A 57,194-nucleotide genomic window follows, 5' to 3' on the forward strand; every position below is an offset into this window, starting at 1 on the left:
TCGATGACCTCGATCGAGAGCCCCTCAGCCGCGCCCTGATCGGCCGTCGCGAGGGCGGTCTTCACGGTCGGACCGTAGGCGATGAGCGTGACATCGCTGCCCTCCCGGAGCACGACGGCCCGGTTCAGCGGCTCGGTTTGCACCGGCAGGGAAAGCTCCGCTTTGCTCCAGTAGCGACTCTTCGGCTCCATGAAAATCACCGGGTCGTCGCTCGCGATGGCGCCCCGCAGCATGGAATAGGCGTCGGCCGGGTTCGACGGGCTCACCACGGTCAGCCCGGGCGTCGCCGTCCAATACGCCTCGGAGGAGTCGGAGTGATGCTCGACGCCGCCGATATCGCCGGCGTAGGGAATGCGAATGACGATCGGCAGCGAAATCTTGCCGCGCGTACGGTTGCGCATCTTCGCCACGTGCGACACTATCTGCTGGAACGCTGGGTAGCTGAACGCGTCGAACTGCATCTCGACCACCGGGCGCAGGCCGTACATCGCCATGCCGATGGCCGTTCCGACGATGCCGGCCTCGGCCAGCGGCGAGTCGCTCACCCGGGTCTCGCCGAATTCGGCGTATAAGCCGTCGGTGACCCGGAACACGCCGCCGAGCGGCCCGACGTCTTCGCCGAACAGCACGACCGTCGGATCGTCGACCATGGCGTCGTGAATGGCCGCGTTGAGGGCGGCGGCCATGGTCAGGTTTTCCGGAGCGCGCACAGCTGTTCCGTTCTCGAGGGTCTGCTGGGGGCTCATCGGGTGCTCTCTTCGTATTCACCAGCGGATGCGTCGGCGTCGCCGTCGAGTTCGGCCGCCAGAAAGGCGCGTTGCTCGGCCAGGGCGGAGCGGGGGGTGGCGTAGACGTGCTCGAACAGCTCGAGCGGATCGACCACCGCCTGCTCCGTCATACACTTGCGGGTCGTCGCTGCGAGCGCCTCCGCGGCCGCAGCGACGGAAGCGCGCTCTTCCTCGGACAACGCCCCCTGGGCAATGAGGTACTTCTCCAGGCGTTCGATCGGGTCGCGGCTGCGCCACAGATCCACGTCGGCGGTTTTGCGGTAGCGGGTGGGGTCATCCGAGTTAGTGTGCGCCTCGATGCGGTAGGTGAGGCCCTCGATCAGGGTCGGGCCGCCGCCGCTGCGGGCTCGGTCGACCGCCGCTGAGATGACCGCGAACATGGCCGCGACGTCGTTGCCGTCAACGTAGAAGCCGGGCATGCCGTAGCCGATCGCCTTGTCGGCGATGGTGCGGCAGGCCATCTGCTTGTCGAGGGGCACGCTGATCGCGAACTGATTGTTCTGCACCACGAAGACGACGGGGGCCTGCCAGACTGCGGCAAAGTTGAACGCCTCGTGAGCGTCGCCCTCGCTCGTGGCCCCGTCGCCGAGCAGGGTGAGCGCCACGGTGTCGTCACGCTTGAGCTTGGCCGCGGTGGCGAGGCCCACGGCGTGCAGTGCCTGGGTGGCGAGCGGGGTGGCCTGCGGGGCGATGCGATGCTGTTGATAGTCGTAACCGCTGTGCCAGTCGCCGCGGAACGAGGCGAGAATATCCTTCGGCTCGACGCCGCGCGTGAGCAGCGCGATGCTGTCCCGGTAGGTCGGAAACAGCCAGTCCTGCGGCGAGAGCGCAGCGACGGCGGCGATCTCGCAGGCTTCCTGGCCGAGCGCGGATGGGTAGGTGGCGAGGCGACCCTGTCGGGTGAGGGCGGTGACCTGCACGTCGAACCGGCGGGCCACGACCATCTGCCGGTAGAGGCCGACCAGCGTCTCCACCGGGGGAAGGACGAATCCGCCGCTCTCGGTGCCCGGAACGGCGTTCCCCGAATCATCGATCAACCGCAGGGGTGGGGGTGCCAGCACGGCCGTCAGTGGCGTGCTCTCGACATTGAGGCTCATGAGCCAATGGTGCGCCCTTTTCGCAGGCCTGGCCGCGCTTTTTCCCAGTTGTGAACGATTGGCCGATCATCCGCCAGACGGCGACCAATCGGCATGGTTGAGTCCTGAATCAGTGCCAGGCGTCCGGAGTCGCTCCGGGTGCGTGCCCGATGATCTCGTCGAGAATGAGGTGGGACCGGGTCGAGATCACCCCCGGCATGGTGTGGATATCGCGCAGAATGGCCTGGCTGAGCTGCTCATGGTCGGGAGCGCTCACCGTGAGAATGATGTCGATGTCGCCGCTCACGGCCTGCGCCTTCTCCACGAACGGCAGTTCGGCGAGCTGCGCGGCAATTGCGCCCCAGGCGACGTCGCCGATTTTCACGACTACGAGCGCGGACACGTTGAGCCCGAGTGCCTTACGGTCGGTTTGGGCACCGAAGCCGGTGATCACGCCGTGGCTGATCAGCTTCTGCACCCGGGTGTGGGCGGCGGTGCGGGAGATGTGCACCTGCAGGGCCAGCTGGCGCATCGAGAGTCGACCGTCCCGGCTGAGCTCGGCGATAATCTGGCGATCGGTGCTGTCGAGTCCGGGGTGGGGAGTCTGGGGCTGCGTCATTGGACTCTCACACTACCGGCGCGGGCGCGGCCGCCGTGGATTCGCGCAGACCGGATTTGCGCAGCACTCGCAGATAGTGATTCTTGGGCCAGTGGCGGAGTGCCAGCGGCAGGCGGGGATAAATCAAGCGGATACCGCCCAGCACGCGATCAAAGCTCCGCTCGTGCCGCTTTGACCAGGGAAGTTCGAACAACACGCGAACGTGGGGCGGCAGCAGTCCGGCGGTCATCAGCCGGGCCAGCGGCAGAGCGGCCCGATACCAGAACGGAGCCGACCGCGAGTGCAACAGCTCGTGCGCGACCGCGCGGGTGGCGGCATCCGTTGTCAGCAGCTGCAGCTGCTCGTTCCAATACCGGCGAAAGGCGGCGCGATCTGTCGGCCACAGCTCCGGCGGCACCTGCAGTGACGTGCCGAGCCGGGCGTATTCGCTATAGACGGTATCGGCGATGTCGTCGTCGAGCGGGCCGTAGATCAAAGCGTGCAGGTGGGTGGCCGATTCATAGAGCGTTGCGGCAACCCAGAGCTGCAATTCGGGGGTGAACGCGTTGTACTCGGGGGTCGTGCCGACCGAATGCACGGGAATGTGCGCGTGATTGACCCGCGCGGCCATAGCAGCGGCCAGGTCGGCCTCGCCGAAGACGGTGGCGTAGACGTAGCTGAGCGTGCCGTTCAGCCGGGCGAGCGGCTTGGCGGCGAAATGGCTGTGGTCGGCCACGCCGTGCCCGATGGCCGGATTCGCCAGCTGCAACAGGATGGCCCGGCCTCCGGCGGCGATCAGCAGGCTCTCACCCGCTACCCCCCGCATGCTTGGTGCGCGTGCGCTCACAGCAACCTCCCAATAAACACGCAGAACCTCGTGACAGGGTGAGCCTATTCGGTCGGCCTGAGTTTAGGTCCCGTCTGAACGCCCGAACAGGGGAAGATGAATACTTGTCTTCTGGGGAATATGTGCGTCTTCTATGCGCTTGCATGTATCCGAGGGCGACAATTCCTGGGCCCACACACTTGAGGAGAACTTCTATGAGCGAGACCACGATCACCAATATCCCGGGCTACAAGGCCGGAACCTGGACCATCGACAAGACCCACAGCTCCGTCAGCTTCAGCATTCGCCACATCGTCATCAGCAAGGTCAAGGGCACCTTCGATGACTTCGACGCCACCTTCGTGACCGGCGAGGACCCGCTCCAGACGAGCGTCACCGCCTCGGCCAAGGTCGTCTCGATCAACACCAACGAGCCGGGCCGCGACGGTCACCTGCGCACCGGAGACTTCTTCGACGCCGAGACGTACCCGACCATCGACTTCGCGTCGACCGGTGTGCGCGTCGTCAAGGGCGAATATCTCGTCGACGGCAACATCACCATCAAGGGCGTCACCAAGCCGGCCACGTTCGAGCTCGAGTTCGGCGGTTTCGGCGGAGACCCCTACGGCAACTACAAGTTCGGTGCCACGGCCAAGACCGAGGTCAACCGTGAAGACTTCGGCCTCACCTACAACGCTGCCCTCGAAACCGGCGGAATGCTGCTCGGCGACAAGGTCACCATCACCCTGGAACTGCAGGCCGCGCTCAACGCGTAACCCGTAGTTTTTCGCGTTTCCACGAAGCGCCGTGCAGGGCCCTACTTCGGTGGGGCCCTGCCTCGTTAATCGTTTGGCCTTCCCGACAAGTGATGTATCTTTCATCGTGCTAAGAATGCAGATTTCCCTAACGGAAGACGAGCGTCATGCCGTCGATGCGGAAGCCGTTTGCACGGGTAGGTCTGTGTCTGCACTCACTCGAGATGCTGTCGAGGCGCTCTACCTGTCGGAGCGTTCAAGCGAGGCAGATTTGCGGGTCATGCGCGCCTCCTTCGGGACGTGGAACGGTCGCGACGTCGACGGCGCGACCTGGGTTGACCGGGTACGCTCCGGCGGCCGTCTGCGGCAGACCGCGTCGTGACCGTCCTCGTGGACACGTCGGTTTTTGATCGATTACCTCCGAGGCCCCCAGGGTGCGGCCGATGTCCTCGAAACCGAGCGTGTTCTGGCACCCCTGCACGCGAGTGAGATGACTCGCCTCGAAGTTATGGCCGGAATGCGACCGAAGGTGGAGGCAGGTACTCGGGCACTGCTCGCGACGTTGATTTGGCATCCGGTCGATGCCGAGGTCGCTGAAGCAGCGGGTGCATTGGGCCGACAGCGGCTACCCAGCCATCACACGATTGGTGGTGCGGACCTAGCGATTGCTGCCACAGCGATTCGCTTTCAGGCCCGATTGCTCACACTCAACCCGCGACACTTTCCGATGTTTCCGAACCTGCAGCTTCTGTATTAGCCAGCGTCGAGTCGGAGCATCCATTCGGTCAGGCGTCGGCGCAGCCCGGCGCCGTCCAGGTCGTCTCGGCCGAGATCCGTGTAGTTGGGCGCCCAGGTTTCCACTCGGGGGTAGGCCTTCATCGCTGCGAAGTGGTCCCAGAGGGCCACATCGGGGGTGGGGGAGCCGAACGCCTGGTCGTAGGCGCGGGTGAAGCCGTCGGCGACCGTCACGTCGTAGAGAAACACCAGGTCCTGGCGACACCAGGCCAGGTCGTACCCGCGCGGCGCTCGCCCGGCGCCCGACCAGTCCACGATCCCGGTCAGGCGTTCGTTCAGCCAAACGGTATTGCCGGACCAGAAGTCGTTGTGGGTGAGCACGCGGGGTTCGCCGGTGAGCTGGTGCCACACGGAATGCATCGGTGACTCAGTCGCCGGTTCGGTGAACAGGTCGGTGAGCCCTGGATTAACAGCAAGAGAGTGGATGCGCGCAAGCGCCGCCCCGAGTTGTCGCGCGAAGTCGTGCGGGTTTGTGGGGGTGATCGAGGCCCGACCTGGCAGCAGCGTCGTGACGATGACCGGGCATCCGTTCACTGTGCCGTCAGCGTCGGCGGCCAGCAGCTGCGGTGCCAGCTCGCCGAGGTCGCCCAGGGTGCTGAGCACGCGGATCTCGAGCCGCACGGCGTCATCACCGGGCGGAAACTGCCGCAACACGAACTCGGCGCCGTCGGGGGTGCCGACAACGCTCGTTCTGGCGTGGGTGCCGCCGGGCAGCGAACGCACCCAGCGCAGCTCGGCGACGGCGAGTTGCCGCGCGGCCCACTCGAGCACGAGGGGTGAGGGAGCGGCTGCGGTCATTCGCTCACCCCGACACGTTTGACCGTGCGGTCGAGGCGACGGATCGCGAGCAGAGCGGCGATGACCAGAAGAATTCTGCCCCCGAAGATCACGCCCTGCGTGGTGTGCTGTGGCACGACGAGCAGGGGGCCGCCCGACAGTATGGCGAGCAGAGCAACTGCAATGTAGAAATACCCCATGATCACGCACCCCCCTCGTCGTTCCACCCTAGCGATACCGACCGTGGAGCCATCTCATTCGGTTGACCGCAACTCACGGTACGGCCGTCGTTGCCGTTTCGCGTCGCCGGACACCTCCCGGTGCGAGTTGCCAGCTTCGGCCCCATCGCTGGCGGGAGAGGACACGTTCCGCCCCTGGGCCGGCTCTCAGGGGGCCGAACGCGCCCTCTCACCGGAGGTGACCAGGTTTCAGGGGTCGGAGGTTGTCGTCTCGCGGGGCTGGGCCCGCGGCGCATGAGGTCTCGCCCAGCCGGTCGTCGGGAGGTGGCCGGCCGGGGCTAAGGTGCAAGGGTGCCCGAGAACGCGTCGGGCACACGAAAACAGTCGAGAGAATGCAACTCCAGTCGATAGAGGTGCACTCTAAGTAGTCGAGGAGATCCCGTGTTCACCCTAAATGACCTAGCGATTCCGATCATCGCGGCGCCGATGGCCGGCGGCGCCTCGACGCCGAACCTCGTCGTCGCCGTGAGCGACGCGGGTGGCCTCGGCTTTCTGGCTGGCGGCTACAAAACTCCCGAGGCGCTGGCCGAGCAGATTCGCACCGTGCAGCAGCGAACCGAGCACGCCTTCGGTGTCAACCTGTTTGTTCCGCAGTTGCCCCTGACCGACCGCGCCGCCGTCGAGGCCTACCGCGACGCGCTGGCCCGCGAGAACCCCAGCGCTGTGTTCGCCGAAATTGACGAGACCGACGACGACTGGTTTGCCGAGAAGGTGGCGGTCGTGATCGCGCGACAGGTTCCCGTGGTCTCGTTCACCTTCGGCCTGCCTCCGGTAGACGCCGTCGAGCGGATGCACACGGCCGGGTCGTTCCTAATCGCCACGGTCACCTCGGTGCCCGAAGCCCGTCAGGCGGTTGACCGCGGCGTCGATGCACTCTGCGTGCAGGGGCCGGAGGCCGGCGGGCACCGGGGGACCTTCACCACGCGGGACGAACCGGGCACCCTGGCTCTGGGGGAGCTGTTGATCGCGATGCGCGAGGTGGTGACGCTGCCGCTGATCGTGGCGGGCGGCATCCACTCTGGCGGGCAGATCGCCTCGTTGCTGGCTGCCGGAGCCGAAGCTGTACAGCTCGGAACCGCCCTGCTGCGCACCGACGAGTCCGGTGCGAACCCGGCCCACCAGGACGCCCTCGTCGACCCACGGTTCACCGAGACCGTCATAACCTGGGCCTTCTCCGGCCGCCCGGCCCGCGGCTTGCACAACGCCTTCATCACCGCCCACGACGCGACCGTGCCGCACGAGTATCCGCAGGTGCATCACCTCACCAAGACCGTGCGAGCGGATGCCGCCCGCCGCGGCGACCCGCACGGCCTCGCCCTCTGGGCCGGTACCGGATTTCGGGAAGCGGGCACCGGCTCGGCCGCGACCGTGCTCGCTGCGTTGTGGGCTGACACGCACGCTGCCGTCGTCTCGTAGCAGGTCGTCTCGTAGCTTTTACGTGTCCTGACGGTGCCGAGGAGCTGGAGCCGGTCGGCTCCGGAACGGTCGAGAACCGTGCGGCGGCCCCCAAGGTAGGCTTTATCGACAGGGTGAGCGGCAGCCGCTCCCCGATGGATCAGCGTCGATCGGCGCCTCTGACCCTGGGGCCGCTAGGCCAATGTAGATCGCACAACAAGAAATGGTTCTCCTTTGCGCAAAATAACTATGTTCCGGGCGGGCAAGCTCACGGTCGCCGTCACGGCGCTGCTGGCCCTCGCGGGCGGATTCCTCGGCGTCAGCGCCGCGGCCGCGAGTCAGCCACAGGCGGCTACCGCCGGCGAAAACTACGTCATCGGCACCGACACCACCTTCGCGCCGTTCGAGTACCGCGAAGACGGTGAACTCACCGGCATCGACATGGACCTGATTCGCGACATCGCGAAGAACCAGGGGTTCACGGTCGAGATTAAGTCGCTCGGCTTCGACGCTGCGCTGCAGGCGCTGCAGTCCAATCAGGTGGACGGCGTCATCGCCGGCATGTCAATCACCGACGAGCGCGAGCTCATCTTCGACTTCTCCGACCCGTACTTCGACTCCGGCGTGCAGATGGCCGTCGCCGAGGACAACACCGAGATCACCGGATACGCCGACCTGGCCGGTGAAACGGTCGTCGCCAAGCGCGGCAGCGAGGGCGAAACCTTCGCCAACTCGATCAAGGACGAGTACGACTTTACGGTCAAGGCACTCGCCGACTCGGCCACCATGTATGACGACGTCAAGGCCGGCAACTCCGTCGCGGTGTTCGACGACTATCCCGTGCTGGCCTACGGCATCAACCAGAACAACGGGCTCAAGTCCGTCACCGAGAAGGAGCAGGGCAGCTCCTACGGTTTCGCCGTCAATAAGGGGCAGAACCCCGAGCTGCTCGCCGCGTTCAACACCGGCCTCGCCGAGTTGCAGGACAACGGCGACTACCAGGCCATTCTTGACACCTACCTGGAGCAGCCGGCACCCGCCGCGGCATCCGGTTTCTTCGGTCTGCTCAGCGACAGCATGCCGGCGCTGCTGAAGGGCCTCGGGCTGACCCTGCTCGCAACCGGCCTGTCCATTCTGATCGCCCTCGTGCTCGGCGTGGTATTCGGCTTCTTCAAGGTCTCCGAGAGTCGCATTCTGCGCGGCATTGCGAGCGTCTACGTCAGCATCTTCCGCGGTACCCCGCTGCTCGTGCAGGCCTTCTTCTTCTACTTCGGCCTGCCGCAGCTCACCGGGCAGTCGATCGACGTGCTCACCGCCGGTGTGCTCACCCTGAGCCTGAACGCCGGTGCCTACATGACCGAGATCGTGCGCGGCGGCATCCAGTCGGTCGACCCGGGTCAGACCGAAGCCGGTCGCAGCCTCGGCCTCGGCTACGTCACGACCATGCGCCGTGTCGTGCTGCCGCAGGCCGTGAAGATCATGACGCCGTCGTTCATCAACCAGTTCGTGATGACCCTGAAAGACACCTCGCTGCTCGCCGTGATCGGCTTCGCCGAGCTCACCTATCAGGGCCAGCAGATCTACGCGGCGAACTTTCGCACCGGTGAGACCCTGCTGATCGTGGCGGCGCTGTACTTCATCGTCATCAACCTGCTCACCATGCTCTCCAACAAGCTCGACCAGAGGTTCAACAAATGAGCAAGATCAGTGTCACGGGCCTCCGCAAGTCGTTCGGCTCCAACGAGGTGCTCAAGGGCCTCGACGTCGAGATCACCGAGGGCGAGGTCGTCTGCGTCATCGGCCCTTCGGGTTCGGGCAAGTCCACCTTCCTGCGTTGCCTGAACAAGCTCGACGAGCTCAGCGCCGGCACGGTTATCGTCGACGGATTCAACCTCAGCGACAAAACCGTCGACCTGAACGAGGTGCGAGCGCACATCGGTATGGTCTTCCAGCACTTCAACCTGTTTCCGCACATGACGGTGCTGCAGAACATCATGCTCGCGCCGACCGAGTTGAAGAAGGAATCCAAAGCGGATGCCCGCGCCACCGCCCTGAAACTGCTCGAGCGGGTGGGCCTGTCCGACAAAGCGGATGCCCGCCCCGCGCAGCTCTCCGGCGGCCAGAAGCAGCGCGTCGCGATCGCCCGGTCCCTCGCGGTGAACCCCGACATTATGTTGTTCGACGAGGCCACGAGCGCCCTCGACCCCGAAATGGTGGGGGAGGTGCTGCAGGTCATCCGCGACCTCGCCGCCGAGGGCATGACCATGGTCGTCGTCACTCACGAAATGGGTTTCGCCCGCGAGGTCGCGGACCGGGTCATTTTCATGGCCGATGGCCTCATCGTCGAAGAAGGGACTCCGGCCGAACTGTTCGGCAACCCGCAGCAGGAGCGCACCCAGGACTTCCTCTCCAAGGTGCTCTAAACCGCGTGACCCGAAAACGGATGCTCCGCGCGAGACACGCGCGCGGCATCCGTTTTTCTGTGCCGGTCAGGGATGACCTTGCCCGGTTTGGGTAGCCGCTACGGTAATCGGCGTAGCGCGCACCCAACGGGGCCGCGGTCACCACCGTCGACTTCGGCTGTCGATCGTGAGTGCGCCCGGTTTGGGTAGCCGCTACGGTAATCGGCGTAGCGGCTACCGAAATGGGGCGCGGCTATCGAACGGATGCTCCGGGCGGCTCAGGCCCGGTCGCCGACGATCTCCTCGCGCACCCGGCGCAGGTCCTCCATGAGCGAGCCGATCAGAATCCAGTGGTCCGGGTGCGGCGTCACGATGCGCAGCGGCGCGGTCAGGGCCAGCACCTCGGGGGCCGGCGGCTCGGGCGCCACCGTGAGGTCGCCCTCCGCGCGAGCGAGCAGCCGCAGATCGTGCGCAGCCCGGGCCAGCTCCTCGGAAAAGGCCTGAACGCTCGGCTCCAACTGCAGGGAGGCATCGTAGTGATCGTGCAGGGCCCGGGTCATGCCGATAGCGCGGGTCACGAGGGTCGGCAGCCGCCCGATCATCTCATGGTCGGCGTCGAGCGCCAGGCGCAGTTTGGCCTTGCGCGGGTTGAGCATGAGGCTCTCCTCCGCCTGCACGATGGCCTTCTCCGCCTTGACCAGCATGGGGCGCAGCAGCCGGGCCTTGATCATCAGCTCCATCAGGTCGACCGGGCTCTGCGGGGTGCGCAGCGCCTGGGCGATGCGCTCGAAGGTATCAGCCACCTCGCGAGCGAGCAGGGCCACAGCATCGCGTGCCGGCGCAATCAGCACCGGCGGAACGATCAGGGCGTTGATGATCAGCGCGATCCCCGCACCGATGAACGTTTCAAAGATGCGATCGAGGGCATACCCCGGCGTCGTCGCGCCGAGCGCGAGCACGAGCATGGCGCTGATCGGAATCTGGCTCGCCGACACCGGCGACAGCCGCAGCGCCCAGGCGACGAGGATGCTGACCACGATCGTGCCGAGTACAACCCAGCTGGACTGGCCGAGGAAGAAGCCGATCGTGGAGGCGATAATGACTCCGCCGATGACGCCAGCGGTACGTTCGATCGCGCGGCCGAGGGTCTGATTGACACTCGGCTGCACCACGAGCAGAGCCGCAATCGCGGCAAAGATCGGCAGGTCGTTGGGCAGCAGCAGCTGGGAGACGATCCAGGCCAGGGCGACGGCGACGGCCATCTTCACGACCTGCAGCACCGGGAGTCGGGTGGGGATGCGCAGGGCCGATGTTAGTTTCACTGCTCAAGGCTAACCCGACCTCTCCTCAAGCGGATGCCGACAAACCCGTCTTACACGCTGCACGCCGGCCGGAACCTGGTGCAGCGTGCCGCGCATCGGCCACGAACGCACGATGTCACCCGAATTGACGCTGGCCTGTACCTCGTCCAGCGTTGTGCCGGGGGAGCGCACCCCGATGGCCTACTGGGCCGCCGGGTAGTCCTGGGCCTGCACCGCGCGCATCCGCTCGACGACCGCAACGGCCCCAGCAGCGGTGGCCCGGCCAGGCCCTGGGCGTGCAGGCGCAGAACGTCGGCGCGGGAGGCGGCAGCGCCCGTAATGATCAGCCCGCGCCTAGCCCAGGTCGTCGTCGGTGCGAGCTCCGAACACGATTTCGTCCCAGCTCGGCATCGATGCTCGACCGCGCTTGGGTGTGGTGCGCCCATGGTTGGTGCGCTCTTGGGCGCGGGCGGCCTGGTTGGCCCAGGCGTTGCCGGTCGGTTCCGGCGTGGTCGCCGGCGCCGCACTGGACTCGTCGGTAACCGGACTGTCCATGGCCGTGGACCGACGGGGCCGCATCATTGCCGCAGGCTGCACCGAAGCGGATGCCGTCGGCTGGGCCGCCGCAGCATCCCGGCTGCCAGCCGCCTCGCGTTCGCCGCGGCGTCGACGCAACGATTCCAGAAGATCGGCGGTTTCGCTCATGTTCGATGCCGGCTCGGCAGCGCGTTTGATCGCGGCTTTGGACACAGCATCATCCCGGCTGAGCGAACGGGAAAACGGCACAGCCTCGAGGTTCGGGCTGGTGTCGTTCAAAATTTCGTCGGGCAGGGATTCCTTGAAGTTGAAGGCGTTGCTGTCGAAGCGGGAGACATCGGCGGCGCTCGTCTCCGAGCCGACCGCGCGCAGCCGGGGAATGAGCGAGCCCTTGAGCTCGCCCTGCTGCGAGAGCGCGATGGCCTCGCTGCCGACCGGCGATAGTGAGTTCTTCTTGGGTTCGAAGCCCCAGCGGGCGTCGTGGTCGATCTCATCTGCGGTGAACGACAGCTTGACGATCCAGCCGCCGCCGGGCTCTTTCCAGCTGGCCCAACGTTCGCCGGTGGCGCCGAGCGAGGCGAGACGCTCCCGAATGACGCTGCCGAAGTTGACGTTTTCGTCGACCGGATCCGGATCGATCGCGGTGTGTACCGGCACGCTGAGCGCCGACGAGACGATGTACTCCCGTTCGGCTACGACCGGGCCCTCGAAGCGGCGCACGTAGTCGAGGGACGCGCCGGTGACGGCCGCGACATCCTCGGCGGACATGCCGGAGCGAATGTGCGCCTGAACCTCCCGGGGGGAGAGTTTGGGCGCGAGGCTCCGCTCTGTCTGGGTTTGGCGAAGCCGGGACTGAAGAACCTCGTCGATGGCGATGCGATATCGGTCACCATCTTCGGACGCTGCGAGCAGCGCACCGTTCTCAACCCCAATAACCTTCAATTCCTGCATGAAGACAAGCCCTCTCGCGATTACCGTTGGCTGCAAGACTGCCACGACTTGGGGCAATTTCGCGGGAATACGCTGGGCGTGCCGCAAGTTGTTTTCCGTGTCCGAATAAAAAGGTTGGCGGACGGTTTGCTATTCCGTCCGGATTATTGGAAACTGTGCCCGCCGATTTCAATTATCGGCGTAACTGAAATGGATGGGCATGGCAACCGATTACGACGCACCCCGAAAGACTGAAGACGACTCCGAGTCGATCGAGGCCCTCAAGGAACGTGTGCCAGATAAAATGTCCGGCAGCGTTGATGTTGACGACTCCGACAACCCGGGTGGGTTCGATCTACCCGGCGCCGACCTGTCCGACCTGGACCTCGATGTCGTCGTTCTGCCCGCGCAGGCCGACGAATTCACCTGCGTGAATTGCTTCCTCGTGAAGCACCGTTCGCAGATGGGCCACGAGACCAAGCTCGGAATGGTCTGCCTGGAGTGCGACTCCTAAACCTGCTAACCGACGTTGGTCGTTCGTGATCCATTGATCGCGGCGGCCAACTCCGTCGGGTGCCGGCTGGAGATGATCCAATACGGCGCCGGATCGGTCGGATCGACGATCGGAACGCGCACGACCGGGTCGATCCAGCCGCGAATGAGCAGCCAGGCCCGGGCATCCAGCCGGGGTCCGCGCTCCTGGGTGGCTTCGGCCTTGATAAAGGAGACGGCTTCCCCCACAAGGTGGGTAGAAATCGTGGCCGGGCCGGCTTTCAGCTCGCCGTTCTGCACCCGCACCACCGGTGAGGCCAGCACGAGCAGCACTACGCAGCCGCCGTAGAGAACGGCGGCCGTGATGATGCCGGCCGGCAGGGAAATCGGGACGAGCACCAGGATGCTCGCCGGTATCACCAGTGCGGTGACGATGAAGGCCCACGGAGTAGGCCAGAGTTTTTCGCGGTAATGAGGCATGGCTCTATTCGATCAGATATCTGCACTACCCTCGACACGTGGCAGAAAGCGTCGAAGTACTGATCCAAGCATCCATCCTCCCGAACTACGCACATCCCGGTGATGCCGGGGCTGACCTGCATTCGGCCGAGGCCCTCATGCTCGCTCCCGGTTGTCGTGCACTTGTCGGCACCGGCGTGTCGATCGCCTTGCCCGACGGGTTTGCCGCCTTTGTGGTTCCGCGCAGCGGCCTGGCGTCCAAGCGCGGCATCACCATCGTGAATTCCCCGGGGACAGTGGATGCCGGCTACCGCGGCGAAATCAAGGTGGCTCTGCTCAATACCGACCAGAACGAGTCGTTCACGATCAATATCGGCGACCGCATCGCCCAACTCATTGTGATGCCCGTTGCCCGGGCCACCTTCATCGCCGTGGACCGGCTGCCCGGCAGCCACCGCGGCGAGGGCGGCTTCGGTTCAACGGGCGTAGAAGCTGCTCCACTAGAAAGTGCACCATTGTCGGGCGATACTGCCCAGCGCGAAGGAGAAAATCGGTGACTGACACCACGACCCCCGGGGACTTCCTCGAGCCCCATGCTAAATCGGCACCAGAGAACCGCGAGAGCGATGGCCCGTTCGACGAGTCCGAAGCCAACCCGGTGCGGCCATACGTCGACCTCGGCGGTATCAAGATTCTGCCGCGGGAAGGCCTGCACCTGCGCCTCGAAATTGAAGAGGGCAGCAAGCGCGTCGTCGCCATCGGCCTCGACTTCGCCGGGTCGACCCTGCAGGTGCAGCCGTTCGCCGCTCCGCGGTCGAGCGGCCTGTGGCATGAGATTCGCGACCAGATCGCCGACCAGATCGGCAAGCAGGGCGGTACCACGACACCGCGCGAGGGCCCGTTCGGGCCGGAACTGGTCGCCGAGATTCCGGTTGCGGCCGGTCAGGAAGCCGGCGGCGTCACCCGCCTGGCCCGTTTCATCGGCGTCGACGGGCCGCGCTGGTTTCTGCGCGGTGTGATCGCGGGCGAGGGCGCGATCGATCCGAATGCCGCAGCGCAGATCGAAGACCTGTTCCGCAGTATCGTCGTCGTGCGAGGGGGAACCCCGATGCCGCCGCGTGATCTGATTCCGCTGCGCATGCCCGCCTCGCCCACCGGCGCGACCGAGACCGCCGCGGTCTAACGAGCCATGAGCGACACCCCCGGTCAGAACGGACAGCAGGGCCAGCGCGATGAAGCGCACGAGCCGGTGCCGACGCCAGCCGCGGCGCCGGAACCCGCTCCAACGCCGGAGCAGGCGCAGACCGCGTCAGCCCTGTTCGCCGAGTCGATGGCCGGGGCGGCCCGCCGGGCCGGATTCGGAGCGGCGACCGAGGGGGAGCCGATCAGTGGACAGGCCCTATTGAAGGCGATGGGCGGCATCCGCGGTCTGATTGAAGCTGTACTGCCCGGCCTTGTTTTTCTAGTCACCTACACACTGACTATCGACCCGTCGACCGATGTGACGAGTGACCCGATCGGCACCCTGCTTCCCTCACTCGTCGCTCCGCTGGTCATCGGCGTGATCTTCGTCGCACTGCGCGCGATCACCAGGCAGACGACGACGCCGGCCCTCGGCGGCCTGGTCGGCACCGCTATCAGCGTCGCGCTGGCTCTCTTCTCCGGCAAGCCCTCCGATTTCTTCCTGGTCGGCCTGTGGACCAACGCCGGCTACGGTGCCGCCCTGCTCATCTCCGTGCTCGTGCGCTGGCCGCTGATCGGCGTCGCCGTCGGGTTCCTCATGGGCGACGGCATCGCCTGGCGCCTCGATGCCAGCAAGCGGCGCGTGCTGACCATTCTCACCCTGTGCTGGACCGGCCTGTTCCTCGGACGCCTCGCCGTGCAGCTGCCGCTCTACCTCGCCAATAACGTCGAACTGCTCGCCTCCATGAAGCTCCTTATGGGCATCCCGCTCTACGCGCCGTTGCTCGTCGTGTCCTGGCTCATGGTGCGCTCGGTCTATCGCAAAGCGGATGCCGCCGACGCGCTCTGAGAATCGACCTCTGCGCGCTCGGGCGCACTGCTAGAGTTATCTTGACGTCAAGATAGTTGACCGGCGATCACTCGTCGGCGCAACTCGATGGAAAAAGGCAGCTCCCGGCATCCGCCGGTAAGGCTTGCCTTGCTGGCACGCGGTTGTGCCTGCCACAAGAATTGAGGATTGCCGCCGGTTTCCCGTCGGCTCCTACAACGGAGAGGGCACTGTGTCGGATTCAAAAAGTACCGCGGTAAATAGCTTCGGAGCCAAAGACACCCTGCGCGTTGGTTCGACAGACTATGAAGTCTTTCGTCTCGACGCGGTCGACGGTTACGACAAACTGCCATACAGCCTGAAGGTGCTGCTGGAGAACCTGCTCCGCACCGAAGATGGAGCCAACATCACCGCCGAGCACATTCGTGCCCTCGGCTCCTGGGTTCCCACCGCGGAACCCGACACCGAGATCCAGTACACGCCGGCGCGCGTCGTCATGCAGGACTTCACCGGCGTTCCCTGCATCGTCGACCTCGCCACCATGCGCGAAGCCCTCGTCGACCTCGGCGGCGACGCCAAGAAAATCAACCCGCTCGCCCCGACCGAAATGGTCATCGACCACTCCGTTGTCGCCGACCTGTTCGGCACGACCGACTCGTTCGAGCGCAACGTCGAGATCGAGTACGAGCGCAACGGTGAGCGCTACCAGTTCCTCCGCTGGGGTCAGACCGCGTTCGACGACTTCAAGGTCGTTCCCCCGGGAACCGGCATCGTGCACCAGGTCAACATCGAGTATCTCGCCCGCGTCACCATGACCCGTGAGGTCAACGGCGTTCTCCAGGCTTACCCAGACACCTGCGTCGGCACCGACTCGCACACGACCATGGTCAACGGCCTGGGCGTGCTCGGCTGGGGCGTCGGCGGAATCGAAGCCGAAGCGGCGATGCTCGGCCAGTCGGTTTCCATGCTCATCCCCAAGGTTGTCGGCTTCAAGCTCTCCGGCGTCATCCCGGCCGGCGTCACCGCAACGGATGTCGTGCTCACCATCACGCAGATGCTCCGCAAGCACGGCGTGGTGGGCAAGTTCGTCGAATTCTACGGATCGGGTGTCGCCTCAGTGCCGCTCGCCAACCGTGCCACCATCGGTAACATGAGCCCCGAGTTCGGCTCGACGGCCGCGATGTTCCCGATCGACGATGTGACCCTCGGCTACCTGCGTCTCACCGGGCGCAGCGAAGAGCAGGTCGCGCTGGTCGAGGCCTACTCGAAGCTGCAGGGCCTCTGGCACAACCCCGATGTGGAGCCGGTGTTCAGCGAATACCTCGAGCTCGACCTCTCCACGGTCGTTCCCTCGATCGCCGGACCGAAGCGCCCGCAGGACCGCATCATCCTCTCCGAGTCGAAGTCGCAGTTCGAGCGCGACCTGGACAACTACGCCAACGGCCCCGTCTCCCTGGTGGATGCGGCAGTAGAGGGTACTTTCCCCGCCTCTGACCCGCTCGGCCTCACCTCGCAAGACGAAGTGACCGCGCACGAGCACGCCTACCAGGCTGGCCTGGTGCGTCACACCAGCCACCCGACGAAGTCGCACCCTCAGCCCACCGACGTGAAGCTCGCCGACGGTCGCGAGTTCACGATCGACAACGGCGCCGTAGCGATCGCGGCCATCACCTCGTGCACCAACACGTCGAACCCGAGCGTTATGCTCGCGGCCGGCCTGCTGGCCCGCAATGCGAGCCTGAAGGGACTCAAGAGCAAGCCGTGGGTCAAGACCACCCTCGCGCCCGGCTCCAAGGTCGTCACCGAGTACTACGCGAAGGCCGGCCTCAACGGCTACCTCGAAGACCTTGGCTTCTACCTCGTCGGCTACGGCTGCACCACCTGCATCGGCAACTCCGGTCCGCTCGAGGACGAAATCTCCTCGGCCGTGCAAGACAACGACCTCGCCGTCACCGCCGTGCTCTCCGGTAACCGCAACTTCGAGGGACGCATCAACCCCGACGTGAAGATGAACTACCTTGCGAGCCCGCCGCTGGTTATCGCCTACGCCCTCGCCGGCACGATGAACTTCGACTTCGACACCGATTCGCTCGGTCAGGACACCGAGGGTAACGACGTGTTCCTCAAGGACATCTGGCCCGACGCCGACGAGGTGCAGAAGACCATCGACGAGTCGATCGACTCCAACATGTTCGAGACCCAGTACGCCGGTGTCTTCGAGGGTGACGACCGCTGGAAGTCCCTGCACACCCCCATCGGCGACACCTTCGCCTGGGACGCCGAGAGCACCTACGTGCGGAAGCCCCCGTACTTCGACGGCATGACGCTCGAGACCAGCCCGGTCGTGGACATCAGCGGTGCCCGCGTGCTCGCCAAGCTCGGCGACTCGGTCACCACCGACCACATCAGCCCCGCCGGTTCGATTAAAGCGGATGGCCCCGCCGGCCGTTACCTGGCCGAGCACGGCATCGCCCGTGGGGACTACAACTCCTACGGCTCGCGTCGTGGCAACCACGAGGTCATGATTCGCGGAACCTTCGCGAACATCCGTCTGCGCAACCAGCTCCTCGACAACGTCGAGGGTGGCTTCACCCGCGACTTCACCGTCGCGAGCGGCCCGCAGGCCGACATCTACGATGCCAGCCAGAACTACCAGGCCGCCGGTACCCCGCTCGTCATCTTCGGTGGCAAGGAGTACGGTTCGGGTTCCAGCCGGGACTGGGCAGCCAAGGGCACGAGTCTTCTCGGTGTCAAGGCCGTCATCGTTGAGAGCTTCGAGCGCATCCACCGCTCGAACCTCATCGGCATGGGCGTTGTGCCCCTGCAGTTCCCGGTCGGCGAAACCGCCGACTCGCTCGGTCTCGATGGCACCGAGATCGTCTCGGTCTCCGGCATCACCGAACTGAACAACGGCACGACGCCGAAGGCCGTGCGGGTGACCTGCGTTCCGAGTGAATTCTCGGCCGCCGGCAAGGCACCGGTCGAGTTCGACGCCATCGTGCGCATCGACACCCCGGGTGAAGCCGAGTACTACCGCAACGGCGGCATCCTGCAGTACGTGCTGCGTTCGCTCGTCTGAGTGAACCGGGGCGCTGGCAGCGCCTCGCTCTACCAGCACGACACCGGCGCGTAGACTCGATTCACTCGGGTCTGCGCGCCGGTTTGGCTTGATCTGGATAGCACTGTTTTGTAGAGCAGCAATGAAAGGTATGACGGATGATCCTTCTGGAGACGATTCATGGTCCGCGGGACCTCGATGGTCTTTCGAAAGAGCAGCTGCCACAGCTGGCCGCCGATATTCGGCGGTTTCTGGTGCGCGAGATTTCGAAGACCGGCGGACACCTCGGGCCAAACCTCGGTGTCGTCGAACTGACCATCGCCATCCACCGGGTTTTTCATTCACCGACCGACGCCATCGTCTTCGATACCGGCCACCAGTCTTACGTACACAAGCTCCTCACCGGTCGTCAGGACTTCAGCAAGCTGCGCTCGTTCGACGGTCTCGCGGGCTATCCGCAACGTTCGGAGTCCGAGCACGACATCGTCGAAAGCTCGCACGCCTCCAGTTCGTTGTCCTGGGCCGACGGTATCTCCCGAGCCTTCGAGATGACCGGCCAGACCGACCGGCACGTGGTCGCCGTCGTCGGCGACGGCGCGCTGACCGGCGGCATGACCTGGGAAGCCCTCAATAACATCAGCGACGACAACACGCGTCGACTCATCATCGTGGTCAACGACAACGGCCGATCCTACGCGCCGACGATTGGCGGTATGGCGCGCTTTTTGAATACTGTGCGTACCCGCGCGGCCTACCGCGACGCCTACCTGACCAGTCAGAAAGTGTTTGACAAACTCGGCGCGCCCGGCCGGGCCATGTACCGCGGGGTGCGCGGCGGTCTGCACGGGTTCCTCAGCCGGGTCACCAACAACGAAGCGCTCTATTCCAACCTCGACATCAAGTACATCGGTCCCATTGACGGGCACGACGTGCACGCCATGGAGGAGGCCCTCGCCCAGGCCAAGGGCTACGGCGCGCCGGTCATCGTGCACGCCATCACCCAGAAGGGCAAGGGCTACGACCCGGCCGTGCAAGACACGGCCGACCAGTTCCACGCGGTCGGGCAGATCGACCCGGAGACCGGCGAATCCGTCGAAGAGGCGGGCGCGGCATCCTGGACGTCGGTTTTTGCCGACGAACTGTTGCGACTGGCCACCGAGAACGATCGTATCGTCGGCATTACCGCCGCCATGCTGCGCCCGACCGGGCTGCACAAGATGGCCGAACGTTTTCCGGCCCGCGTGCACGACGTGGGCATCGCCGAACAGCACGCCGTGACGAGCGCCGCCGGGCTGGCCTTCGGCGGCCTGCACCCGGTTGTCGCCCTCTACGCCACGTTCATCAACCGCGCTTTCGACCAGGTGCTGATGGATGTGGCCCTGCACAAAGCCGGCGTCACCTTTGTACTCGACCGGGCCGGAGTCACCGGCCCCGATGGTCCCAGTCACCACGGCATGTGGGACCTCGCCATTCTGCAGGTCGTCCCCAACATTCGGCTGGCCGCGCCGCGGGACTCCGTGCGCCTGCGCGAAGAACTGGCCGAGGCCGTCGCCGTCGAAGACGGACCCACGGTCTTGCGCTACCCCAAGGGCACCGTCGGCCTGGAGTTCGAGGCCATCCGCCGCCTCGACGATGGTGTCGACGTGCTGCAGGAGGCGACCCAACAGGATGTGCTGATCGTCACGGTCGGTCCGATGGCCGCGCTGGGGCTCGACGTGGCCGACCGGCTCGCCGCCCAGGGCATCGGAGCGACGGTCGTCGACCCGCGCTGGGTCGTGCCGGTGCCGCGCAGTATTATCACCCTCGCCGCCGCGCACCGCATCGTGGTCACCATCGAAGACGGCATCCGGGTCGGCGGAATCGGTACGCGCATCCGGCAGGACCTGCGGGAGGCCGGCGTTGACACCGCGGTGACCGAACTCGGCCTGCCGGACCAGTTCCTCGACCACGGCACCCGCGCCCAGATCCTGGAGCGCGTCGGCCTCACCCCGCAGGCGATCGCCCGCGACGTGGTCGCTATGGTGCTCGGCAGCAAAATCCCCATCGCCCGACCCTTGCCCGCCGACCACACCGACACCGGCGCTATCCAGGTAACCCGCCGCGACTAAGGGCTCGTAAGTAAATAACCGAGACGCATGCCGTTTGGGGTGCCATGGCTGTGCCGTGTCGGTTCCCGTGGAGGTCGAAGAGTCGCTGGCAGTCAAGTTCGCCGCGTTGTTCCCGCATCTTGATGAGCGTCAGCGACGGTGGCTGATGGGGGCTGAGGCTCGCGTGCTGGGTCATGGCGGGGTCGCGGCGGTGGCCCGGGCGGCTGGGGTGAGACCGTCACCGCCGAGCTCGACGAGAGCATCTACCCCAAAGGCATCAAGATCACCGACCGCGAAATGGCAGATCTGGAAACCCAGCACCTGACCAGGCACGACTTCCATGGCGAGTGGAACTACAGCGTGAGCCCAGCAAAGTTCGCCCAACAAAAGTGATCTCAGAACGTGAGATGCCGAGTTACGTGTGTCTTTGATTTACGGGCCCTAAGCGCCCGCGGGCGGTGCCGCTGCCACACCCGTTGTGGTGTTGGCGGCCACCGACCCTCAGCAGTAGGGAGGCCGCCCTCCTCGGGCCGTGAAATGGATAACCTGTGCATTGGATAACCCACTTGCCGGATTTACCTCTATGAGATCAAGAGTCCTGGGCTGGGCGGCGCCCGGCGCTTGCCCGCCCCCTCGCTGTTGCGACTCGGAGCGGGAACTAAGCACGGCCAGGTCACGGACCTCGACGGTTTCGGTATCGCGATGCTCTTCTTCAGTGGCCCGGACGGGGTTCACCTGGAACTGACGGCACCTCTCTAACTCAGTAGTGCAGCCGGACCGGTTGAACATCCACTCTTGCCCGCGGAGTGGGATCGAGCGGCTGCTTGGTCTGCCCTCGCTCCCGACCGGCGTCACCGTGCACGGTGACGTCACCGGACTGTACGCCGGACGACGTGCGGTGGGTGATCGCGGTCCCGGGCCGCCTAGCTGGGTGCGCCAGGAGGCCGGTCTTCCACCTGCCTCACTTGGCCCTGGCAGGACAGCTGGGAAGGGCTCTTCTACGCGGCCTGCGGTCCACCAACCCCAGCAACTACCTGACCACCCAGCTCCAACAGGGCCCAACCGCAGAACAGTGGAAGAACCGGACAGACCGGCAGCCTCCGTTGGCACAGCCCGCCCGAAGGTATCCCCTATCGCAGGGGTCGCCGCCCTGGCTCTGCTCTTGCTGCTCACCGTTTCTGCCGCCGCGTCATGATGAGTACCTCGCGAAGCGCGCCATTGCCTCCGGCCTCCAGGACCATCCGGGCCAGGCACAAGTCGAGGGGCAGCGCCGCGATCTTGCGACCGTATGCCGTGAGCCGCTTGCGCGAGTCGGTGGTCCGAGCACCTGCGATGTCACCCCGGGCCAGGGAGGTCATCTGCAGGATGACCGACGCCAGGTTGGTGCGCAGGATCTCGGGGTCGGTGAACTCCGATCGACCCTTGAAGTCCTCCTGGGAGTACAGCAGGATGCCATCGGTCATCACCTTGACCAGGGTGTTGCCACTGGAGTGGTCGGTGAAGCGCACCGGGATAACCCACCGCAGTCCCCAGCTCGGTGTCCAGCTCCTGCGCGCTGCGCTCGGCCACCGACCTGGCGGCGATGACGACCTTGTGGTCTCGGATGGCCGCGGCGATATCGTCCCTGCAGGCAGCGACCGGCAGGTCGTCGGGATAGCTGATTCTGGGCACCGCGGTGAGACGGCGCGCGATACGGGCTGACCGTGCCGGCGGTACCTCGCTCGGCCTGCGCCGGGACGGACGCCGACGGGACTTTCGTGGGCTCACAGGTTCTGGTCGCGCGGGATGCGGCGCACGTGCTGAGGACACGAGGTTCAGGATATCGGCCCGCGAGCCCCACTCGGTGGCACTCCTGGGTCCAGCGCGCCCAGCAACGCGCGTGAGCCGGTGGTACCCGAGGTGCCGCCGGCTCACGTTCTCAAGCTGTTTTCACAATGGATGGACTACTGGAGAGGCTTAAGGTCCGCCTTGCGAGAGTCCTCCACCCTGAAGATGCCCCACAGGCCCTGGTTGACCTGGTTCTCCAGACCGCCGTCTCGGTAGAGGTAGTCCCCGGGAAGCTTCTGGAGTCCACCGGCCCCTCCGAGCAGGTTGTAGTTGAAGGCGTTGCCTGTGAGCAGACCGCCCTCAGCTGTCTTGATCATCGCGTTCGGGTCGCTTGGCTGGTAGCGCCACCCGTGCCCGTTCACGCTGAAGGTGTGTGCCCGGTCGCGGTCACCGCCCGATACGAGCCGCAGGTGCGTCTCGTCTCCGACATAGGCCCGCACGAGCGGTGTGGCCGGGTCGCCGTGCACCACCGACGACATGACGTTGGCCACCTCTGGGTCCTTCGCCAGGCGAGGGGCGAAACGCTCGGTCGTGTAGTTGATGCCCCGGTGCCCCTGGTCGCTGGGTTCGCCCTCCGCTGGGTAGGGGAGGATGGCCCCGGCCTTGTCTCGCAGGATCAGGCCGTCGACCCAGTTGAGCACAGCCTCGCGGAAGCTGCGTTTGACGCCGGCGGCGTCGGTGTAGGTGACGTTGGCCTGTGCGCCCGAGGTGATTGCAACCCCGGAGTTGGGGTTGACGTAGGTCGAGCCCTTTGGCTCGATCAGCAGTGACCCGTAGGACCCGTGGTGGCGACTCCCACGCCGGTCAGCGAAGTCGAGCAGGTTCGCTGCGCCGTCCTCGACCGCGGCATGGGCATACCACGTGTACTTTGTCGTAACTCCTGGCGCCACGGTCTGGTCGTAGTTGTACCCGACCGTCGCCCCGTCGGAGTCAATGACATTATAAGTCAACAGGTTTGGGTGCATGGACACCCGGTTGGAACGTGGGAAGTTCGTCACGTCCGCAGGCAACGGTAGGTCACCGGTGTGCGCTGCGGGCGTCTTCGGCAGCTCGTTCTTGAGCGTCACCGTGACGCAGTCACCCACATTCGCTCGGATCACCAGGGGCTCGGTCTTCATGGCACCCGTGCGAACCTTAGTCACATCCTCACTCCGCACGAACATCGTGCCGTACGGGTCGTGGTCACCTGACTTCGCGTTGTACACGATGTCCTTGGCGATGGCCGACACGTTGACCGCGACCGCCCTGGACCCTGTCGGGCACGGGGTGACCGAACCCAGGGTTCCGGTTGGGGCAACCTTGAGCGCGTCACCGGGTTTGAGGGCTGGCCACGCGGTGCCACTTCCAGGAGCTGCCCGGTCGGGCAGCGGCTGGAGGTCGGAGACCGCGTTCTTGGGGACCCGGAACAGACCCCACATCCCCATCCACTGGTCCTCAAGCAACGGGGAGCCATACAGGTAGTCACCGGGGGAACCGGCGCCGTCCTGCAGGATCGACGGGGTGCCGTTGGCGACGCTGTTCGAGGCTTTGGCGACTGTTGCTGAAGCACCGGGGTTGGTCTTGATCACCTGCGAGCCCTGCAGCTCGTAGTTGAAGTACTCCGCGAGCATGAGGGTTTGGGTATCGACCGTCCGAGACAGGGGGTTGTTTGGCTCATTCAGCCAACGGTGACCGTGAAGGTTGAACTCGTGTATCTCCTCGTGGGAGCCAGCCACGTTGCGGATGACCACGGGGTCCTTCGAGTACGCCCTCAGGAGCGGCGTATCGGGATCGCCGTTTACCGCGGATGAGTAGGTGTACGCGGGGTCGCCCCTAGCGCCGCTAACCCCAGGTTTCGTCCGGATCTGGAACGGGGCGTTCTTGTAGTTGATTGAGTAGCCGCCCTGGTCCTGGCCGTAGTTGTCCGGTGCCGAAGGTGGGTTGATCGGTGGACCAGTGCCGTTGTCCTTCCACATGGGCGTTCGGTCGGAGTAGAAGATGGTCATCTCCCGGAAGTCCGGGCCGCTGGCTGAGCGGATATCGGCCATGGGGCCGACCCCGTTCGTCGCAGCACCAGTCTTCGGATCGTGCCACGTGGCGTCAGCGGGCTCGACGTTCATCGCGGCATAGAGGCCCTTCTGCTGGTGCAGGTTGGCGTACTGGTGGTCGTGGAAGAAGGTCGTCCGCAAGGCTGTGTCCACGAACCACCGATAGCCGTAGGTCTGGCCAGGCATCGCCGAGGAGCTGTAGTTCCAGCCCACGCTGGTGCCGTCGGAAGCAAGCTCGTCGAACTTGACCAGGTGCACGTGTGTCGAGACCTCGGATGTCTCCGCGGTGGCCATGTAATCACCGTCGAGGCGGTTCACGTGGTCGAGGGGGACGTTGGGATTCTCGTCGAGGTGCAGGTCGTTGGTGGTGAACAGCTGAACGCACTCACCAACCCTGGACCGGATGGTGTACGGCTCGGGTGCCTTCTGCCCTGTCCGCACAGCGACCGCATCGGATTCCTCCACATAGACCCTTCCCTGCCTGTCCTTCCAGCCCGCGGAGTTGTAGGTGATCGGGGTGTCGATGACGTGTGGCCGGTAGACCCGTGTCGGTGCAGTTGTCGGGCACGGGTCGATGTAGCCGTTGCCGGGCTTTCCCGGGTCAAGAGCAGGCATCCCTGCAGCCTCAAGCGCGGTCGGGCCACGGGGGGCGTCGCCGGGGCGACGGATTGCAGCGAAGGTGTCCTTGACCACCGCGTTCGGCGGACGGTAGGCACGCTGGCCGATGTCACCCTTGACGAACAGTGGGAAACCGGGCTGTGCTGCGGTCGGGGCCGCCGTGGCGCCTGCCCGGTTCGGCAGCTCCTGCAGCGCCTCCAGGGGCGTGCCGTCGGCATACTGTGCCGTGCCGTCGCGCAACTTGTCGAAGATCCGCAGGTGGCCCCAGAAACCTTGGGCGAAGTGCGGGTAGAGGTGGCAGTGGAAGATCGTGTCACCGACCGTGCCCTGGGTGCCGCCGGCACCTCCCTCAATCTTCAGCTCCCGAGCCTCATGTGGGCCAAACGACTGGACGTCGTTAAGCGGTGACTTCGGGTTCTTCGGGTCGGCGTTCCAGCGCTGGGTGTGCTGGTGCCATGGGTGGGTCTCCTTGGCACCCGGGTGGACGACGTGGAACTTCAGCGGGTCACCGACGTACCCCTTCGGGATCAGGTTGTCCGAATCGGTCACCTTCACGCCGTCGACGGTTCGGGTCAGCTTGCCCTCGTCGCCAAAGACCCACGACTGCAGGTGGGACTCCTCGCCCAGGCACTTGGCGCCGGGGTCGTCGACGACCTTGCCGAGCTCGGGCACGTAACCGTTACAGAAGTTGTCAGTTGGGGCATAGGTCTTGCCGTTGGGGAGCGTGATGGTCTTGGCTACGCCACCCGGGTTCTCCGGAGTGACGGTCCCACGGTGCTCGAGGATGGCCCGCAGCCGGTTGCGCAGCGGCTCCGAGCGGTAGTTGATGCCGAAGGTCGAGTCCCTCAGCCCGGTCGTCGGGAAGGTCGGTTGCTTCCCGTCCCGGTCCAGGACGCCCTCGTTCTCGTCGAGGAAGATCATGACGGCCGAACGGGTCGAGGCCCCGCCTGCCCGGATGTCGGCGAACAGCTGGGACTCGACTGCGCGCCCGCCCGTGAGCAGGTCGGCCCCGGTGATCTGATTGTGCCAGGTCGAGTCCTTCGGGTGCACGACGACCGCGCCGTACAGGCCGTTCTGGACGGTGGTGTGCTTCGGGTCGTTAGGGTCGAGGTTGGCGTTGTCGTACAGCGGCGCCTCGCCCTCCCGGTCGGCGTACCAGGTGTAGGTGCGCTCGGTGCCCGTGGAGATGGTCGTGTCCGGGTTTAGGCCCACCCGTGCGCCGTCGGAGGTCTTCACGTCCGCTTGAACGAGGCCCTGGGTGGACAGGCCGATTCGCCGGCCCGCGATGTCGTTGCGCACCTTGACGGACACGCAGTCACCGACGTTGGCGCGCACGACGAGCGGCTGGGTGAGGTTGGGGTTGGCAAGGATTTTTTCCTTGTTCACCCTTGCGTCGGCGTTCTTGAGGGCAAACATCAGGCCGTTGGGCAGCTTGTCGCCCCAGCCGTTGAGAGGGATGGTCACCTGGAAGGCGGCCAGGTCGTACTCAATAGCGCGGGCACCGGCCGGGCAGACCCCGTTGGCCGGGGTGGTCGGATCGCCAATGACGGCTGTCGCCGCAAAGGGACTCATCAGGGAGGAAGCCGTCATCAGGGCGACACAGCCCGCCGCCACGGCGATGACCCGGCGAGAGCGACGTGGCGTCGAAGCCACGACAGACCGGGCACGCTGTGTCGGCGTCGGGGCCACGACAGACCGGGCACGACGTACCGGCGTCGGGGCATACCCACCGGTCACATCATCGCTTCGGCGCATGCCCAGGACGAGGCCTGCCAGGGCGAGGAGCGGAAGCACCGGGAAGACGCGAGCGGCCTCGATGGCTCCGTGCTCGAAGAGTGCAGCACCCGAGGTCGCCTCCATGTGGCCGCCCGTGGCCGATTCGGCTACCGCTGCGCCAGTAGTGCCAGCGGAAGAGGCTGCACCGTTGTGCGCAGCGTGCGGGTCGGCAGCAGCGGCAGCAGCGGCAGCAGTAGGGACCTGAGCGGCGCCGTTGTGGGCAGCGTGCGGGTCGGCAGCGGCTTCGGCGGAGCCATTGGATTGGCCCGTCTTGGCCAACCACGCCGCCGAGGGCTGGTGTGGGTGGAACCCGGGCTTGGTCGCGGCAGCGACTGGGGCACCTGGCGCGCCAGGTGGCGGGACAGCACCAAGTGCGTCACTCGTGCCAGGAGCTGCCTGGGCAGCCGGTGCGACAGCTGAGGCAACCGCCTGGGCGGCGGAGGCATGCTCGGAGGAGAAAATCAGCGTGTGGCCGATCGCACCTGACATGAACACAGCCGTGGTGACAGCGACGACCGCGACCGTGGCGCGAGCCAAGGAGATGATCCGAGATGCCGGCCGCAGGCGAGCGATCATCGCGAACACGATCAGGACAGCCGGGACCACTAGTAAAAGCGACAATGTCCCGTCCCGAAGGAAGTGCAACGCTGAGGTGCCCGAACTCCAGTCTTGCTGGGCAGAGGCTGCGTGAAGCCCGTGGAGCCAGGCCGTGCCGCCATAGGCGAGCATCACCCCCATGCCGACGCGAGCTCTCATAGAAATGCACATTGGTATCCCCGTAATTGCATTGATGGTGTGTTGAGGTCAAGCCGGACCTATGAGCTGGAACGAATCAGGGCGGAGTGGCTTGGTCACGGGTGTGGAGGTCCACGGATCAACCTTGTTCGGCCGACCTTGGGAAAACCTTGGGCTAGAAATGATCATGAGGGAGTCAAGACCCTACTTCCGGGCGGTGTGGCAATAGCGTCAGCGACGGTTGCTGATGGGCGCTGAGGCTCGGGTACTGGGTCATGGCGGGGGTCGCGGTAGTGGCCCGGGCGGCTGGGGTGAGCCGGGTTACGGTGACCGGTGGCGTGCGGGAGTTGGACGCCGGTGATGAGCCGTTGGGGCGGACCCGGCGGGTCGGTGGTGGTCGCAAGAGTGTGACCAGGACCGATCCGGGGAGGGCGGCGCTGCTGGCGCTGGTGGAGCCCGAGTCGCGTGGCGATCCGGAGTCGCCGCTGCGGTGGACGACGAAGAGTCTGCGCCACCTGGCCGACGAGCTCACGCAGGCGGGCCGCCCGGTGTCGGCCCCGACCGTGGCGGGCCTGCTGCGGGAGGAGAACTTCAGCCTTCAGGGCACCGCCAAGACGATCGAGGGCGGCCACTATGCGGACCGGGATGCCCAGTTCGCCCACATCAACGCCGCGGCCGTAGAGCACCTAGCGGCCGGGCAGCCGGTTATCAGTGTGGACGGCAAGAAGAAGGAGCTGGTCGGCAACTTCCGCAACGGTGGTCGGGAGTACCGGCCGGCTGGTGAGGCGGTGGCGACCAACGTCTACGACTTCACGGGGGAACTCGGCAAGGTCACGCCCTACGGCGTGTATGACATGGCTGCCCGCACCGGCCTAACTGTCACCGCCGGACTCGACGACACGATGTACCCCAAAGGCATCAAGATCACCGACCGTGAGATGGCAGACCTGGAAACCCAACACCGCACCAGGCACGACTTCCACGGCGACTGGAACTACACCGTAAGCCCAGTAGATCAACCCTGAACTACGCGTGTTGTTGATTTATAGGCCCTAAGGACATGGCCGGGGCCCGGGCCCCGTCCGCGGGCCCAGCTTATAAACTGGGCCCGCGGCCATAAGGTGGGCCCGGTCAATGACCCGGCCCCGTTCTCGCTATATTTGAGCGGATGTCGCCCCGACGGCAGCACCGATGCCGCGGATCGCCGGGGTGTGGAAGGTGCCGCCGAAGACCCGCTCGCTCGCGCCGACCCGGTCGAGGTACGGGGTGATCCCGCCCATCTGGAATGGCCAGCCGGCGCCGAGGATCATGCACAGGTCGATGTCCTCGGCCGCGTGCACCACGTCGTCGTCCAGCATCCGCTTGATCTCGTCGACCAGACCGTCTTCGACCCGCTGCAGAATTTGCTCGGCGGTCATCGGGGTGCTGCCGCCGGCGACGATCTTCAGTGCACCCTTGTCGAAGCCGGTACGGCGGCCCTTACCGTCCCGCTCAAGGATCTTGCCGTGTTCGGCAAGCTTGTGCAGGTTGTCGCTCTCGAAGAACCGGTCGGGGAACGCCGCATGGTGCGTGTCGAGCACGTGAGCGCCCACGGTGAGGCCGACCAGCTCGAGCAGCTCGAACGGGCTCATCGGCAGCCCGAACGGCGCCACGGCGGCCTCCACGACCTCGAACGGGGTTCCGGTGTCGACGGCGTGCATCGCTTCACCGAGCAGCTTGGCGAGTACGCGGTTGACCACGAAGCCGGGCGTGTCCCGGGTGATCACCGCATTCTTGCGTAACTTGCCGGCGATGACCATGGCGGAGGCGAGGGTGACCTCGTCGGTCTGCGGGGTGTTGACCACCTCGATCAGCGGCATGACGGCGACCGGGTTGAAGAAGTGGAAGCCGACCAGGCGCTCCGGATGGGCAAGCTTCGACCCGATCTGCTCGACCGACAGCGATGATGTGTTCGTCGCCAGAATCGCCTCGGGCGACACGAACTTCTCGATCTCAGCGAACACGTTCTGCTTGACGCCGAGTTCCTCGAAGACGGCCTCGATCACCCAATCGGCATCGGAGAACAACGACTTGTCGGTCGTACCGGTGACGAGCGCGCGCAGCCGGTTGGCCTCGTCGGAGGAGATGCGATTCTTAGCCTCAAGGGCCGCGATCTCACCGTGAATGTACGCAATACCCTTGTCGACGCGGGCCTGGTCGAGGTCGGTGATGACGACGGGGACCTTGAGCCGCCGCACGAACAGCAGCGCGAACTGGCTGGCCATCAGGCCGGCGCCGATAACGCCGACCTTAGTGATGGGGCGGGCGAGCTTCTTGTCCGGCGCGCCGGCCGGCCGCTTGGCCCGCTTCTGCACGAGGTTGAAGGCGTAGATGCTCGCCTGCAGCTGGTCACCGGCGATGAGACCGGCCAGGGCCTCATCTTCGCGCTCGAAGCCCTCGGCGCGGCTGCCGCTTTTGGCGGCCTGCAGCAGATCGAGCGCCACATAGGGGGACTTCGCGACCTCACCGATGCGGTTCACCAGCATCTTGCGGGCGATGCCGATGGCAACGTCCCACTTGACAAGGCGTTCGATCTTGCCGGGCGCGTTTGGACGCGACACCTTCGTGGTACCGGCGATCACCCCGTCGGCCCAGGCGATGGAATCTTCGAGGAACCGCGCCGACGTGAACATGACGTCCGCGATTCCGAGCGCGAGGGCATCCGCTCCGGTGAGGGTGCGGTTGTTCTTGAGCGGGTTCTCGATGATGACCTTCAGGGCATTCTCAATGCCGATCAGGTTGGGCAGCAGGTAGGAGCCACCCCAGCCGGGGATCAGGCCGAGAAAGACCTCGGGGAGCGCGATCGCCGGCACGGCCGCGTCGACCGTGCGGTAGGTCGCGTTCAGGCCGATTTCGAGTCCGCCTCCGAGGGCGAGTCCGTTGATGAACACGAACGACGGCACACCGAGCGTGTCGAGCTTGCCGAGCGCATGGTGGCCGAGCTGGCTGAGCAGTTTGCCGGCCTCGAGCGAGGGAATCTCGGCGACCTTGCTGAGGTCAGCGCCGGCGGCGAGAATGAACGGCTTGCCTGTGACGGCGACGCCGTGAATCTCTCCGCGTCCGGCGCGAGCGGTCAGTTCGTCCATGGTGGCTGCGAACTCGAGCAGGGTGACCGGGCCGAGCGTGTTCGGCCGGGTGTGGTCGCGCCCGTTGTCCAGGGTCACGAGCGCCAGAGTGCGGCCGGCACTCAGGGGTACGTCGCGCACGAAGGAGTGCGTGATGACCTCGTCGCCGGAGATCGCGATCAGCGGGGAAAAGTCGAGGTTACTGTAGTCGGTCATCGTTTGGCTGCCTTCTTGTTGAAGTGCGGGTTTTCCCAAATTACGGTGCCGCCCTGGCCGAGGCCGATGCACATGGCCGTGAGGCCGTAGCGCACCTCCGGGTGCGACTCGAACTGGTGGGCGAGCTGGTTCATCAGGCGAACGCCCGAGCTGGCAAGCGGATGCCCCAGCGCAATCGCTCCGCCGTATTCGTTCACGCGCGGATCTTCGTCATCGATGCCGAAGTGGTCGAGGAACGAGATCACCTGCACGGCGAATGCTTCGTTGAGCTCGAACAGGCCGATGTCGGTGATCGACAGGCCGGCCTTGCGCAGCGCCTTCTCGGTGGAGGGCACGGGGCCAAGGCCCATGACCTCCGGTTCGACGCCGGCGAAGGCGAAACTCGTCATGGTCATTTTCACGCCGAGGCCAAGCTCCTTGGCGGTGGCGCCGCTGGCCAGCAGGCAGGCGGATGCGCCGTCATTGAGCCCGGAGGCGTTGCCGGCGGTGACCCGTCCGTGGGAGCGGAAGGGAGTGCGCAGGCCTGCGAGTCCCTCCATAGTCGTCTCCGGGCGCGGCGCTTCGTCGCGCGTCGCCAGGCCCCACCCTGATTCGCTGCGGGTCGCCACCGAAATCAGGTCGGGCTGAATCGTGCCAGCTTCGTAGGCCGCGGCGACCTTCTGCTGGCTGCGCAGCGCGAACCGGTCTGAACGTTCCTTGGTGTATTCGGGGAACCGGTCGTGAATGCGTTCGGCGGTCGCTCCCATGTTGAGGGCGTCTTCGCTGACCAGCCGCTCGGAGAGGAACCGCGGGTTCGGGTCGGCCCCGAACCCCATCGGGTGACGGCCCATGTGCTCGACGCCCCCGGCGATGGCGAGGTCGTAGGCACCGAAACCGATCGAGGACCCCATCATGGTCACCGCGGTCATCGCCCCGGCGCACATTCGGTCGATCGCGAATCCGGGCACCGATTTCGGCAGCCCGGCCAGCAGCGCAGCCGTGCGACCGAGGGTCAGGCCCTGGTCGCCGGTCTGCGTTGTGGCAGCGATCGCGACGTCGTCGATACGCTCCGGGGGTACCCCCGGGTTACGTTCCATCAACCCGATGATCGCCTTGACCACGAGGTCATCGGCTCTGGTATTCCAGTACATGCCCTTTTCGCCGGCGCGTCCGAACGGGGTGCGAACCCCGTCCACAAAGACGACTTCTGCTCTCTCGGCCACAATGCCTCCAGTACGTGTTGGATCAGATTCGAATCGACCTGTCAGGTCGTTTCGATCCTAGGGTGGTGAAATTTCCCACCCGAATCGTTTGCCGGATCCTACGACTCCAGATCCGACACGGGATCGGCAACTTGTGGAACTGCTACAAAAGCATCCGCTATTAATTGTGCAGTCACGTCAACTTGCCAGCGTCGCGCCCCCAACTGGGTCAGCACTTCTCCGACGGATACCGCATCCAGCGGCTCCGGCGGCGTCCACGCCACCCGGCGCAGAAAGTCCGGGGTCAGCAGGTTCTCCAGGGGAATCGCCAACTCGTCGCTGACGGTCTGTAGCGCAGTCCTCGCCGCCTTGTAGCGCACGTCCGCCTCGGGGTTGCGGTCGGCCCAGGCGCGTGGTGGCGGGAGGGTGTCGTTGCTCGCCTTGAGCGGCGGCAACTCGGTGGTGACGCGGCCACGCTGAATGGCGGCCCACCACCGGTCGAGTTCGTTGCGACTCGACCGCCCGTTGAACTCGCGCAGGTCGGACAACGCCTGGCGGGTCGCGGGAAGCACCCGTGCCGCGGCGAGCAGGGAGGCGTCGGGAACCAGACGGCCGGGGGAGACATCCACGTCGCGGGCGAACTCGTCGCGGGCCAGCCAGAGTTCCCGGGCGACGGCGAGGTTGCGCTGGCCACGCAGCGAGTGCAGGCCGGACAGTCGGCGCCACGGGTCGACGCGGGCGGCCTTCGCCTCCTTGGCCAGGGTGGCGGCGAATTCCTGGTCGGCGATGTCGGTCTTGTCGGATTCCACCAACAGATCGACCATGCGGTCGCGCAGGTCGGGCAGGAGCTCCACGTCGAGGGCGGCGTAGACCAGCCACGATTCCGGCAGTGGCCGGGTTGACCAGTTCGCGGCGGAGTGTTCCTTGGCCAGGTGGATGCCCAGGAGCTCCTCCACCACGGTGCCCAGGCCGACGCGGGGGATACCGAGCAGCCGGGCAGCGAGCTCGGTGTCAAAGATGCGTGCCGGGTCAAGCCCGACCTCACGCAGGCAGGCGAGGTCCTGGCTGGCGGCGTGCAGAATCCACTCCGTGTCGGCGAGGGCCTCGTTCAGCTCGCTGAAATCGCCGATCGGCGGCGGGTCGAACAGAAACGTTCCGGCGCCGCGACGGTAAATCTGAATCAGATAGGCGCGTTGCGAGTAGGTGAAACCGGATGCCCGCTCCGCGTCGACCCCGACCGGCCCGTTCCCGGCCGCCAGGGCGGCCGTGGCGGCGAGGTAGGCCTCGCGGGTATCCACGACCCGGTGCAGAGCGATGGTCTGGTTGGATTGCGATTCAGCCACGGGCTGCTCGGCGTGCTGACAACATGCTGACTCCTTCCCCAGCGGGAGGGAGTCCGGCGAGCATGCAGAGCAGCTCGCCCCACCCCTCGACGTGGGCGGTGAGATTGTGATCCAGGGGTGTCCACGACGCGCGCAGCTCAATCTGCGCGCCATCTCCCTGTTTGGCGAGTTCGCCAAAGCCTGACGAGATTATTTTAGTCGCCGTTCCCGACGCCGCGGTGTACTTGGCCTTGCGGGAGTTCAGGGCGTCGACCAGCCAGGCCCAGGTGACCTCGGCCAGAAAGGGATCAAGTCCGATTTCTACCTCGAGCGGTGCCTGCGCAAAGCATACGACGCGAAAAGCACCGTTCCATCCCTCGGGCTCATCTGGATCGTACAGCAGAATAAATCGGCCGGTTCCGAGCTCGGAGTCTTTGCCGGGTCGCATCGGCGTGATATTGGCCGCCAGGGCGAAGGAATACGGCGCAAGCTGGGCCGGCGCGGAAATCTCGGTGACGACTAATTCGGCCCGACTCGTGGCGCGACGAATCATTGACAAAGCCGCGGCAAACTCCACGGGCAGCGATTGATCTGTTTCGGGCACGTCTGCAGACTAGAGTTTTTTCTGGGTGTTGTCCGTGAGGCACGCCGACCAGTTGGAGGTGCGGGTGAACGAGGCACAGCCCCCAAACAGGCGCGCAGACGCTGCGCAGCGGTCGGTTCTGGGGCCGATCCTGGCCGTCACGGGCCTGGCCATCGCCGGTGCGGCCGTCGTCGGTCTCGCCACCAGCGCCATTCTCGCCGCGGTCATGGCCAAAACCATCGTCACACCCCCGGCCAAACGCGCGGATGACACGCGGGTGTTCGCGGTCGACCTCGGGCGCGGCCTGATCACCCTGCAACGGCACCGTGATTCGGTACTCCCGGGCGACTACAGCTTTTTCTTTAGCAACGACACCGGCCACGCCCGGGTCGGCGCGATCACCGATCGAACGGCCGCCACCGTCACCCGGCGTATCCTCGCTGTGGACTACGGCGACCTCCAGGCCGCCCGGCGCGGCCGGTTCAGCGGCTGGCTCTACACCGGTCCCGACGATCTCGGCTTCCCCTGGCACAGCGTCGCCGTCCCGACCGCGCTTGGCCCGGCCCCCGCCTGGCTGATTCCAGCGGATGCCGCAGCTGCGGGTGGTCGCTGGGTGATCCAGGTGCACGGCCGGGCGGTACGCCGGGAGGAGGCGCTGCGGGCGGTGCCCGTGTTTCGGGCGGCCGGCTACACGTCGCTGCTCGTCTCCTACCGCAACGACGGGGACGCCCCGGCCAGCCCCGACAGGCGCTACGGGCTGGGCGACACGGAGTGGGCCGACGTCGATGCGGCCATGAGCTTTGCCGCTGACCAGGGAGCGACCAGCGCCGTGCTGATGGGCTGGTCGATGGGGGGAGCGATCTGCCTGCAGGCCCTCACCCGCAGCGCGCGGGCGCCGCTGATCGTCGGGGTGGTGCTGGAATCTCCTGTGATCGACTGGGCCGACGTCGTGGCCGCACAAGCCATCGGTCGCCGGCTGCCGAGGCAGATCGCCCGCGGAGCAGTCGCGCTGATGGGGTCACGGCAGGGACAACGGCTGACCGGACTCGGAGCGCCGATCGACTTCGGGCGGCTCGACTTCGTGGCGCGCGCCCGTGACCTGCACCGGCCCATTCTGCTGCTGCACAGCGACGATGACGGTTTCGTTCCGGTCACCGGGTCGCGCCGCCTCGCCGACCGGCGGCCCGACTCGGTGACCTTCGTGGCGTTCACCGAGGCGCGCCACACCAAATTGTGGAACTACGACCCCGGCCGTTGGGACGCCGAAATCGCCGGCTGGCTGGCGCGGTTAACGCAGCGTTAACCGCGCCGAGCGTCACGCAGCTACACGCTCCCGCAATTGACGCTTGGCCCGGCCGAGCATCGCGCTCATACCGCGCAGGCGCAGCGGTGAGACGGCCTCACTGAGTCCGATCGACTGCGGGTAGTCATCGGGAACGGCCAGCACCTGCTCCACGCTCAGGCCGTCGAGACCCTGCGCGAGGATCGACGCGAAACCGCGGGTGGTGGGTGACTCGCGGGGAGCCGTCGCGTGCAGGTGGAACAAGCCATCGGCATCCACGTCAACGAAGATGAAGACCGGCGACTGGCATTCGACGACGCGTTCGAGCAGGTCGGGGTGATCTTGAAACTTCTGCGGAAGTTCCGGTAGTTCGTTGGCGAACTCGAGCAGCAACAGCAGTCGGTCCTTCTGCTCGAGGGCGAGGAAATCCTCCCGAATCTCGGCCAGCAGGTCCGCAGTCATCGGCGAGGTGCCGGAGCCGGGGCGGCGCCCGGCTCGGTGCCGACGGCGATCGGCACGGCGACGGCGTTGCCCCACTCGGTCCAGGATCCGTCGTAATTGCGCACATTCTCGAAACCGAGCAGGTGGGTCAGCACAAACCAGGTGTGGCTGGAGCGTTCGCCGATGCGGCAATAGGCGATCACGTCGTCGCCATCGGTCAGTCCGGCCTCATCCCGATAGATCGCGTCGAGTTCGCTGCGCGAGCGAAAGGTCGAGTCGGTGTCTGCGGCGCGAGCCCACGGCACCGAGGCGGCCGAGGGAATGTGGCCGCCGCGCAGGGCACCCTCTTCCGGGTAGGCGGGCATCGTCGTGCGGGCTCCGCTGTATTCCTCGGGGGAGCGCACGTCGATCAGCGGCTGTCCGAAGTGGCCGAGTACGTCGTCTTTGAACGCCCGAATGGGAGCGTCGTCGCGTTCGACGACGGGGTAGTCGGTGGGGGTAACGTTCGAGGCGTCCGTGGTCATCTCGCGTTCCTCGGCGAGCCATTTCTCGCGGCCACCGTCGAGCAGGCGCACGTCGTCGTGTCCGAACAGGGTGAAGACCCAGAGGGCGTAGGCGGCCCACCAGTTGCTCTTGTCCCCGTAGATGACGACGGTGCTGTCGCGGGCGATGCCCTTGCTCGACAGCAGGGCGGCAAAGGCGGCGCCGTCGATGTAGTCGCGGTTGACCTTGTCGTTGAGGTCGGTGTGCCAGTCGATCTTGACCGAGCCGCTAATGTGGCCGACTTCGTAGAGCAGCACGTCTTCGTCGGACTCGACCACCACGAGACCGGCATCGCCCCGGTGTTGGGCCAGCCACTGCGTGGAAACCAGTTTCGAGGGGTGCGCGTAGGCGGCGAATTTCTCGGTCGTGTCGAACGGGGCAGACATGTAACCTCCAGGTGGGCAGCGGATGCATTCGCAAGTCGGGTTGACCGCGGATTAGGCTTATCGATGCCCACCAGTTAAACCTACGCGGTGCCGGCACACTGCGCATTTTGGTTACACCGCGCATTTCGCAGAACGAAGAACGAGAACGGGCGTTTCAGCATGGCACCAGAGGCCCACGAAAAGGCACAGCACACGGTTCCGCAACTCGCCGACCGCACGCCGACGATCACCGGTCGCGAAATCGTGGCCGAGCTGGTGCCGCCTCCCCAGTTTGAACACGCCTCGTTTGAGAACTACCGCCCCGATCATGACTATCCGTCCCAGATGACCGCGGTCGAGAAACTCATCGAATTCGTTAACCCCCGGCCGGCCGGGTTCTTCTCCCGCCGTCGTCAGGCCAAGGACGACCTGCCCGGCATCTACCTCGACGGCGGTTTCGGCGTCGGCAAGACCCACCTGCTGGCAGCGCTCTGGCATGCGGCGACCGGCCCCAAGTATTTCGGTACCTTCATCGAATACACCGCGCTGGTCGGTGCGCTCGGCTACCAGGAAACCATCAAGGAGCTGCGCAGCGCGAAGCTCATCTGCATCGACGAGTTCGAACTCGACGATCCGGGCGACACCATGGTGATGACCCGGTTGCTGGGCGAACTCGTCGCCACCGGCACCCGGGTAGCCGCGACGTCGAACACCCCGCCGAACTCGCTCGGCGAGGGCCGGTTTGCCGCGCAGGACTTTCTGCGGGAGATTTCCGCGATGAGCGCCAACTTCGAGACCCTGCGCATCGACGGGCTCGACTACCGTCGTCGCAACGTGTCCGGCCAGGCCGTCTCCGTCGAACCCGAAGCCCGCGAACACCTGGTGAATACCCTCCTTCAGCGCGGTTCGAAGGTAACCGAAGACGACTTCGGTGCCCTCATGCGCCACCTCGGCACCGTGCATCCCTCCAAGTACGTCAAGGTCATTCGCGACGTCGAGGTCATCGCCATCCGCGGGGTATACCTGCTGACCGATCAAACGGATGCCCTTCGCCTCGTGGCCTTCATCGACCGCGTCTACGACGCTGAAATTCCCATCGTCGCGAGCGGGCGCCCACTCAACGAGGTGTTCGACGACGAAATGATGGCGGGCGGCTACCGCAAGAAATACCAGCGCTCCCAGTCGCGTATGGTCGCCCTCACCACCGGTGAGCTACCGCCGCACACCGATTAGCGCACATTCACCGCGCACGACGTACGAAACGTGGCGTTAACAATTCACTCAGGCTCGTAACCGGCACGAAACACCTCGGAACGTTTGTTGTAACAGCCACCTCAGATACTTGACTCGTATCCGAGGTGGCTCACTTCGCGTTACACCCTGCACATTCGAAACGCGTGAGGACAATCTATGGATACCGGAAGCATTGCATGGGGGCTGACAGCCACCGCACTGGTGTTGTTTATGACACCGGGTGTCGCCTTCTTCTACGGCGGCCTGGTCAAGGCGAAGAGCGTCATCAGCATGATGATGATGAGCTTCGGCGCACTGGGTCTCATCAGCGTCCTCTGGATTCTCTATGGCTTCAACATGAGCGCTGTCGGCAGCCCCACTCAATTCGCCGGAAACCCGTTCTCGGACTTCGGCCTGGGCCAGCTCGCCATGGGCGAGACCGGCAGCATCGATCTGCTCGGTGCCACCTACGGTGCCACCTTCGCCATCATCACCGTTGCCCTGATCAGTGGCGCGGTCGCCGACCGGGCCAAGTTCGGGTCCTGGATGATCTTCGCCGGCGTCTGGGCGACCCTCGTCTACTTCCCGGTCGCGGCCTGGGTCTGGGGCGGTGGCTGGATCATGAAACTGGGTGAGACGCTGAGCCTCCCGGGCGTCATCGACTACGCCGGCGGCACCGCGGTGCACATCAACGCCGGTGCAGCTGCTCTCGCCCTCGCGCTGGTTCTCGGCAAGCGGGTCGGCTTTCAGAAGGGCATCACCAAGCCGCACAACGTGCCGCTCGTGCTCATCGGTGCCTCCATTCTCTGGTTCGGCTGGTTCGGCTTCAACGCCGGCGCCGAATGGCTCAACGGCCTCGCCAACGTCGGCATCATCGTCGTCAACACCCTCGGTGCCACCGCAGCGGCCATCCTCGCCTGGATGCTGGTCGAGAAGTTTAAGGACGGCAAGGCCACCTCGGTCGGTGCAGCATCCGGTGCCGTTGCCGGACTTGTCGCCATCACCCCGGCCTGCGCCAACCTCGAGCCCGGCTGGGCACTGCTGCTGGGTGCCGTCGCCGGTGCCGTCTGCGCCCTCGCCGTCGAACTCAAGTTCAAGCTCGGCTTCGACGACTCGCTCGACGTGGTCGGCATCCACCTCGTCGGCGGCATCATCGGTACCCTGTACCTCGGCTTCTTCGCCATCGGTACTGGCCTGTTCACCGGTGGCGACCTCGGTCAGCTCGCCGTGCAGGCTATCGCGGCCTTCTCGGTCCTCGTCTACTCCTTCGTCATCGCGTACCTACTCGGTTTCGCGATCGAGAAGACCATCGGTTTCCGCATCAAGAACGAAGACGAACTGGCCGGAATCGACACCAGCGTGCACGGCGAAGAGGGCTACGCCCTCGAGCGTGTCTAGGCTCTGAACAGTCCCGACTAGTCGGGTAACGGGCGGTACGGAAGCGGGATCATCCGCTTCGGTACCGCCTTTCTGCGTACCCGCCCACGGTGCCGCCGGTGAGCGGATGCCGCGGGCTCACCGGCGACTGCCGGTGAACGGATGCCGCGGGTCTGCCGCAACTGCGGGTGAGCAGATGCCGCTGACTCAGCCGCGAACGCAGGTGCCGGACGAGACCGGGGCGTTCCGGCCCGGTGCCTCGTTGATGACCGGCTGAACCTCATCGAGCGCGAGCGCGTAGCCGACATTGTCGGTGTTGGACGCCTTGGCAAAGATGACGCCAACGACGAGGCCGGACTCGCTCAGCAGCGGACCGCCCGACTCGCCCTGCTGCACGTCGGACGCCACGGTGTACACCTGGCGCGGCGTCGGGTCCTGGCCGTAGATGTCAGCGACGCTGATGGTGCCGAGCGAGATAACCTGGGCCGGATCGGAGACGTACGGTCCGCCGAAGGGGTACCCGTCGGCGACCGCGCCACTGCCCGCGGAAAGATCGGCGCCGACAGTGAGTGGGGCTGCGCCGAGTCCAGGCACCGAAATGACGGCGAGGTCATCGACCGGGTCGAAGTAGACGATTTCCCCGGCCAAAGCCTCACCGGACGGCGTCTCAATCACGGGCTGGTTCACCCCGGCCACGACGTGGGCGTTGGTGATGACGCGGCCGTCGGACACCACGAATCCGCTGCCCGACTGGCTCTGGCCACAGGCGTAGGCCGTTCCGGTGATGCGTACGACGGACTGCGCGGCCACGGCCAGGGCCGGGCTGCTGGTGTCGGCCTGGGCAGCATCCGGTGTCGGGCCGGTGAAGGCGTCGACGATGCGCGGCAGACCCTGGGACACCGCAACGGAGCGAAGTTGCGCGAGGAGGGCCTTGACCCGGTCAGGGGTCGCCGAGTCGATGCGGGACACCACGGTAGATTCAGCGATGGCGGGGGAGAGGAATGGGATGCCCAGGGCGCCGATGCTAAACGCGACCATCGACGCCACGAGCGCCGAGGCGACCGCAGCGAAGGCTGCACCGAGTACGCGGTTGATGGTGCCGAGCGGGGAACGCTTTGATTTGCGGCCGACCATGCTGCCGGCGGAAGCACCGACCGAGTGTCCAATGAGTACGAGCAGAACGGCCACGGCGATCGTGCCGGGGGTGCGCCATTCCGGCGCGGGAATCCAGCCGCCGACCAGCGGTACCACGAAGAAGGCGGCGAATCCACCGGCGACCGCACCGATTATGCCGGTCAGGCTGCGCAACAGACCGTTGCGGTAGCCGTTGACGAGGGCGACAACCAACAACAGAATAAGCAAGAGGTCGAGCACGGTTGAGCCTGGCATTCGTCTCCCCTAGTTGATGCTGCACGTGTTGTTCGGTCACGATCTCGTATTGTTCATGGTTACACAGGCCTCCTCCGCGATTGCTGAGCGCAGCCGGCGCCCCGCGTGCTTTCCCGGCCGATCAACAGGCGCGGGGCACGCCAAACTGAAGTATCGTGAACCGACTACCGACGTCGGCCCGAAAGGACAGCGGTGACTCCAGCAGAGTCCTTGCCCATCTCCACGATCGCACCGCCCCTGGCCGGGCGGGCCGTGGCCAGCCAGCGCTGGTCGCACCTGGTGTTTCTGCACTGGCGAGTGGATGCTGCGCTGATCGCGCCGCTCCTGCCCAGCGGCCTGGTTCCCGATGAGCATGACGGATCGAGCTGGGTGGGCCTGATCCCGTTCGTCCTCGATCGCGCGACCGTTCTCGGGAGCCCGCCGATTCCGTACTTCGGCACCTTCGTCGAGGTAAACGTGCGCCTCTACGCCGTTGACTCCCGGGGGCGTCGCGGCGTGGTGTTCGTATCGCTGGAGGCCAGCCGCCTCGCTGCCGTGTTCGCTGCGCGTGCGCTGTTCTCGCTGCCCTACATCTGGTCGCGCACGCGGCTCTCGGTTGATTCCGGACAGTACCGGTACACCGCGACGCGCCACCGCGACCGGACCGCGCACACCGAGGTGGTGGCTCGGCCGGGTTCAGTCGCCGTGCTGGATGACCCGTTGGCCGATTTTTTGACCGCGCGCTGGGCCCTGTTCACAAGCATCCGTGGTCGCATCGTGCACCTGCGCAACCATCATGAGCCGTGGCCGTTATACCGTGCTGAGCTCCTGAGTATCGACGACAGCCTGCTGGCCGCAGCCGGTTTCCCCGGTCTGGCCGATCGCGCTCCCGACTCTGTGCTCTACTCGCCCGGCGTGACGACCTGGTTCGGACGGGGCGACTGACCGGGTGTGCGTACTCAGAAAGTTCTGAAAAAATGTTCTGATCGACCACGACACTGAAGGAGTACACCATGGGATTTCTTGATTTTCTGCTCGGCCGCAAGGAGCAGGCACCCACCGACGATCGGCCAGTGCGGTCGAACAGCGCTCCGGTCCGCAGCGAGGACGAGATCGCCGTCGAGCGCTACCAGTACCTGCTGCGCACCGCACCGCCCGAGACCATCGAGAAGGTGCACACCGAGGCGTTCTCCAAATTGACTGAGGAACAGCGCGATATTCTCTTTCGCCAGCTCACCGAGAACCTCGAACCGAGTGAGCGTCCAGCGGATGCCGAACCGGCCCACCTGGCCCAGGCGGCGACCCGGGCCGAGCTCCGCGAGCCGGGCACGCTCACCCGGACCTTCGGAAACCAGAACGGCATGGGCTTTGGCAGCATGGTCGGCGGATCACTGCTCGGTACGGTCGCCGGTTTCGTCATCGGATCGGCGCTGGTCAGCGCCTTCATGCCGATGGACGGTGGCGGCACGGATGCCGGTGCCGACGCGAACAGCGAGACCAACGCCGATTCGGGCAGCGACTCCGGTGGAGACGCTGGAGGAGATTTCGGCGGCGGCGACTTCGGTGGAGACTTCGGGTTCTGATCTCCCAGGGCCGTCAGTGGACGGCGGCGATGGCCTCACCAACGGGAACGTCGCCGTCGGTGAACTCGATGAACTTGCCGATGCTGTTGGCGCTCGCGAGCACGGCTGCCGCGACGAGCGCGACGTTCTCGCGTGAGGTGTCGCCGCCCGTGCCGTCGGACCCCACCATGATGGAACCGCTCGCGGCGTCGAGGGTCAGCGCGCTCGGTCCGAGGATGGTCCAGTTCAGTGAGGTTGCTCGCAGGTAGTCGTCGGCTGCCGCCTTGGCCTCGTAGTAGGCGAACATGCCGTCGTCGGGGGAGGCGCCGTGGTCGGCGCGCGATCCCTTATAGGAGACCATCACGTAACGGTAGATGCCGGCCTGCGCTGCGGCGACCATTGAGCGGATGGCCGCATCACGGTCGACCGCATAGGTGCGCTCAGCGCTTCCCCCGCCGGCCCCGGCGGACCAGACGATGGCGTCGTGGCCGGCCAGGAGGGTCGTGAGCTGATCGGTGGACAGATTCTCGACATCCGCTTGCAACGGGGTTGCGCCGGTCGCCGAAACGTCGGCGGCATGCGCGGGGTTGCGGATGAGGGAGCTGACCTCGTGGCCGGCAGTCGTGAGCAGACGGGCCAGGTGGAGGGCAACTTTTCCGTGCCCGCCGATGATTGCAATATTTGTCATGTGATTAAGCCTGTCACGATTGGCTGCCGGCAGCGCTCAGGGTTGAAGAAAACCCAGCAGTATCGCGGCGAGCGTAACGCAGCCCAGTTGGACGCCGAGAAAGACGGCCACCCAGAACAGCCCCGGAATGTGGGTGAGCCGAGCCAGCTGGTCGGCGTCAGACGATGACCCGGCCCTGCGCGACCGGGACTGTTGCAGCTCGAGGGACGTGCGCAGCGCACCGAGCAGGAGAAATGCCGTGACCAGTAGGGCGAACACGCCCTGTACCTGCGGCGTGCCGAACCAGGAGACACCGAAGACGATCGCACCCGTGACGGCGACCGACCAGAGCCCGAACCAGTTGCGAATCTGCACGAGCAGCAGCGCGAGCGCCGCGAGCAGCGCCCAAAGCAATCCCAGGTCGTACCCTAGGCCGAGCAGCCAGGCAGCGCCAAGGCCGAGCAGCGCGGGGGCGGGGTAACCGGCCAATAGGGTGAAGATCATGCCCGGCCCGCTCGGGCGACCGCGGCTCACGGTGAGTCCTGAGGTGTCCGAATGCAAGCGGATGCCGCCCAGCCGCCGCCCACAGACCACCGCGACGACTCCGTGGCCGCCCTCGTGCACGATGGTGATGGCGTGCCGGGCCAGGCGCCATACCGGCGGAAAAAACACGATCGCCGCGGCTGCCGCCACGGTCAGCCACGCGGTGAGGGGGGCGAGCGCGGCGTGCGGAGTCGTCATGCGCTGCCAGATGTCGAGGAGCAGGTCCATGCGTATCAGACTAGGTGTCTACCGAGCAGCCCTGGATAGCTGGAGCGGCGAGCATATGCCACCGTGCGACGGCGTGCTTTGGGACGAACACGCACTGGGGGGTGCGTACGCGAGATGGGCCGCTGGACACCGGTGCCATGGAGAAACGCACGGAACGGCAGAATATCCACGAAATTATCGAGCGGCTGACGGCGCAGTTTTCGCTGGTTGCGCGATCGCGAGTCGACCACGTCGTTGAACTCGAATACGTGAAATTGAACGGCAGGCCGGTTCGTCAGTACGTTTGCTATCTGGTCGAGCACGCTGCGAAGGCCCGCCTCGCCCAGGGTGCCGTGGACAACGTCGCTGCCTCAGGACGGAGTGAATCAGGCGACTTAACCACGAAAAGCCCCGACTTCTCGGGGCTTTTCGTGTATTCGTGGTGGGCGATGCGGGACTTGAACCCACGACCTCTTCCGTGTGAAGGAAGCGCGCTACCAGCTGCGCCAATCGCCCAATTGCACTCACACCACAAACCAAAGTTGCTGGTGCGACTTTTGATACTAGCCCAGACTGGCGGGTCGCCGCACATCGACGCCGCACGCGGGTGTGGCGCGGGCCACCCCCGCACCAGCTCGACGGCACAGCCACGTTGCGCGGGAGCTTCGCCGCTTCGCGGGAGGCGGCGGAACTGTCGCAGGTCCAGCGCAGCGTGTTGCGCGGGTGTTGTGGCCAGGGCTCTTACTCTTGGCGCAACTCCCGCGCCGCCCGCACCCCACCCACACCACCCGGCGCAACACGCCGTAAAAGCCTCGGTTTGGTTTCCGTCTGGCTATTCAGCTAGAGTCTCTGAGTACGCAGAAATGCGAACAGTTGCGGATGTGGCGCAGTGGTAGCGCATCACCTTGCCAAGGTGAGGGTCGCGAGTTCGAATCTCGTCATCCGCTCGAATGAACTGGAATCGCACCTTCGGGTGCGGTTCCAATTCGTTTGGTATGAACCCAACTGGTGGATTGGCCGAGAGGCGAGGCAGCGGCCTGCAAAGCCGTTAACACGGGTTCGAATCCCGTATCCACCTCAATTCCTGGTGCACTCGCCGAGAACTGTATTGCAGAGACACCGTACTTCCCAGAATCTTGGGCGATTGGCGCAGCGGTAGCGCGCTTCCCTGACACGGAAGAGGTCACTGGTTCGATCCCAGTATCGCCCACACAGTGTTTGAAGAAACACGAAAGCCCCGGCCAGCCGGGGTTTTTTTGTACCCAAACCGGGGCGGGCAAGATCTGGGCAACACGCCGGCTGGTGTGCCCTTGTGCAGCATCCATTGCCCGCGTAGTTTTGCGCGCAGGAGGTGAGTGCAATGCGCGCCACAGAGGGAGATCGGATTGTCATTCGCGGCAAAACGGTGGAACGGCCGGACCGTCGCGGCGAGATACTCGAGGTTCGCGGGATCGACGGCGGGCCGCCGTACCTCGTGTTGTTCGACGACCGGCACGAGAGCATCGTGTATCCCGGTGCCGACTTCGTGATCGAACGTTCGTCGGAATCGGTTTAGGTCAGCGCCTGATTTGGGCGTCGGCCAACCCGCGCAAGCGGATGCCGCGCCCAGGTCGCCGGGAGGGGTGAGAGTTCAGCAACGCTGAACTCTCACCCCTCCCCCTTACCGAATAACCCGCACCAATCGCGGCAGGGTCAACGCCGGAGCGTGCTTCGTCGTACCCAGATAGCGGGCCACGAGCGCGTGCGTGCCCACCTTCAATGACGTGGACGTGAACGTGGCTGAACCCTTCGAAAGCGCTACCGGCTGGCCGACCCTCGTCGTCACGTCATAGAACGGTACGAACCCGGTCACCGTTCCGGCCGCGGAGGTGAATTTGGCGGTCGCCGTGACGGGCGTTCCCACGTGCACATCACCCCGGGGCATGACGGTCAGCGTTCGACTTACCCTGGCCGGCTTCGCCACGACCGTGACAACCACTGTTGGTGAGGTCGATGGGTTGTAGAAGACGGCGAAACTCTCCGCCGTGATGCGGTGCACCCCCACGGACAACCTCGTCGTCGTGATCGTCGAATGCCACTCGCCGAATACCTGGTCGCCGACCAGCGGTCGGCCATTGTCGAAGAAGGTGATCTCTTCGCTGGAACGATCACCGTCCAGGGCGCGGCCCTGACTGTCCGTGACGTCTGCGGTGAAGGTGATGCGCTGGCCGGCCGTGATGGTGCCGGACGGCGTCGCGGTCAGGGTCGTTTTGGTGTCGGGTCCGGTCGGCACAAAGTAGTTAAAGGTTTTCGATGCCGGGGAAAAGTTTCTATCCCCGAGATAGTCCACTCGAAACTGGCGCGTACCGGCCTTGCTGGGGTAGGCATCGGAGAAGAAGATGCTGGCCGTGTCGCTCGGCAGGAGCGCGGGTGTCTCGGTGCGGTTGCCGGGCTCAAGCGACACGACGCGCACACTTCCCGTCGGAACGGCGGTGGCGGGGGCAACGGCCGAGATCTCGCCGTAAACGGATGCCGCCTGGCCGGCAAAGTAGAAGTCAAAGGTGCCGGCCTCAATGCTGACCGTGCCCCGCCCCGGGGAAAGGGCCGGGGCATCCGTTGCTGCCGTTGCTGCCGATGCGGCGGGTGCGACGATCAGGGCACCGAGCACGGACGCAATCACCAGTGCGGGCAGGCGCCAGGAACGCTTCGCGTCGCTGCGGGCGGATGGGGTTGGGTGCGGTAAAAGTGTCATGGCACGCTTCTTTGCGGTCGGTGGTGCTCGGACCCCCAAATCACGGACAAAGTACTCCCGTATCGGCTCGGTTTGTAGGGCGTGCGAGCGCTATCGCGGTCTCTCGGTCGCTCAACCGACGATCAGCCCGGCGCACGCCGCTAAAGTTGACGGGTAGGCAAACAACAGGGAGTAATACACGTGGCTGACGGCTTTGCGCTTTTCACCGACCGATCCGTTGTCGCAATGCGCGTCAACGGTGAGTTGAAAGATCTGGCGGCCACCGTGTTGCCGACGGATGCTGTCGAACCGATCACCATAGATTCTCCCGATGGCCTGAATATTCTGCGCCACTCGGCCACCCACGTGCTGGCCCAGGCCGTGCAGACCGTCAACCCGGCCGCCCGCCTCGGCATCGGCCCATTCGTCACCGACGGCTTCTACTACGACTTCGATGTGGCCGACCCGTTCACCCCCGAGGACATCAAATCGCTCGAAAAGGCGATGGACCGCATCATCCGCCAGGGCCAGCGGTTCGTGCGTCGCGTCGTCACCCACGACGAAGCCCGCGCCGAACTGGCCGCCGAACCCTACAAGCTCGAGCTCATCGGTATCAAGGGCGGTCCCGGTGAGGGCGACACTGCCGCCAACAACAGCCCGACCGCCGACGACGAGTCGGTCGAGGTCGGCGGCGCCGAGCTGACCATCTATGACAACGTCGACCCGAAGACCGGGGAAACGGTCTGGAAGGACCTCTGCCGCGGCCCACACCTGCCCAACACCCGCATGATCGGTAACGGCTACTCACTCACCCGCCTGGCCGCCGCCTACTGGCGCGGCTCAGAGAAGAACCCGCAGCTGCAGCGCATCTACGGCACCGCCTGGCCCACCAAGGACGAACTTCGCGCCTACCAGGCCCGTCAGGAAGAGGCGGCCAAGCGCGATCACCGCAAGCTCGGTGCCGAACTTGACCTGTTCAGCTTTCCGGAGGAGATCGGCTCCGGCCTGGCCGTGTTCCACCCCAAGGGCGGCATTATTCGGCAGGAGATGGAGAACTACTCCCGCAAACGCCACGCCGAGGCTGGCTACGACTTTGTTTACTCACCGCACATCACCAAGTCGACGCTGTTCGAAACCTCCGGCCACCTCGACTGGTACCGCGAAGGCATGTTCCCCCCGATGCACCTCGACGAGGAGCGCGACGACACCGGTCACGTCACCCGCCAGGGCGTCGACTATTATCTCAAGCCGATGAACTGCCCGTTCCACAACCTCATCTTCAAGTCCAGTGGCCGCAGCTACCGTGACCTGCCGATGCGCTTGTTCGAATTCGGATCGGTCTACCGGTACGAGAAGTCCGGCGTGCTCAACGGCCTTACCCGCGTTCGCGGCATGACCCAGGACGACGCCCACATCTACACCACCAAGGAAGGCATGAAGGAGGAGCTCACCAGCACCCTCAACTTCGTGCTGCAGCTGCTCGCCGACTACGGGCTCGAGGACTACTACCTCGAGCTCTCCACCAAAGACCCAAAAAAGTTCGTCGGCAGCGACGAAGCCTGGGACGAAGCCACCGAGACGCTCCGCGAGGTCGCCGAAGCCTCCGGTCTCGATCTGGTCGCCGACCCGGGTGGAGCGGCCTTCTACGGCCCTAAGATCTCGGTGCAGGCTAAGGACGCCATCGGGCGCACCTGGCAGATGTCGACCATTCAGCTCGACTTCAACCTGCCCGAACGGTTCGACCTCGAATACACCGCGAATGACGGCAGTCGCCAGCGCCCGGTCATGATTCACCGCGCCCTGTTTGGCTCGATCGAGCGCTTCTTTGCCGTGCTCACCGAGCACTACGCCGGGGCGTTCCCGGTCTGGCTGGCCCCGGTGCAGGTTGTCGGTATTCCCGTCTCCGAGCAGTACGGCCCCTTCCTCGACGACGTGATCGCCACCCTGAAGAAGGCCGGCGTGCGCGCCGAAGTTGACCATTCTGACGATCGCATGCAGAAGAAGATCCGCACTCACACCAAGGCCAAGGTGCCGTATCAGCTCATCGTGGGCGAAGATGACCAGGCCAACGGCGCGGTGAGCTTTCGCTTTCGCGATGGTACGCAGCAGAACGGGGTGCCGGTAGACGAGGCCGTGCGCATCATCGTGGAGTCGATCGAGAACCGCGCGCAGGTGACCACGACTCCGGTCGCCCCCGCTGTGGTCGAAGTGCAGGCCTAGCGTGCCGGCGATTCCGGCCGATCGGCTTCGCGGTTCCGACGCGGTCGGCGCGGGTGCCAACGAAACCGATGCAGAATTCGCGGGTGTTCCGGATGCCTTCCAACGGCTCTGGACGCCGCACCGGATGGTCTACATCCAGGATGGGCAGCAGCCGCACCCCGACGACTGCCCGTTCTGCATCGCGCCGACCCTGGACGACGAGAAGGCGCTGATCGTGGCGCGCGGCACCCATGCCTACGTGCTGCTCAACCTTTTTCCGTACAACAGCGGCCACCTGCTGGTCTGTCCGTATCGGCACGTCGCCACCTACGACCAGGCCACGCCGGAGGAGATCGCCGAAATCGGCGAGTTCACCCAGATCGCCATGCGGGTGCTCACCCAGGTGTCGAACTGTGACGGCTTCAACATTGGTATGAATCAGGGACGTATCGCCGGGGCCGGCATCGCCGAGCACCTGCACCAGCACATCGTGCCGCGCTGGGCCCTAGACTCGAATTTTTTTCCGATCATCGCCGGCACCAAGGCCATCCCGCGCCTGCTCGGCGACGTTCGCCGCGAAATTGCCGACGGCTGGCCGGGCGCGTTGACTCCCTCGGCCGCCACGTCAGTTGCCCTCTAGTTTTGCTCCAGGCCGGGCAGCGTGCTGGCACGCCCCGGTCATCCGTTCGACCGACACCAGCCGCCGACCAGACCACCACCGCGCAAGGAATAGGATGGTAGTTATGACTGAATCAACCTCTGCCGAGCAGTTCGGCTCGAGCCGCGTCAAGCGTGGACTCGCCGAAATGCTCAAGGGCGGCGTCATCATGGACGTCGTCACCGCTGCCCAGGCTCGCATTGCTGAAGACGCCGGCGCTGTAGCCGTCATGGCGCTCGAACGCGTTCCCGCCGATATCCGCTCGCAGGGTGGAGTCGCCCGTATGAGCGACCCCGACCTGATCGACAGCATCATTGCCGAGGTCAACATTCCGGTCATGGCGAAGACCCGCATTGGCCACTTCGTTGAGGCGCAGATTCTTGAGGTGCTCGGCGTCGACTACATCGACGAGTCCGAAGTGCTCAGCCCGGCCGACTACGTCAACCACATCGACAAGTGGAACTTCACCGTTCCCTTCGTCTGTGGTGCCACCAATCTCGGTGAGGCACTCCGCCGCATCAACGAGGGCGCGGCCATGATTCGATCCAAGGGCGAGGCCGGCACCGGCGACGTCTCCGAGGCCACCAAGCACATTCGCACCATTAACGGAGAAATTCGTCGTCTCGGTTCGCTGAGCAAGGAAGAGCTGTACGTTGCCGCCAAGGAGCTGGCGGCGCCGTACGAACTGGTGGCTGAGATCGCCGCAACCGGAAAGCTGCCCGTTGTTCTCTTCACTGCAGGAGGTGTGGCCACCCCGGCCGACGCCGCCATGATGATGCAGCTCGGTGCTGACGGTGTGTTCGTTGGCTCCGGCGTCTTCAAGTCGGGCAACCCCGAACAGCGTGCCGCCGCCATCGTGAAGGCTGTCACCTTCTTCGACGACGCCAAGGTCATCGCTGAGGTCTCCCGCGGCCTCGGTGAAGCCATGGTCGGCATCAATGTGTCGGACATCCCCGCACCGCACCGCCTCGCTACGCGCGGCTGGTAGCCCGACCGTTCGTGACGATTCTCTCGATGGGCACCCGACCGGCCGAGGCCGCCGTACCGGCAGGTCTGCGGGTCGGGGTGCTCGCCCTGCAGGGCGACTTTCGTGAGCACGCGCAGGTACTGCGCGCGCTCGGCGCGAACGTCGCCCTGGTGCGGCGTCCGGAAGAATTGCTCCAGGTCGACGGTCTGGTCATTCCGGGCGGCGAATCGAGCGTCATGGACAAGCTCGGCCGTACCTTCGGCCTCGCCGAACCGCTCCGCGCAGCCATCCGCGGCGGGCTGCCGGTCTATGGAACCTGCGCGGGGCTGATCATGCTCGCCGACACGATTCTCGATGGCATGAACGGCCAGCAGAGCCTCGGCGGGCTCGACATCGCCGTGCGCCGCAACGCCTTCGGTTCGCAGACCGCTTCCTTCGAGACCGACCTCGACATTCCGGCGCTCGGCGAGAAGCCCGTGCACGCGGTGTTCATTCGGGCGCCGGTCGTGGAGACCGTCGGGCCTCGGGCGACCGCACTGGCCGCCCTCGCCGACGGCCGCTGCGTCGCCGTGGAACAAGGCAACCTGCTCGGCACCTCCTTTCACCCGGAAATCACCGGCGAATACCGTTTTCACCAGTATTTCCTGCAGAAACTGGTTGCCGCCGCCCGCTGATGCCAGGCCCAATTGTGCCGCGCGCGCGAGTGTGGCTAGGGTTCAGACATGACTCAGACAACCGGTGGTCAACGATGACCCGATATATAGCACTGCTCCGTGGCATCAACGTCAACGGCATCACCATCGCAATGAGCGATCTCGCCGACACATTTCGCGAACTCGGCTACACCGACGTCAAAACGGTGTTGGCGAGCGGCAATGTGATCTTCAGCATCGACAGTCCGCTGATTAACAAAGTGGATGCCGCAGCCCTCAAGGCGCGCATCGAAGCGGCCCTGACGGCTCGCTTCGAGTACGAAGCATGGATCGTGCTCGTCGACGCCGAATCGCTCGACCGCATCGTGCGCTCGTACCCGTTCGACGCCGACCGCGACGGCTGGCACCCCTATGTCATGTTCTCCTCCGACCCCGGCCACCTCAGTGAGCTGGCCGGACACGCCAAGGAACTCGATGCCACCGACGAACGCATCGAACTCGGCCACGGCGTGCTGTATTGGGAGGTGCGCAAAGCCGTCGGCATTAAGAGTGCCTTCAGTAAGAAGAGCGCCAAGCTCAAGTACCGCGACACCACCACCACCCGCAACCTGCACACGCTGCACAAGCTACTGGAAGTCACACCGGGATAGACTGAGACGGCACCAAGCGTGCACCAACTTCGCAGCGATTATCAGAGCTTGATCGAGCACAACTCATTCGAACACAGCTTGTTCGAGCACAACAACGGGAGATGTATGTCCGGGCATTCCAAATGGGCCACCACCAAGCACCAGAAGGCGGTCACCGACTCCAGACGGGCCAAGGCGTTCGCCAAGCTCATCAAGAACATCGAGGTTGCGGCCCGCCTGGGCGGCGCTGACCTCTCGGGTAACCCGACGCTGGTCGATGCCATTCAGAAGGCCAAGAAGACCTCCGTGCCCAACGACAACATCGACCGCGCCGTCAAGCGTGGTGCCGGGCTGTCTGGCGAACAGGTCGACTACACGACCATCATGTACGAGGGCTATGCCACGCACGGTGTCGCGATCATGATCGAGTGCCTCACCGACAATAAGAACCGTGCTGCCGCCGAGGTACGCACCGCAATGGCCCGCAATGGGGGAGCTATGGCCGACCCGGGCAGTGTCGCCTACAACTTCCACCGCAAGGGTGTCGTCGTGGTCAAGCACCTGCCCACGATCACCGAAGACGACATCATGCTCGCCGTGCTCGACGCCGGCGCCGAAGAGGTCATCGACGAGGGCGAAACCTTCGAGATTCACTCTTCCGTTGGCGACCTCGTCGCCACCCGCACCGCGCTGCAGGCCGCCGGCATCGACTATGAGTCCGCCGATATCGCCTTCATTCCGTCGCTCAAAATCGAGGTCGACGCCGAAACAGCCCGCAAGGTGTTCCACCTGATCGACGCGATGGAAGACCTCGACGACGTGCAGAACGTCTATTCCAACTACGATCTGTCGGCCGAGGTACAGGCCGTACTGTCGAGCGAGTCCGAGTAGTTCGATGGCGGTCCGGGTTCTCGGCATCGACCCGGGCCTCACCCGCTGCGGTGTCGGCGTGGTCGATGTCGAAGGCAACCGTTCGGCCCGCCTGGTGGACGTGACCGTGCTGCGCAGTGCGCCCGACCTGCCCCTGGAGCAGCGGCTGCTGCTGCTGTCGCAGGGCCTCGAAGAGATGCTCGACCGGCACCGGCCGCAATTCATCGCCATCGAACGGGTTTTTGCCCAGCACAACGTGCGCACGGTCATGGGAACGGCCCAGATCAGTGGGGTGGCCCTGTTGCTCGCCGCTCAGCGCGGTCTGCCGGTGACCCTGCACACCCCGAGCGAGGTGAAGGCGGCCATCACCGGGTACGGGTCCGCCGACAAGCAGCAGGTCGGCACCATGGTCGCGCGGATTCTCGGGCTCACCGAAATTCCTAAGCCCGCCGATGCAGCGGATGCCCTGGCCCTCGCGATCTGCCATGCCTGGCGCACCGGCGCCTCCGGCGGCACGCTGCCGACCGTCGTCTCGGTCAAAGCGGCCACGGGAGCGCCTGCCGCGCTGACCCCGGCGCAAAAGGCCTGGCGTGCCGCCGAACGCGGGTCGGTGCCAGCGGTGTCGGCGGTGCCCCGTAGTCTTAAGCGGTGATCTCTTCCGTACGTGGCCTTGTCCTGTCTGCCGTGGGCTCAACCGCCAGCTCATCAACGGTGGTAATCGAGGTCGGGGGAGTCGGCCTCGGGGTGCAGGTGACGCCGGCTACCGCCCTCGGCGTGCGCATCGGTGACGAGGCGCGCCTTGCGACCACGCTCATGGTGCGCGAAGATTCCCTTACCCTCTACGGTTTTCCCACGGCTGATGAACTCGCCGTGTTCGAACTGCTGGTCGGCGTCACGGGTGTTGGCCCCAAATCCGCCCTCGGCGTGCTCGCCGTGCTCACCCCCAACCAGATCGGGCAGGCCGTCAATGCAGACGACGACGCAGCCTTCCGCAAGGTCAGCGGCATCGGTCCTAAGACCGCGAAACTCATCGTGCTTTCCCTCGCCGGGAAAATCGCCGTCACTGCCGAAAGCGCCCCGACTCGCCGACCCGGCGCTACCTCGGTCGCCGCGAGCGTGCAGGCTGCCCTGATTGGTCTGGGCTGGTCCGAGCGGGTCGCCGCTGAGGCCGTCGATGAAACCCTCACCGAGTTAGCGGATGCTGCCGGCGCCGATTCCGCGCCGCCGACCGTCGCCGCTGTGCTCCGGCTGGCCCTCGGCCGCCTCGGCCCGGCGGCGCACCACGCCACCGGGTCTGCAGCTGCGTCGACCGGATCGGGCCGTTCGTGACCACGGACCCGGGCGTCGAGCTCAGTAACCCCTCGCTCGAAAGCGAATCCGAGCTCGCCTTCGAGGGCGCGCTGCGCCCGGTGAGCCTGGCCGAATTCGTCGGCCAGAAGAAGGTGCGCGGGCAGTTGCAGCTGCTGCTGACCGCCGCGACGATGCAGAACCGCACGCCGGACCACATCCTCCTGGCAGGCCCGCCCGGCCTCGGAAAGACCACCCTCGCCATGATCGTCGCCTACGAGGGCAACCGGCCGCTGCGCATGTCGAGCGGACCGGCCATCCAACACGCCGGTGATCTCGCTGCGGTGCTGTCCTCACTGGTTCCCGGTGAGGTGTTGTTCATCGATGAAATTCACCGCATGGCGCGATCGGCCGAAGAGATGCTCTATCTCGCGATGGAAGACTTTCGCATCGACATCATGGTGGGCAAGGGCGCCGGGGCCACCTCGGTTCCTCTCGACCTTGCCCCGTTCACCCTGGTGGGGGCCACGACGCGCTCCGGCCTGCTGCCGAACCCGCTGCGTGACCGATTCGGCTTCACCGCGCACCTGGAGTTTTACGCCGAGAGCGAGTTGGAACAGGTGCTCTATCGCGCCGCCCAGCTGATCGACCTGCCGATCGAGCGCGACGCGCTAGCCGAGATCGCCGGCCGGTGCCGGGGCACACCCCGCATCGCGAACCGCCTGCTGCGCCGGGTGCGCGATTACGCGCTCGTGCACGGGGGCGGCGCCAACATCGCCGCGGTGCACGCGGCGCTCGAACTCTACGACGTCGATGCGATCGGCCTGGATCGTCTGGACCGGGAAGTCATGAAGATCATCCTGACGCGATTCGGTGGTGGACCGGTCGGCCTGAACACCCTGGCCGTCTCGGTCGGCGAGGAGTCCGAAACCGTCGAAGCGGTCGTCGAGCCGTTCCTGGTACGGATAGGATTCCTCACGCGTACCCCGCGCGGCCGTGTTGCGACCAGCGCGGCCTGGCAACATTTTGGTCTCACACCGCCCCTGGGCATTACCCCACAGGGAAGTGCGACCCTTCTTGACCTATAATTCAATTTGGCCCGCCTGTCTAGAGGCATATTCTCTCTAGGCCTGCTGGCGGGTCTTCACCCACAAGCTTCGGCCACCCGCGCCGCAATCGGAAGGTTTTACCGCTCCATGGATTCTTTGACTCTCGTCATGTTGGCCGTTTTGGCCGTACTCGTCTTCTTCATGTTCCGCAACGGCCGCAAGCGCAAGAGGGACCAGGAAGCCCTGCAGGCGACCATGGTTCCCGGCGCCGACGTCATGACCAACTTCGGTATGTATGGCACGATCATTGCCATCGACGAAGAGGCCAACAAGGTCGAACTTCAGATCGCTCCCGGCGTCATCGTTGAGATCCACCGTCAGACCATCGCTCGCGTGGTGGAGCCGATTGTCGCCGACGACGTCGAAGACGACTCTGCCGTTGAAAGCATCGACTCACTGCGTGAATCGGAACTGTCTGAGCCGGAATTCGGCCAGCGCGTGGTCGAGAGCGACACCGACACCACCGAACAGCCCAAAAAGGGCGACGCGTAATCTAGCTCCCGCACCAACAACGCACGTACTGCAACACGCGGCGCGCCCACGCATTCTGGTGTGGGCGCCAACAGAAAGCTGAGTTCATAGGTGGCTAAGTCGTCGTCTCCGGCCAAAAAGGCCTGGCGTTCCCTGACCTGGCTGGGCGTGCTCATCGTCGGCCTGATCGCTCTGAACGCGTTCGGCGTGTTCACCCAGAACGGGTCGTGGACGCCGAAACTGGCGCTCGACCTCGAGGGTGGAACGCAGATCATTCTCGCCCCGCAGGTCGAGAGCGGCGCGACCGTCACCTCTGAGCAGCTCACCGAGGCCGTGGGCATTATTCGCCAGCGGATCAACTCCTCGGGAGTCTCCGAAACCGAGGTCAACACTCAGGGCGGCCAGAACATCGTCGTATCGATCCCCGGTACCCCCGATGACGCCACCCTGGAGCGCATCAAATCTTCGGCCAAGCTCGAATTCCGTGCCGTGCTCGTGGCCGGTCAGCCCTCGGGCCAGACCGTCGGTGCCGACGGTACCGCGACCCCCGCACCGGAGGCAACCGTCGACCCGAGCCTGTCCACGACTCCGACAGTCGAACCCACCGACGCGAGCGACCTGAACTACGTCACCCCGGCCCTGCAGGCCGAGTATGACGCCTTCGACTGTGCCGCGATCAACACCACGAACGTCGCGCCGGCCGATGAACCCCTCATCACCTGCGAAACGGATGGCTCGATTAAGTACATCCTCGGCCCGGTCGAGGTTGACGGTTCCACCATCACCGACGCGACCAATGGTCAGCGCACCACCTCGTCGGGCGCAACCACCGGTGAGTGGGTCGTCAACATTGTGTTCAACAGCGAGGGCACCACGAAGTTCGCCGACGTCACCACACGGCTGAACAGCCTGACCGGGGCGCAGAATCAATTCGCCATCGTGCTCGACGGCGCTGTCATCTCGGCGCCGTCCAACACGCAGGGAGCCATCCTCAACGGCAAGCCGGAAATTTCGGGCTCCTTTGACCAGGACAGCTCGAAGGCCCTCGCTGACCAGCTCAAGTTCGGCGCTCTGCCGATCAGCTTCACCGTACAGAGCCAGGACACCATCTCGGCCACCCTGGGCTCAACGCAGCTGCTCAACGGACTCATCGCCGGCTTAATCGGTCTGATCCTCGTCGTCATGTACTCGCTCGCCCAATACCGTCTGCTGGGCCTCGTGACCATTGCTTCGCTCGCAGTCGCGGCCGTGATCACCTACCTGCTCATCACGATCCTGTCCTGGCGTGAGGGCTACCGTCTGTCGCTGGCCGGTGTTGCCGGCCTGATCGTGGCGATCGGTATCACCGCCGACTCCTTCATCGTGTACTTCGAACGCGTACGCGATGAACTGCGTGACGGTCGCGGGCTGGAGTCGTCGGTCGAGGCCGGCTGGAAGCGTGCCTTCCGCACCATCGTCGCCTCTGACGTCGTGAACTTTCTCGCCGCCGCCGTATTGTTCGTGCTCGCCGTCGGAAACGTGCGCGGCTTCGCTCTGACCCTCGGCCTCACCACCATCGTCGACCTGCTCGTGGTGAGCATGTTCACCCACCCGATGTTGCAGCTGGTTGCGAAAACCCGATTCTTCAACGAGGGCCACAAACTCAGCGGCCTCGATCCTCGTGCCCTCGGCGCGGTCTACCGTGGCCGTGCCCGCTTCGAACCCTCGTCGACCATGTCTGCGACGAAGGTGGCGTCCTCGAGCAAAGAGGCGGCCAAGCGACAAACGATCGCCGAACGTAAGGCGTCTGAGCTGGTAAGTACCAGTACTGATCGATCGACAGACGGGAAGGATTCCTGATGGCCAGCTTCTCGCAGTTCGGAAATGACCTCTACACCGGGGCACGGTCGCTCAATATCGTCGGGCGCCGCAAACTCTGGTACCTGATCGCCGGTGGCATGGTCCTCATTGCCCTGGTCGGCCCGTTCCTGCTGCGCGGTGGTTTTGTGTTCGGCATTGAATTCACCGGCGGCAGCGAATTCGTCGTCTCCCAGACGACGAGTCAGTCGCAGACCACGGCAACGGATGCCGTCGCGAGCGTCGCTCCCGAAGTCGTTCCGAAGGTCTCCACCGTCGGCTCAGACGGTGTTCGGATCCAG

At 65.3% G+C, this 57,194-nt stretch carries 51 protein-coding genes, 4 tRNA genes and 5 pseudogenes (2 of these 60 running past the window's edge); 38 read left to right on the plus strand and 22 right to left on the minus strand.

Annotation, left to right across the window (positions count from 1 at the left end; genetic code table 11):
- The 4 genes from E3T31_RS10115 to E3T31_RS10130 all read right to left on the minus strand — a co-directional run.
- Positions 1-746: the 5' portion of an alpha-ketoacid dehydrogenase subunit beta gene (locus tag E3T31_RS10115; protein ID WP_134468622.1), read on the minus strand. Its footprint begins 274 nt before the window's first position; only the first 746 of its 1,020 coding nucleotides appear in the window; it begins with the start codon at positions 744-746; the stop codon falls past the left edge of the window.
- Entirely contained in the window at positions 743-1,885 is a 1,143-nt protein-coding gene (gene pdhA / locus E3T31_RS10120; RefSeq protein ID WP_134468623.1) for a pyruvate dehydrogenase (acetyl-transferring) E1 component subunit alpha, read from the minus strand. The genes E3T31_RS10115 and pdhA overlap by 4 nt, the downstream gene beginning before the upstream one ends.
- A gap of 109 nt (positions 1,886-1,994) precedes the next feature.
- Entirely contained in the window at positions 1,995-2,483 is a 489-nt protein-coding gene (locus E3T31_RS10125; RefSeq protein ID WP_134468624.1) for an Lrp/AsnC family transcriptional regulator, read from the minus strand.
- A 7-nt stretch (positions 2,484-2,490) separates the two neighbouring features.
- Positions 2,491-3,309, minus strand: a complete 819-nt coding sequence (locus E3T31_RS10130; protein WP_241977822.1) for an oxygenase MpaB family protein — start codon at positions 3,307-3,309, stop codon at positions 2,491-2,493.
- A gap of 194 nt (positions 3,310-3,503) precedes the next feature.
- On the opposite strand from E3T31_RS10130, the gene E3T31_RS10135 reads away from it, so the two are divergent.
- The 3 genes from E3T31_RS10135 (at position 3,504) to E3T31_RS18705 (ending at position 4,800) form a co-directional block, all read left to right on the plus strand.
- Complete coding sequence (locus E3T31_RS10135) at positions 3,504-4,064, plus strand: YceI family protein (RefSeq protein WP_092449159.1); 561 nt, start codon at positions 3,504-3,506, stop codon at positions 4,062-4,064.
- A gap of 184 nt (positions 4,065-4,248) precedes the next feature.
- The gene (locus E3T31_RS17800; RefSeq protein WP_166788465.1) at positions 4,249-4,425 is read left to right on the plus strand and encodes a hypothetical protein; all 177 of its coding nucleotides are present in this window, start codon (positions 4,249-4,251) and stop codon (positions 4,423-4,425) included.
- Positions 4,426-4,449: 24 nt separating this feature from the next.
- A complete protein-coding gene (locus E3T31_RS18705) occupies positions 4,450-4,800 on the plus strand; it encodes a type II toxin-antitoxin system VapC family toxin (RefSeq protein ID WP_370304454.1) in 351 nt (116 codons plus the stop codon).
- Here E3T31_RS18705 and E3T31_RS10140 read toward each other — a convergent pair.
- Together E3T31_RS10140 and E3T31_RS10145 are read right to left on the minus strand one after the other, a co-directional pair.
- The gene (locus E3T31_RS10140) at positions 4,797-5,636 is read right to left on the minus strand and encodes a phosphotransferase (RefSeq protein ID WP_134468625.1); all 840 of its coding nucleotides are present in this window, start codon (positions 5,634-5,636) and stop codon (positions 4,797-4,799) included. The two genes, E3T31_RS18705 and E3T31_RS10140, sit on opposite strands and share 4 nt — an antisense overlap.
- The gene (locus E3T31_RS10145; RefSeq protein WP_134468626.1) at positions 5,633-5,815 is read right to left on the minus strand and encodes a hypothetical protein; all 183 of its coding nucleotides are present in this window, start codon (positions 5,813-5,815) and stop codon (positions 5,633-5,635) included. The genes E3T31_RS10140 and E3T31_RS10145 overlap by 4 nt, the downstream gene beginning before the upstream one ends.
- A 420-nt stretch (positions 5,816-6,235) precedes the next feature.
- Here E3T31_RS10145 and E3T31_RS10150 point away from each other — a divergent pair, with 420 nt between their 5' ends.
- The 3 genes from E3T31_RS10150 to E3T31_RS10160 all read left to right on the plus strand — a co-directional run bounded on the left by E3T31_RS10150 (position 6,236) and on the right by E3T31_RS10160 (position 9,672).
- Positions 6,236-7,270, plus strand: a complete 1,035-nt coding sequence (locus E3T31_RS10150) for a nitronate monooxygenase (protein ID WP_134468627.1) — start codon at positions 6,236-6,238, stop codon at positions 7,268-7,270.
- A gap of 228 nt (positions 7,271-7,498) precedes the next feature.
- A complete protein-coding gene (locus tag E3T31_RS10155) occupies positions 7,499-8,947 on the plus strand; it encodes an amino acid ABC transporter substrate-binding protein/permease (protein WP_134469228.1) in 1,449 nt (482 codons plus the stop codon).
- Entirely contained in the window at positions 8,944-9,672 is a 729-nt protein-coding gene (locus tag E3T31_RS10160) for an amino acid ABC transporter ATP-binding protein (RefSeq protein WP_134468628.1), read from the plus strand. The genes E3T31_RS10155 and E3T31_RS10160 overlap by 4 nt, the downstream gene beginning before the upstream one ends.
- A 257-nt stretch (positions 9,673-9,929) precedes the next feature.
- Here the strand turns inward: E3T31_RS10160 and E3T31_RS10165 are convergent, their stop codons facing one another.
- Positions 9,930-10,973 (minus strand): aromatic acid exporter family protein, encoded by a 1,044-nt coding sequence (locus tag E3T31_RS10165; RefSeq protein ID WP_166788466.1) that lies wholly within the window; start codon positions 10,971-10,973, stop codon positions 9,930-9,932.
- A gap of 333 nt (positions 10,974-11,306) precedes the next feature.
- On the minus strand, positions 11,307-12,440 hold the full coding sequence (gene sepH / locus E3T31_RS10170) for a septation protein SepH (protein ID WP_134468629.1): 1,134 nt from the start codon (positions 12,438-12,440) through the stop codon (positions 11,307-11,309).
- 199 nt (positions 12,441-12,639) lie between these two features.
- Here sepH and E3T31_RS10175 point away from each other — a divergent pair, with 199 nt between their 5' ends.
- Positions 12,640-12,933 (plus strand): DUF4193 domain-containing protein, encoded by a 294-nt coding sequence (locus tag E3T31_RS10175; RefSeq protein WP_092449195.1) that lies wholly within the window; start codon positions 12,640-12,642, stop codon positions 12,931-12,933.
- A gap of 5 nt (positions 12,934-12,938) precedes the next feature.
- Here the strand turns inward: E3T31_RS10175 and E3T31_RS10180 are convergent, their stop codons facing one another.
- The gene (locus tag E3T31_RS10180) at positions 12,939-13,391 is read right to left on the minus strand and encodes a DUF3093 domain-containing protein (protein WP_134468630.1); all 453 of its coding nucleotides are present in this window, start codon (positions 13,389-13,391) and stop codon (positions 12,939-12,941) included.
- Positions 13,392-13,429: 38 nt separating this feature from the next.
- On the opposite strand from E3T31_RS10180, the gene dut reads away from it, so the two are divergent.
- The 7 genes and pseudogenes from dut to E3T31_RS10215 all read left to right on the plus strand — a co-directional run.
- On the plus strand, positions 13,430-13,927 hold the full coding sequence (gene dut / locus E3T31_RS10185; protein WP_134468631.1) for a dUTP diphosphatase: 498 nt from the start codon (positions 13,430-13,432) through the stop codon (positions 13,925-13,927).
- Positions 13,924-14,553, plus strand: coding sequence for a DUF3710 domain-containing protein (locus E3T31_RS10190; protein ID WP_134468632.1), 630 nt, complete (start codon positions 13,924-13,926; stop codon positions 14,551-14,553). Before dut ends, E3T31_RS10190 begins: the two co-directional genes overlap by 4 nt.
- Before the next feature lie 6 nt (positions 14,554-14,559).
- Entirely contained in the window at positions 14,560-15,402 is an 843-nt protein-coding gene (locus E3T31_RS10195) for a DUF3159 domain-containing protein (RefSeq protein ID WP_134468633.1), read from the plus strand.
- 211 nt (positions 15,403-15,613) lie between these two features.
- Positions 15,614-18,460: an aconitate hydratase gene (locus E3T31_RS10200; RefSeq protein WP_134468634.1), complete on the plus strand. Its 2,847-nt coding sequence runs from the start codon at positions 15,614-15,616 to the stop codon at positions 18,458-18,460.
- Positions 18,461-18,597: 137 nt separating this feature from the next.
- Positions 18,598-20,547 (plus strand): 1-deoxy-D-xylulose-5-phosphate synthase, encoded by a 1,950-nt coding sequence (gene dxs / locus E3T31_RS10205; RefSeq protein ID WP_134468635.1) that lies wholly within the window; start codon positions 18,598-18,600, stop codon positions 20,545-20,547.
- A gap of 67 nt (positions 20,548-20,614) precedes the next feature.
- Positions 20,615-20,758: pseudogene (locus E3T31_RS10210) on the plus strand (ISAzo13 family transposase); the annotation flags it as partial.
- A pseudogene (locus E3T31_RS10215) lies at positions 20,755-20,919 on the plus strand (hypothetical protein); the annotation flags it as partial. The pseudogenes E3T31_RS10210 and E3T31_RS10215, both read left to right, overlap by 4 nt.
- A gap of 797 nt (positions 20,920-21,716) precedes the next feature.
- On the opposite strand, the pseudogene E3T31_RS18330 reads toward E3T31_RS10215, so the two are convergent.
- Positions 21,717-22,293 (minus strand): annotated as a pseudogene (locus E3T31_RS18330) (hypothetical protein); the annotation flags it as partial.
- A gap of 176 nt (positions 22,294-22,469) precedes the next feature.
- Entirely contained in the window at positions 22,470-27,380 is a 4,911-nt protein-coding gene (locus E3T31_RS10225; RefSeq protein ID WP_166788467.1) for a multicopper oxidase domain-containing protein, read from the minus strand.
- Between the two features lie 376 nt (positions 27,381-27,756).
- Here E3T31_RS10225 and E3T31_RS10230 point away from each other — a divergent pair.
- Both E3T31_RS10230 and E3T31_RS18335 read left to right on the plus strand, forming a co-directional pair.
- Positions 27,757-28,405 (plus strand): annotated as a pseudogene (locus E3T31_RS10230) (ISAzo13 family transposase); the annotation flags it as partial.
- A gap of 6 nt (positions 28,406-28,411) precedes the next feature.
- Entirely contained in the window at positions 28,412-28,534 is a 123-nt protein-coding gene (locus E3T31_RS18335) for a hypothetical protein (protein WP_241977934.1), read from the plus strand.
- Positions 28,535-28,663: 129 nt separating this feature from the next.
- Here E3T31_RS18335 and E3T31_RS10235 read toward each other — a convergent pair whose 3' ends face one another.
- The 4 genes from E3T31_RS10235 to E3T31_RS10250 form a co-directional block, all read right to left on the minus strand.
- A complete protein-coding gene (locus E3T31_RS10235; RefSeq protein WP_134468637.1) occupies positions 28,664-30,829 on the minus strand; it encodes a 3-hydroxyacyl-CoA dehydrogenase NAD-binding domain-containing protein in 2,166 nt (721 codons plus the stop codon).
- Complete coding sequence (locus E3T31_RS10240) at positions 30,826-32,031, minus strand: thiolase family protein (RefSeq protein ID WP_134468638.1); 1,206 nt, start codon at positions 32,029-32,031, stop codon at positions 30,826-30,828. The genes E3T31_RS10235 and E3T31_RS10240 overlap by 4 nt, the downstream gene beginning before the upstream one ends.
- A gap of 98 nt (positions 32,032-32,129) precedes the next feature.
- A complete protein-coding gene (locus tag E3T31_RS10245) occupies positions 32,130-33,326 on the minus strand; it encodes an HRDC domain-containing protein (protein WP_134469234.1) in 1,197 nt (398 codons plus the stop codon).
- A 19-nt stretch (positions 33,327-33,345) separates the two neighbouring features.
- The gene (locus E3T31_RS10250; protein WP_092449193.1) at positions 33,346-33,885 is read right to left on the minus strand and encodes a DUF3000 domain-containing protein; all 540 of its coding nucleotides are present in this window, start codon (positions 33,883-33,885) and stop codon (positions 33,346-33,348) included.
- 115 nt (positions 33,886-34,000) lie between these two features.
- On the opposite strand from E3T31_RS10250, the gene E3T31_RS10255 reads away from it, so the two are divergent.
- Complete coding sequence (locus E3T31_RS10255) at positions 34,001-35,218, plus strand: S9 family peptidase (RefSeq protein ID WP_241977824.1); 1,218 nt, start codon at positions 34,001-34,003, stop codon at positions 35,216-35,218.
- Positions 35,219-35,230: 12 nt separating this feature from the next.
- Here the strand turns inward: E3T31_RS10255 and E3T31_RS10260 are convergent, their stop codons facing one another.
- The gene (locus E3T31_RS10260; RefSeq protein WP_134468639.1) at positions 35,231-35,659 is read right to left on the minus strand and encodes a SufE family protein; all 429 of its coding nucleotides are present in this window, start codon (positions 35,657-35,659) and stop codon (positions 35,231-35,233) included.
- Positions 35,656-36,567, minus strand: a complete 912-nt coding sequence (locus tag E3T31_RS10265; RefSeq protein WP_134468640.1) for a sulfurtransferase — start codon at positions 36,565-36,567, stop codon at positions 35,656-35,658. The genes E3T31_RS10260 and E3T31_RS10265 overlap by 4 nt, the downstream gene beginning before the upstream one ends.
- A gap of 159 nt (positions 36,568-36,726) precedes the next feature.
- Between E3T31_RS10265 and zapE the strand changes: the two genes are divergently transcribed.
- Both zapE and E3T31_RS10275 read left to right on the plus strand, forming a co-directional pair.
- On the plus strand, positions 36,727-37,779 hold the full coding sequence (gene zapE, locus E3T31_RS10270) for a cell division protein ZapE (protein ID WP_104135025.1): 1,053 nt from the start codon (positions 36,727-36,729) through the stop codon (positions 37,777-37,779).
- A 177-nt stretch (positions 37,780-37,956) separates the two neighbouring features.
- On the plus strand, positions 37,957-39,177 hold the full coding sequence (locus E3T31_RS10275; protein ID WP_134468641.1) for an ammonium transporter: 1,221 nt from the start codon (positions 37,957-37,959) through the stop codon (positions 39,175-39,177).
- A 186-nt stretch (positions 39,178-39,363) separates the two neighbouring features.
- On the opposite strand, the gene E3T31_RS10280 is transcribed toward E3T31_RS10275, so the two are convergent.
- Complete coding sequence (locus E3T31_RS10280) at positions 39,364-40,545, minus strand: MarP family serine protease (RefSeq protein WP_134468642.1); 1,182 nt, start codon at positions 40,543-40,545, stop codon at positions 39,364-39,366.
- Between the two features lie 192 nt (positions 40,546-40,737).
- On the opposite strand from E3T31_RS10280, the gene E3T31_RS10285 reads away from it, so the two are divergent.
- Both E3T31_RS10285 and E3T31_RS10290 read left to right on the plus strand, forming a co-directional pair.
- Positions 40,738-41,469 carry a YqjF family protein gene (locus E3T31_RS10285; protein WP_134468643.1) on the plus strand — a complete coding sequence of 244 codons (732 nt, stop codon included), beginning with the start codon at positions 40,738-40,740 and terminating at the stop codon, positions 41,467-41,469.
- 68 nt (positions 41,470-41,537) lie between these two features.
- Positions 41,538-42,107, plus strand: coding sequence for a hypothetical protein (locus E3T31_RS10290; protein ID WP_134468644.1), 570 nt, complete (start codon positions 41,538-41,540; stop codon positions 42,105-42,107).
- Between the two features lie 13 nt (positions 42,108-42,120).
- Here E3T31_RS10290 and E3T31_RS10295 read toward each other — a convergent pair whose 3' ends face one another.
- Entirely contained in the window at positions 42,121-42,774 is a 654-nt protein-coding gene (locus E3T31_RS10295; RefSeq protein WP_134468645.1) for an SDR family oxidoreductase, read from the minus strand.
- Between the two features lie 36 nt (positions 42,775-42,810).
- Positions 42,811-43,524 (minus strand): M50 family metallopeptidase, encoded by a 714-nt coding sequence (locus tag E3T31_RS10300; protein ID WP_134468646.1) that lies wholly within the window; start codon positions 43,522-43,524, stop codon positions 42,811-42,813.
- A gap of 137 nt (positions 43,525-43,661) precedes the next feature.
- Between E3T31_RS10300 and E3T31_RS18710 the strand changes: the two are divergent.
- Positions 43,662-43,832 (plus strand): annotated as a pseudogene (locus tag E3T31_RS18710) (three-helix bundle dimerization domain-containing protein); the annotation flags it as partial.
- Between the two features lie 111 nt (positions 43,833-43,943).
- Here the strand turns inward: E3T31_RS18710 and E3T31_RS10305 are convergent.
- Positions 43,944-44,019: transfer RNA gene (locus tag E3T31_RS10305), tRNA-Val, on the minus strand.
- 359 nt (positions 44,020-44,378) lie between these two features.
- Between E3T31_RS10305 and E3T31_RS10310 the strand changes: the two genes are divergently transcribed.
- The 4 genes from E3T31_RS10310 (at position 44,379) to E3T31_RS10325 (ending at position 45,058) form a co-directional block, all read left to right on the plus strand.
- Positions 44,379-44,450, plus strand: a tRNA-Gly gene (locus E3T31_RS10310).
- A gap of 60 nt (positions 44,451-44,510) precedes the next feature.
- Positions 44,511-44,581 (plus strand) — tRNA-Cys (locus tag E3T31_RS10315).
- A gap of 60 nt (positions 44,582-44,641) precedes the next feature.
- A tRNA-Val gene (locus E3T31_RS10320) sits at positions 44,642-44,713 on the plus strand.
- A 150-nt stretch (positions 44,714-44,863) separates the two neighbouring features.
- The gene (locus E3T31_RS10325) at positions 44,864-45,058 is read left to right on the plus strand and encodes a DUF1918 domain-containing protein (RefSeq protein ID WP_092449125.1); all 195 of its coding nucleotides are present in this window, start codon (positions 44,864-44,866) and stop codon (positions 45,056-45,058) included.
- 105 nt (positions 45,059-45,163) lie between these two features.
- On the opposite strand, the gene E3T31_RS10330 is transcribed toward E3T31_RS10325, so the two are convergent.
- Entirely contained in the window at positions 45,164-46,234 is a 1,071-nt protein-coding gene (locus E3T31_RS10330; protein ID WP_134468647.1) for an Ig-like domain-containing protein, read from the minus strand.
- Between the two features lie 225 nt (positions 46,235-46,459).
- Between E3T31_RS10330 and thrS the strand changes: the two genes are divergently transcribed.
- The 12 genes from thrS to secF all read left to right on the plus strand — a co-directional run.
- Positions 46,460-48,433: a threonine--tRNA ligase gene (gene thrS, locus E3T31_RS10335; protein ID WP_241977935.1), complete on the plus strand. Its 1,974-nt coding sequence runs from the start codon at positions 46,460-46,462 to the stop codon at positions 48,431-48,433.
- Between the two features lie 10 nt (positions 48,434-48,443).
- A complete protein-coding gene (locus E3T31_RS10340; RefSeq protein ID WP_134469237.1) occupies positions 48,444-49,052 on the plus strand; it encodes an HIT domain-containing protein in 609 nt (202 codons plus the stop codon).
- A 103-nt stretch (positions 49,053-49,155) separates the two neighbouring features.
- On the plus strand, positions 49,156-50,058 hold the full coding sequence (gene pdxS / locus E3T31_RS10345; RefSeq protein ID WP_134468649.1) for a pyridoxal 5'-phosphate synthase lyase subunit PdxS: 903 nt from the start codon (positions 49,156-49,158) through the stop codon (positions 50,056-50,058).
- Positions 50,059-50,084: 26 nt separating this feature from the next.
- Positions 50,085-50,711, plus strand: a complete 627-nt coding sequence (gene pdxT, locus E3T31_RS10350) for a pyridoxal 5'-phosphate synthase glutaminase subunit PdxT (protein ID WP_134469239.1) — start codon at positions 50,085-50,087, stop codon at positions 50,709-50,711.
- Between the two features lie 74 nt (positions 50,712-50,785).
- Positions 50,786-51,340 (plus strand): DUF1697 domain-containing protein, encoded by a 555-nt coding sequence (locus E3T31_RS10355; RefSeq protein WP_134468650.1) that lies wholly within the window; start codon positions 50,786-50,788, stop codon positions 51,338-51,340.
- Positions 51,341-51,445: 105 nt separating this feature from the next.
- On the plus strand, positions 51,446-52,210 hold the full coding sequence (locus E3T31_RS10360) for a YebC/PmpR family DNA-binding transcriptional regulator (RefSeq protein ID WP_134468651.1): 765 nt from the start codon (positions 51,446-51,448) through the stop codon (positions 52,208-52,210).
- Positions 52,211-52,214: 4 nt separating this feature from the next.
- The gene (gene ruvC / locus E3T31_RS10365) at positions 52,215-52,841 is read left to right on the plus strand and encodes a crossover junction endodeoxyribonuclease RuvC (protein ID WP_134468652.1); all 627 of its coding nucleotides are present in this window, start codon (positions 52,215-52,217) and stop codon (positions 52,839-52,841) included.
- Positions 52,838-53,518 (plus strand): Holliday junction branch migration protein RuvA, encoded by a 681-nt coding sequence (ruvA, locus tag E3T31_RS10370; RefSeq protein ID WP_134468653.1) that lies wholly within the window; start codon positions 52,838-52,840, stop codon positions 53,516-53,518. The genes ruvC and ruvA overlap by 4 nt, the downstream gene beginning before the upstream one ends.
- On the plus strand, positions 53,515-54,564 hold the full coding sequence (gene ruvB / locus E3T31_RS10375; RefSeq protein ID WP_134468654.1) for a Holliday junction branch migration DNA helicase RuvB: 1,050 nt from the start codon (positions 53,515-53,517) through the stop codon (positions 54,562-54,564). Before ruvA ends, ruvB begins: the two co-directional genes overlap by 4 nt.
- A gap of 108 nt (positions 54,565-54,672) precedes the next feature.
- Positions 54,673-55,077, plus strand: coding sequence for a preprotein translocase subunit YajC (gene yajC / locus E3T31_RS10380; RefSeq protein WP_134468655.1), 405 nt, complete (start codon positions 54,673-54,675; stop codon positions 55,075-55,077).
- A 90-nt stretch (positions 55,078-55,167) separates the two neighbouring features.
- Positions 55,168-56,895: a protein translocase subunit SecD gene (gene secD / locus E3T31_RS10385; protein ID WP_134468656.1), complete on the plus strand. Its 1,728-nt coding sequence runs from the start codon at positions 55,168-55,170 to the stop codon at positions 56,893-56,895.
- Positions 56,895-57,194, plus strand: the 5' end (the start) of a protein-coding gene (secF, locus tag E3T31_RS10390) for a protein translocase subunit SecF (protein WP_134468657.1). 714 nt of this gene lie beyond the right edge of the window; only the first 300 of its 1,014 coding nucleotides appear in the window; it begins with the start codon at positions 56,895-56,897; the stop codon falls past the right edge of the window. Before secD ends, secF begins: the two co-directional genes overlap by 1 nt.

Origin of the sequence: Cryobacterium sp. TMS1-13-1 (genome assembly GCF_004403125.1) — a bacterium.
GTDB classification, from domain to species: domain Bacteria; phylum Actinomycetota; class Actinomycetes; order Actinomycetales; family Microbacteriaceae; genus Cryobacterium; species Cryobacterium levicorallinum.

Coding starts and splice junctions, on each gene's coding strand:
- pdhA (WP_134468623.1), bottom strand. CDS start 1,885: ATGAGCCTCAATGTCGAGAGCACGCCACTGACGGCCGTGCTGGCACCC.
- E3T31_RS10125 (WP_134468624.1), bottom strand. CDS start 2,483: ATGACGCAGCCCCAGACTCCCCACCCCGGACTCGACAGCACCGATCGC.
- E3T31_RS10135 (WP_092449159.1), top strand. CDS start 3,504: ATGAGCGAGACCACGATCACCAATATCCCGGGCTACAAGGCCGGAACC.
- E3T31_RS10140 (WP_134468625.1), bottom strand. CDS start 5,636: ATGACCGCAGCCGCTCCCTCACCCCTCGTGCTCGAGTGGGCCGCGCGG.
- E3T31_RS10145 (WP_134468626.1), bottom strand. CDS start 5,815: ATGGGGTATTTCTACATTGCAGTTGCTCTGCTCGCCATACTGTCGGGC.
- E3T31_RS10155 (WP_134469228.1), top strand. CDS start 7,499: ATGTTCCGGGCGGGCAAGCTCACGGTCGCCGTCACGGCGCTGCTGGCC.
- E3T31_RS10160 (WP_134468628.1), top strand. CDS start 8,944: ATGAGCAAGATCAGTGTCACGGGCCTCCGCAAGTCGTTCGGCTCCAAC.
- sepH (WP_134468629.1), bottom strand. CDS start 12,440: ATGCAGGAATTGAAGGTTATTGGGGTTGAGAACGGTGCGCTGCTCGCA.
- E3T31_RS10175 (WP_092449195.1), top strand. CDS start 12,640: ATGGCAACCGATTACGACGCACCCCGAAAGACTGAAGACGACTCCGAG.
- E3T31_RS10180 (WP_134468630.1), bottom strand. CDS start 13,391: ATGCCTCATTACCGCGAAAAACTCTGGCCTACTCCGTGGGCCTTCATC.
- E3T31_RS10195 (WP_134468633.1), top strand. CDS start 14,560: ATGAGCGACACCCCCGGTCAGAACGGACAGCAGGGCCAGCGCGATGAA.
- dxs (WP_134468635.1), top strand. CDS start 18,598: ATGATCCTTCTGGAGACGATTCATGGTCCGCGGGACCTCGATGGTCTT.
- E3T31_RS18335 (WP_241977934.1), top strand. CDS start 28,412: ATGTACCCCAAAGGCATCAAGATCACCGACCGTGAGATGGCAGACCTG.
- E3T31_RS10235 (WP_134468637.1), bottom strand. CDS start 30,829: ATGACCGACTACAGTAACCTCGACTTTTCCCCGCTGATCGCGATCTCC.
- E3T31_RS10250 (WP_092449193.1), bottom strand. CDS start 33,885: ATGATTCGTCGCGCCACGAGTCGGGCCGAATTAGTCGTCACCGAGATT.
- E3T31_RS10260 (WP_134468639.1), bottom strand. CDS start 35,659: ATGACTGCGGACCTGCTGGCCGAGATTCGGGAGGATTTCCTCGCCCTC.
- E3T31_RS10265 (WP_134468640.1), bottom strand. CDS start 36,567: ATGTCTGCCCCGTTCGACACGACCGAGAAATTCGCCGCCTACGCGCAC.
- zapE (WP_104135025.1), top strand. CDS start 36,727: ATGGCACCAGAGGCCCACGAAAAGGCACAGCACACGGTTCCGCAACTC.
- E3T31_RS10275 (WP_134468641.1), top strand. CDS start 37,957: ATGGATACCGGAAGCATTGCATGGGGGCTGACAGCCACCGCACTGGTG.
- E3T31_RS10280 (WP_134468642.1), bottom strand. CDS start 40,545: ATGCCAGGCTCAACCGTGCTCGACCTCTTGCTTATTCTGTTGTTGGTT.
- E3T31_RS10290 (WP_134468644.1), top strand. CDS start 41,538: ATGGGATTTCTTGATTTTCTGCTCGGCCGCAAGGAGCAGGCACCCACC.
- E3T31_RS10295 (WP_134468645.1), bottom strand. CDS start 42,774: ATGACAAATATTGCAATCATCGGCGGGCACGGAAAAGTTGCCCTCCAC.
- E3T31_RS10300 (WP_134468646.1), bottom strand. CDS start 43,524: ATGGACCTGCTCCTCGACATCTGGCAGCGCATGACGACTCCGCACGCC.
- E3T31_RS10325 (WP_092449125.1), top strand. CDS start 44,864: ATGCGCGCCACAGAGGGAGATCGGATTGTCATTCGCGGCAAAACGGTG.
- E3T31_RS10330 (WP_134468647.1), bottom strand. CDS start 46,234: ATGACACTTTTACCGCACCCAACCCCATCCGCCCGCAGCGACGCGAAG.
- thrS (WP_241977935.1), top strand. CDS start 46,460: ATGCGCGTCAACGGTGAGTTGAAAGATCTGGCGGCCACCGTGTTGCCG.
- pdxS (WP_134468649.1), top strand. CDS start 49,156: ATGACTGAATCAACCTCTGCCGAGCAGTTCGGCTCGAGCCGCGTCAAG.
- pdxT (WP_134469239.1), top strand. CDS start 50,085: ATGGGCACCCGACCGGCCGAGGCCGCCGTACCGGCAGGTCTGCGGGTC.
- E3T31_RS10355 (WP_134468650.1), top strand. CDS start 50,786: ATGACCCGATATATAGCACTGCTCCGTGGCATCAACGTCAACGGCATC.
- E3T31_RS10360 (WP_134468651.1), top strand. CDS start 51,446: ATGTCCGGGCATTCCAAATGGGCCACCACCAAGCACCAGAAGGCGGTC.
- ruvC (WP_134468652.1), top strand. CDS start 52,215: ATGGCGGTCCGGGTTCTCGGCATCGACCCGGGCCTCACCCGCTGCGGT.
- yajC (WP_134468655.1), top strand. CDS start 54,673: ATGGATTCTTTGACTCTCGTCATGTTGGCCGTTTTGGCCGTACTCGTC.